Origin of the sequence: Thermococcus sp. (assembly GCF_015523185.1) — an archaeon.
In the GTDB taxonomy this organism is placed as follows: Archaea; Methanobacteriota_B; Thermococci; order Thermococcales; family Thermococcaceae; genus Thermococcus.
Genome location: NZ_WAKV01000014.1, coordinates 1 through 43,385 on the forward strand (window position 1 = coordinate 1; position 43,385 = coordinate 43,385).

Annotated in this window: 49 protein-coding genes, 1 tRNA gene and 1 pseudogene; 25 read left to right on the forward strand and 26 right to left on the reverse strand. The window is 50.0% G+C overall.

What is annotated here, in order from left to right; all coding sequences use genetic code 11:
• Nucleotides 1–265, forward strand: a pseudogene (locus tag F7B33_RS01125) (homoserine dehydrogenase); the annotation flags it as partial.
• Here the strand turns inward: F7B33_RS01125 and F7B33_RS01130 are convergent.
• On the reverse strand, nucleotides 252–665 hold the full coding sequence (locus F7B33_RS01130; RefSeq protein ID WP_297064896.1) for a hypothetical protein: 414 nt from the start codon (nucleotides 663–665) through the stop codon (nucleotides 252–254). The pseudogene F7B33_RS01125 and the gene F7B33_RS01130 sit on opposite strands and share 14 nt — an antisense overlap.
• A gap of 58 nt (nucleotides 666–723) precedes the next feature.
• Between F7B33_RS01130 and F7B33_RS01135 the strand changes: the two genes are divergently transcribed.
• A complete protein-coding gene (locus tag F7B33_RS01135) occupies nucleotides 724–1,248 on the forward strand; it encodes an ASCH domain-containing protein (protein WP_297064893.1) in 525 nt (174 codons plus the stop codon).
• Here the strand turns inward: F7B33_RS01135 and F7B33_RS01140 are convergent.
• The 9 genes from F7B33_RS01140 to F7B33_RS01180 form a co-directional block, all read right to left on the reverse strand.
• Nucleotides 1,239–1,916 carry a ZPR1 zinc finger domain-containing protein gene (locus F7B33_RS01140; protein WP_297064912.1) on the reverse strand — a complete coding sequence of 226 codons (678 nt, stop codon included), beginning with the start codon at nucleotides 1,914–1,916 and terminating at the stop codon, nucleotides 1,239–1,241. The two genes, F7B33_RS01135 and F7B33_RS01140, sit on opposite strands and share 10 nt — an antisense overlap.
• Nucleotides 1,917–1,992: 76 nt before the next feature.
• Nucleotides 1,993–2,388 (reverse strand): cell division protein SepF, encoded by a 396-nt coding sequence (gene sepF, locus F7B33_RS01145; protein WP_297064891.1) that lies wholly within the window; start codon nucleotides 2,386–2,388, stop codon nucleotides 1,993–1,995.
• 51 nt (nucleotides 2,389–2,439) lie between these two features.
• Entirely contained in the window at nucleotides 2,440–2,721 is a 282-nt protein-coding gene (locus F7B33_RS01150) for a hypothetical protein (RefSeq protein WP_297072652.1), read from the reverse strand.
• 26 nt (nucleotides 2,722–2,747) lie between these two features.
• Nucleotides 2,748–3,566, reverse strand: coding sequence for an exosome complex protein Rrp42 (rrp42, locus tag F7B33_RS01155; protein WP_297072653.1), 819 nt, complete (start codon nucleotides 3,564–3,566; stop codon nucleotides 2,748–2,750).
• Complete coding sequence (gene rrp41, locus F7B33_RS01160; RefSeq protein ID WP_297064909.1) at nucleotides 3,559–4,308, reverse strand: exosome complex exonuclease Rrp41; 750 nt, start codon at nucleotides 4,306–4,308, stop codon at nucleotides 3,559–3,561. Before rrp41 ends, rrp42 begins: the two co-directional genes overlap by 8 nt.
• Nucleotides 4,292–5,065 (reverse strand): exosome complex RNA-binding protein Rrp4, encoded by a 774-nt coding sequence (gene rrp4 / locus F7B33_RS01165; RefSeq protein ID WP_297064882.1) that lies wholly within the window; start codon nucleotides 5,063–5,065, stop codon nucleotides 4,292–4,294. Before rrp4 ends, rrp41 begins: the two co-directional genes overlap by 17 nt.
• Nucleotides 5,062–5,772, reverse strand: coding sequence for a ribosome assembly factor SBDS (locus F7B33_RS01170; protein ID WP_297064880.1), 711 nt, complete (start codon nucleotides 5,770–5,772; stop codon nucleotides 5,062–5,064). Before F7B33_RS01170 ends, rrp4 begins: the two co-directional genes overlap by 4 nt.
• An 11-nt stretch (nucleotides 5,773–5,783) precedes the next feature.
• Entirely contained in the window at nucleotides 5,784–6,566 is a 783-nt protein-coding gene (psmA, locus tag F7B33_RS01175) for an archaeal proteasome endopeptidase complex subunit alpha (RefSeq protein ID WP_297064878.1), read from the reverse strand.
• A gap of 61 nt (nucleotides 6,567–6,627) precedes the next feature.
• Nucleotides 6,628–6,843, reverse strand: coding sequence for a hypothetical protein (locus tag F7B33_RS01180; protein WP_297072655.1), 216 nt, complete (start codon nucleotides 6,841–6,843; stop codon nucleotides 6,628–6,630).
• Between the two features lie 54 nt (nucleotides 6,844–6,897).
• Here F7B33_RS01180 and F7B33_RS01185 point away from each other — a divergent pair, with 54 nt between their 5' ends.
• Nucleotides 6,898–7,365 carry an HIT family protein gene (locus tag F7B33_RS01185; RefSeq protein WP_297072657.1) on the forward strand — a complete coding sequence of 156 codons (468 nt, stop codon included), beginning with the start codon at nucleotides 6,898–6,900 and terminating at the stop codon, nucleotides 7,363–7,365.
• Here F7B33_RS01185 and F7B33_RS01190 read toward each other — a convergent pair.
• On the reverse strand, nucleotides 7,337–7,624 hold the full coding sequence (locus tag F7B33_RS01190; protein WP_297064871.1) for a hypothetical protein: 288 nt from the start codon (nucleotides 7,622–7,624) through the stop codon (nucleotides 7,337–7,339). The two genes, F7B33_RS01185 and F7B33_RS01190, sit on opposite strands and share 29 nt — an antisense overlap.
• Nucleotides 7,625–7,738: 114 nt before the next feature.
• Here F7B33_RS01190 and iorA point away from each other — a divergent pair, with 114 nt between their 5' ends.
• Nucleotides 7,739–9,646, forward strand: a complete 1,908-nt coding sequence (gene iorA / locus F7B33_RS01195; protein WP_297072659.1) for an indolepyruvate ferredoxin oxidoreductase subunit alpha — start codon at nucleotides 7,739–7,741, stop codon at nucleotides 9,644–9,646.
• Here iorA and F7B33_RS01200 read toward each other — a convergent pair.
• The 3 genes from F7B33_RS01200 to F7B33_RS01210 are packed head-to-tail and all read right to left on the reverse strand — an operon-like array spanning nucleotide 9,643 to nucleotide 11,021.
• Nucleotides 9,643–10,089, reverse strand: a complete 447-nt coding sequence (locus tag F7B33_RS01200) for a PIN domain-containing protein (RefSeq protein WP_297072661.1) — start codon at nucleotides 10,087–10,089, stop codon at nucleotides 9,643–9,645. The two genes, iorA and F7B33_RS01200, sit on opposite strands and share 4 nt — an antisense overlap.
• On the reverse strand, nucleotides 10,076–10,291 hold the full coding sequence (locus F7B33_RS01205; protein ID WP_297064863.1) for a hypothetical protein: 216 nt from the start codon (nucleotides 10,289–10,291) through the stop codon (nucleotides 10,076–10,078). Before F7B33_RS01205 ends, F7B33_RS01200 begins: the two co-directional genes overlap by 14 nt.
• A gap of 46 nt (nucleotides 10,292–10,337) precedes the next feature.
• Nucleotides 10,338–11,021, reverse strand: coding sequence for a DUF4152 family protein (locus F7B33_RS01210; RefSeq protein WP_297072663.1), 684 nt, complete (start codon nucleotides 11,019–11,021; stop codon nucleotides 10,338–10,340).
• A gap of 64 nt (nucleotides 11,022–11,085) precedes the next feature.
• Here F7B33_RS01210 and F7B33_RS01215 point away from each other — a divergent pair, with 64 nt between their 5' ends.
• Nucleotides 11,086–11,460: a hypothetical protein gene (locus tag F7B33_RS01215; RefSeq protein ID WP_297072665.1), complete on the forward strand. Its 375-nt coding sequence runs from the start codon at nucleotides 11,086–11,088 to the stop codon at nucleotides 11,458–11,460.
• Nucleotides 11,461–11,466: 6 nt separating this feature from the next.
• Here F7B33_RS01215 and F7B33_RS01220 read toward each other — a convergent pair whose 3' ends face one another.
• Nucleotides 11,467–11,784, reverse strand: a complete 318-nt coding sequence (locus F7B33_RS01220; protein WP_297072668.1) for a hypothetical protein — start codon at nucleotides 11,782–11,784, stop codon at nucleotides 11,467–11,469.
• A 46-nt stretch (nucleotides 11,785–11,830) separates the two neighbouring features.
• On the opposite strand from F7B33_RS01220, the gene F7B33_RS01225 reads away from it, so the two are divergent.
• The gene (locus tag F7B33_RS01225) at nucleotides 11,831–12,868 is read left to right on the forward strand and encodes an AI-2E family transporter (RefSeq protein WP_297072670.1); all 1,038 of its coding nucleotides are present in this window, start codon (nucleotides 11,831–11,833) and stop codon (nucleotides 12,866–12,868) included.
• On the opposite strand, the gene F7B33_RS01230 is transcribed toward F7B33_RS01225, so the two are convergent.
• Both F7B33_RS01230 and F7B33_RS01235 read right to left on the reverse strand, forming a co-directional pair.
• On the reverse strand, nucleotides 12,804–13,340 hold the full coding sequence (locus F7B33_RS01230; RefSeq protein ID WP_297072672.1) for a nicotinamidase: 537 nt from the start codon (nucleotides 13,338–13,340) through the stop codon (nucleotides 12,804–12,806). The two genes, F7B33_RS01225 and F7B33_RS01230, sit on opposite strands and share 65 nt — an antisense overlap.
• Nucleotides 13,341–13,384: 44 nt before the next feature.
• Nucleotides 13,385–13,783 carry a DUF2240 family protein gene (locus F7B33_RS01235; RefSeq protein WP_297072703.1) on the reverse strand — a complete coding sequence of 133 codons (399 nt, stop codon included), beginning with the start codon at nucleotides 13,781–13,783 and terminating at the stop codon, nucleotides 13,385–13,387.
• Nucleotides 13,784–13,834: 51 nt separating this feature from the next.
• On the opposite strand from F7B33_RS01235, the gene F7B33_RS01240 reads away from it, so the two are divergent.
• From F7B33_RS01240 to F7B33_RS01250, 3 genes are all read left to right on the forward strand, one after another.
• A complete protein-coding gene (locus F7B33_RS01240; protein ID WP_297062923.1) occupies nucleotides 13,835–14,218 on the forward strand; it encodes a PaaI family thioesterase in 384 nt (127 codons plus the stop codon).
• Nucleotides 14,219–14,231: 13 nt separating this feature from the next.
• Nucleotides 14,232–15,404 (forward strand): MFS transporter, encoded by a 1,173-nt coding sequence (locus tag F7B33_RS01245; protein WP_297072674.1) that lies wholly within the window; start codon nucleotides 14,232–14,234, stop codon nucleotides 15,402–15,404.
• Between the two features lie 87 nt (nucleotides 15,405–15,491).
• Nucleotides 15,492–16,478, forward strand: coding sequence for an asparaginase (locus F7B33_RS01250; RefSeq protein ID WP_297072677.1), 987 nt, complete (start codon nucleotides 15,492–15,494; stop codon nucleotides 16,476–16,478).
• Here the strand turns inward: F7B33_RS01250 and F7B33_RS01255 are convergent.
• Genes F7B33_RS01255 through F7B33_RS01265 form a run of 3 tightly spaced genes read right to left on the reverse strand, consistent with a single transcriptional unit; the run spans nucleotide 16,462 to nucleotide 19,252 of the window.
• On the reverse strand, nucleotides 16,462–16,674 hold the full coding sequence (locus F7B33_RS01255) for a hypothetical protein (RefSeq protein ID WP_297072705.1): 213 nt from the start codon (nucleotides 16,672–16,674) through the stop codon (nucleotides 16,462–16,464). The two genes, F7B33_RS01250 and F7B33_RS01255, sit on opposite strands and share 17 nt — an antisense overlap.
• 48 nt (nucleotides 16,675–16,722) lie before the next feature.
• Entirely contained in the window at nucleotides 16,723–16,977 is a 255-nt protein-coding gene (locus tag F7B33_RS01260; RefSeq protein ID WP_297072707.1) for a hypothetical protein, read from the reverse strand.
• 49 nt (nucleotides 16,978–17,026) lie between these two features.
• Nucleotides 17,027–19,252, reverse strand: coding sequence for a DHH family phosphoesterase (locus tag F7B33_RS01265; RefSeq protein ID WP_297072679.1), 2,226 nt, complete (start codon nucleotides 19,250–19,252; stop codon nucleotides 17,027–17,029).
• A 93-nt stretch (nucleotides 19,253–19,345) separates the two neighbouring features.
• On the opposite strand from F7B33_RS01265, the gene F7B33_RS01270 reads away from it, so the two are divergent.
• The 3 genes from F7B33_RS01270 to F7B33_RS01280 are packed head-to-tail and all read left to right on the forward strand — an operon-like array spanning nucleotide 19,346 to nucleotide 21,629.
• Nucleotides 19,346–19,867 carry a DUF2391 family protein gene (locus tag F7B33_RS01270; protein ID WP_297072681.1) on the forward strand — a complete coding sequence of 174 codons (522 nt, stop codon included), beginning with the start codon at nucleotides 19,346–19,348 and terminating at the stop codon, nucleotides 19,865–19,867.
• On the forward strand, nucleotides 19,868–20,890 hold the full coding sequence (locus F7B33_RS01275; RefSeq protein WP_297072683.1) for a DUF3226 domain-containing protein: 1,023 nt from the start codon (nucleotides 19,868–19,870) through the stop codon (nucleotides 20,888–20,890).
• A gap of 40 nt (nucleotides 20,891–20,930) precedes the next feature.
• Nucleotides 20,931–21,629, forward strand: a complete 699-nt coding sequence (locus F7B33_RS01280) for an HAD family hydrolase (protein WP_297072709.1) — start codon at nucleotides 20,931–20,933, stop codon at nucleotides 21,627–21,629.
• A gap of 16 nt (nucleotides 21,630–21,645) precedes the next feature.
• Here F7B33_RS01280 and F7B33_RS01285 read toward each other — a convergent pair whose 3' ends face one another.
• On the reverse strand, nucleotides 21,646–23,970 hold the full coding sequence (locus F7B33_RS01285) for a DNA polymerase (RefSeq protein WP_297072711.1): 2,325 nt from the start codon (nucleotides 23,968–23,970) through the stop codon (nucleotides 21,646–21,648).
• An 82-nt stretch (nucleotides 23,971–24,052) separates the two neighbouring features.
• Between F7B33_RS01285 and F7B33_RS01290 the strand changes: the two genes are divergently transcribed.
• Nucleotides 24,053–25,408: an RsmB/NOP family class I SAM-dependent RNA methyltransferase gene (locus tag F7B33_RS01290; RefSeq protein ID WP_297072685.1), complete on the forward strand. Its 1,356-nt coding sequence runs from the start codon at nucleotides 24,053–24,055 to the stop codon at nucleotides 25,406–25,408.
• An 11-nt stretch (nucleotides 25,409–25,419) separates the two neighbouring features.
• Here the strand turns inward: F7B33_RS01290 and F7B33_RS01295 are convergent, their stop codons facing one another.
• Nucleotides 25,420–29,430 carry a glycosyl hydrolase family 18 protein gene (locus F7B33_RS01295; protein WP_297072687.1) on the reverse strand — a complete coding sequence of 1,337 codons (4,011 nt, stop codon included), beginning with the start codon at nucleotides 29,428–29,430 and terminating at the stop codon, nucleotides 25,420–25,422.
• A 196-nt stretch (nucleotides 29,431–29,626) separates the two neighbouring features.
• On the opposite strand from F7B33_RS01295, the gene F7B33_RS01300 reads away from it, so the two are divergent.
• The 3 genes from F7B33_RS01300 (at nucleotide 29,627) to F7B33_RS01310 (ending at nucleotide 30,886) form a co-directional block, all read left to right on the forward strand.
• Nucleotides 29,627–30,016: a hypothetical protein gene (locus tag F7B33_RS01300; RefSeq protein ID WP_297072689.1), complete on the forward strand. Its 390-nt coding sequence runs from the start codon at nucleotides 29,627–29,629 to the stop codon at nucleotides 30,014–30,016.
• Between the two features lie 257 nt (nucleotides 30,017–30,273).
• Nucleotides 30,274–30,438, forward strand: a complete 165-nt coding sequence (locus tag F7B33_RS01305) for a hypothetical protein (protein ID WP_297066139.1) — start codon at nucleotides 30,274–30,276, stop codon at nucleotides 30,436–30,438.
• The gene (locus F7B33_RS01310; RefSeq protein ID WP_297066137.1) at nucleotides 30,398–30,886 is read left to right on the forward strand and encodes a PIN domain-containing protein; all 489 of its coding nucleotides are present in this window, start codon (nucleotides 30,398–30,400) and stop codon (nucleotides 30,884–30,886) included. The genes F7B33_RS01305 and F7B33_RS01310 overlap by 41 nt, the downstream gene beginning before the upstream one ends.
• On the opposite strand, the gene F7B33_RS01315 is transcribed toward F7B33_RS01310, so the two are convergent.
• Nucleotides 30,883–31,500 (reverse strand): TIGR00296 family protein, encoded by a 618-nt coding sequence (locus F7B33_RS01315; protein WP_297072691.1) that lies wholly within the window; start codon nucleotides 31,498–31,500, stop codon nucleotides 30,883–30,885. The two genes, F7B33_RS01310 and F7B33_RS01315, sit on opposite strands and share 4 nt — an antisense overlap.
• Before the next feature lie 92 nt (nucleotides 31,501–31,592).
• On the opposite strand from F7B33_RS01315, the gene F7B33_RS01320 reads away from it, so the two are divergent.
• Genes F7B33_RS01320 through F7B33_RS01335 form a run of 4 tightly spaced genes read left to right on the forward strand, consistent with a single transcriptional unit; the run spans nucleotide 31,593 to nucleotide 34,966 of the window.
• Complete coding sequence (locus tag F7B33_RS01320) at nucleotides 31,593–31,895, forward strand: MTH1187 family thiamine-binding protein (protein ID WP_297066147.1); 303 nt, start codon at nucleotides 31,593–31,595, stop codon at nucleotides 31,893–31,895.
• Nucleotides 31,888–33,063 carry a DUF373 family protein gene (locus F7B33_RS01325; protein WP_297072693.1) on the forward strand — a complete coding sequence of 392 codons (1,176 nt, stop codon included), beginning with the start codon at nucleotides 31,888–31,890 and terminating at the stop codon, nucleotides 33,061–33,063. Before F7B33_RS01320 ends, F7B33_RS01325 begins: the two co-directional genes overlap by 8 nt.
• Nucleotides 33,020–34,078 carry a hypothetical protein gene (locus tag F7B33_RS01330; protein ID WP_297072695.1) on the forward strand — a complete coding sequence of 353 codons (1,059 nt, stop codon included), beginning with the start codon at nucleotides 33,020–33,022 and terminating at the stop codon, nucleotides 34,076–34,078. The genes F7B33_RS01325 and F7B33_RS01330 overlap by 44 nt, the downstream gene beginning before the upstream one ends.
• Before the next feature lie 42 nt (nucleotides 34,079–34,120).
• Nucleotides 34,121–34,966 carry a deoxyribonuclease IV gene (locus F7B33_RS01335; RefSeq protein WP_297072697.1) on the forward strand — a complete coding sequence of 282 codons (846 nt, stop codon included), beginning with the start codon at nucleotides 34,121–34,123 and terminating at the stop codon, nucleotides 34,964–34,966.
• Here the strand turns inward: F7B33_RS01335 and F7B33_RS01340 are convergent, their stop codons facing one another.
• Both F7B33_RS01340 and F7B33_RS01345 read right to left on the reverse strand, forming a co-directional pair.
• Nucleotides 34,967–36,577 carry a radical SAM protein gene (locus F7B33_RS01340; RefSeq protein WP_297072699.1) on the reverse strand — a complete coding sequence of 537 codons (1,611 nt, stop codon included), beginning with the start codon at nucleotides 36,575–36,577 and terminating at the stop codon, nucleotides 34,967–34,969.
• A 129-nt stretch (nucleotides 36,578–36,706) separates the two neighbouring features.
• Nucleotides 36,707–37,750, reverse strand: coding sequence for a P1 family peptidase (locus tag F7B33_RS01345; protein ID WP_297066126.1), 1,044 nt, complete (start codon nucleotides 37,748–37,750; stop codon nucleotides 36,707–36,709).
• An 84-nt stretch (nucleotides 37,751–37,834) separates the two neighbouring features.
• Here F7B33_RS01345 and F7B33_RS01350 point away from each other — a divergent pair, with 84 nt between their 5' ends.
• The 3 genes from F7B33_RS01350 (at nucleotide 37,835) to F7B33_RS01360 (ending at nucleotide 41,906) form a co-directional block, all read left to right on the forward strand.
• The gene (locus F7B33_RS01350) at nucleotides 37,835–39,460 is read left to right on the forward strand and encodes an iron ABC transporter permease (protein ID WP_297072701.1); all 1,626 of its coding nucleotides are present in this window, start codon (nucleotides 37,835–37,837) and stop codon (nucleotides 39,458–39,460) included.
• Nucleotides 39,454–40,458: an ABC transporter ATP-binding protein gene (locus tag F7B33_RS01355; RefSeq protein WP_297063580.1), complete on the forward strand. Its 1,005-nt coding sequence runs from the start codon at nucleotides 39,454–39,456 to the stop codon at nucleotides 40,456–40,458. Before F7B33_RS01350 ends, F7B33_RS01355 begins: the two co-directional genes overlap by 7 nt.
• Before the next feature lie 74 nt (nucleotides 40,459–40,532).
• Entirely contained in the window at nucleotides 40,533–41,906 is a 1,374-nt protein-coding gene (locus tag F7B33_RS01360; protein WP_297063673.1) for an NCS2 family permease, read from the forward strand.
• A gap of 54 nt (nucleotides 41,907–41,960) precedes the next feature.
• Here F7B33_RS01360 and F7B33_RS01365 read toward each other — a convergent pair whose 3' ends face one another.
• Nucleotides 41,961–42,383, reverse strand: a complete 423-nt coding sequence (locus F7B33_RS01365; protein WP_297063675.1) for a metal-dependent transcriptional regulator — start codon at nucleotides 42,381–42,383, stop codon at nucleotides 41,961–41,963.
• An 89-nt stretch (nucleotides 42,384–42,472) separates the two neighbouring features.
• Between F7B33_RS01365 and dph5 the strand changes: the two genes are divergently transcribed.
• Together dph5 and F7B33_RS01375 are read left to right on the forward strand one after the other, a co-directional pair.
• Nucleotides 42,473–43,267, forward strand: coding sequence for a diphthine synthase (dph5, locus tag F7B33_RS01370; protein WP_297072713.1), 795 nt, complete (start codon nucleotides 42,473–42,475; stop codon nucleotides 43,265–43,267).
• A 40-nt stretch (nucleotides 43,268–43,307) separates the two neighbouring features.
• Nucleotides 43,308–43,385 (forward strand) — tRNA-Val (locus F7B33_RS01375).

The following is a 43,385-nucleotide window of genomic DNA, read 5'->3' on the forward strand; positions in this document are numbered from 1 at the left end:
GGTAACCGTTGACGAGGTTAAGAGGGCCCTTGCGAAGGGCAGGAGGATACGGCTGGTTGCTACCGTCGAGGATGGGAATGTAACCGTCGCCCCCGAGGAGGTAATGGGCCCGCTTGCGGTTTCGACTAATGAAAACGTTGCCCTAATCGAGAGCGACCTTCTCGGAAAGTTACTCATTAAAGGCGCTGGGGCCGGGCTCAAAGAAACGGCCAGTGGTGTGGTGAGCGACCTGGTAAAGGCATCTCTAAGGCTCAGGGAAGGGTGATTTCCTCGTTTCCCAATTTTATCCTGAGTTTCACCTTCCCGAAGCGATGTCTAATCGCGTGGACCTCCAGCGTTCCGCAGGGAGTTTCGAGTTTTTCCTCCTCGAAAAGCGGGAAGAAAGTTTTGGAGAGAACCTTTCCCTTCGAGTCCCTGAGGATTAGGGTGGATGTGGAGTAATCCGGAATCAGGAGAAACATTTTTCCGTTACAGTCTAATCTAACTGCTCGGAATCGAGTTGATAAAATAAGAAACGCTAGGGCGATGAAAACGTTGGGTAAAGCATAGATGAGTCTTTTAGTGGTTATTCCAACAACGAGAAGGACTAAGGGTAGGGTCAAGAAAGTGATACCTGCCTTCCAGAGCTTTTCGTCCCTCACGAGGATTTTTCTAAGTTTAGTCATCGTTATCCCGTGGCAATAACACTTTTTAACCCTGTCTCTAGTTTAGAGCGGTGAAACCATGGAGCACGTCATAGCGCTCCACCAAGTCTACGCGGAGCTGATATTCAGGGGTCTCAAGACAGTTGAAATTAGGAAGAGGAAGGCCTTCGAGGAGGGCGACCTCGTTTTCCTCTACATAGCGCGGGGAAACCCCTACGAGCTCAGGGACACGCTGAGGAGACTTGGCCTCCATGAGGAGCAGACCTTAACGAAGAGGGGGACGATAGCTGGAGGTTTTGAGGTGGGGGAGGTCATAAAGGCTGACCTCGATACCCTCTGGGAGATTGCAAAAGATACGAGCGGTTTGACCCTCGTCCACGGCGAGAACGGGAAGAAATGGCTGGGCAATTACATAAGGGACTATGGCTACGTCTTTACAATAGAAAGGCCCTTTCTATTCGAAAGACCTATGGGTAGGGAGGAGATGAAGGAGAGGTACGGAATCCACGTGGAAGGAATAATCCACCTCTCAAGAAAAACGAGAAAGCCCTGGGTTAGGGCCCTGATAGAGGACCTGCTCGCTAGGGAGTACTTTTACCCCTGATGTTCCTCCTTGCTTTCTTTAGTGTTCTCTGCCACTTCCGGTTCAACGACTTTGTAGGGTCCTAGGCTGAGTTTTTTGATTTCTTCTTCACTCAAAAGCCTGCTCTTGACCTTCTCACCTATCAGGGCGCTGTTGCCGAAGGGGTCCGCTATCTTAACTGTCAAGGGTTTTTTGCCCTCCTTGACCTCTTCGATGTACTCTAGTATCTCATCGGCCTTCTTCACCGCCTCTTCGTCGCCCTCCTGTTTTTTGAACTCCCTCGCCATTAGAAGGGTCTCGCGGACCCTCTCTAGAACGCCTTCGACGTTGGTTATGAAGCCTTCCGCAGCGGGCCCGGGTTCAATCTTAACCCCTATCTCCTCAAGCTCTATCGTCCCGCTCTTGCTCCTCACGACCCTCGTGAAAAGGTCCTTCTCGTTCTCAACCCTTACTGTGTAGAGCTTCGGCGGCCTGTCCTCGAGTATCATGACGTCAGCGTTTCTGTAGCCACACTTCTCGCAGTATATCGTGCTCTCCATGACCTTGCCGAAGTATGGAATCTCGTGGATGTGCTGTATGGCCTTTAACGTCCCTTTTCCACCGCAAATTGGGCAGTCTCCAAGGCTTATGACCTGAACCTCGCCGAGCTCGGGATTAACGTTAACCTTCTCGCCTTTTTTTTCACCCATGAGCATCACCGGGGAAAGAACAGAAAAACGCCTTTATAAAGGCATGGTATCGTTTGAAGTTTGAAAAATAAAAGCCTCACTTGGCGATTTTTATGTCCTCGGGGACGAGAATAAGTTTAATCTCGGCTTTGCATATCTTAGCCGCCTGTCCACCTAAGGCACTAACCATACCCTTAATTTGCTCAGCAACCTTCTCGAGGACATCGGGCCTCTTCTCGAGAGGCGTTAGGTCAACTAAAACGATGTTACCCTCCTGGAGCTCGCTGGAAATCCTTTCGAGGTCGGAGTAGCTGGTTACGGTTATCTTCTTCAAATAGCGAACCTGTGGTTTAATTAGTTCCTTAGCAAGAACATCTTCCTCAACGGGTACAACATCGATGTCATGTCTGGGAGCAACCTCCTTCTTAACACTCGCGGGAGGTTTCATTTTAGGCTTGCTCTCCTTCTTTTTAAGGCTGTCAAACAATCCCATAGGTATTCCCCCCGGTTAATCGTAAAGCCGTTTAGTTTTATGTCTTTTCCTTTATAGCTCTTTCCCAAACTCTTCGGGATTCTCCTCACGGAGCTTGAAAAGGCCGAGGAACGAGAGTATAAAGGCTGTTATCCCGGAAAGAATTACCAGAACGGTTGAAATGTTCCAGCCCTGTTTCCCCGCTATGTAGAGGCCCCAAACGAGAAGAGCCAGTCCCCAGAGGGCCGTTGTGAGGAGTAAATTCTTCTTCCTCTCCTCTCTCATGAGGAGGTAAACTGTTCTGACGGCAAAACCCGCAAAGATGACCGATGCGATTATACTCATAAAGTCCATGGCAACCACCGAAAAAGAGGAAAGAATCAGGCTCCCCCAACGGCCTCAAGAACGATTTTCCTTATTTCTTCGGCCTTTTTGAAGGCGGTGTCAACTGCGTATATTACTTCCTCGAGCTTGAAGGCACCGCTCTCACCCTTTTGAGCGGCGGAGATGTGGCCGTTCTCGTCTGTGGTTATGGTTATCCTGCCGTCCATGACGCGCTCTTCGTCGAGGTTCGGGTCAACTATCATGGTGTTGCCTATCTTGGCGAACGTAACTGGAATGGGTATTCTCCTCACTGGGAGGGGCTCGTACTCGTCAAGTATCTTCACTTCACCGCTCTCCTCGTCGTATTCTATCTTTGGAATTCTGGTGCTCATCAGGGCCGCTATGGCCCCTATTCCGCTCGCGTCGAGCAAGTTGCCGTCGTGGTCCAAAACGTGAACGTCTATGAAGACAACCCTTACGAGTTTGCCCGGGACTATTACGAGCTTTTCAAGCTCAACGGCCTGGCTCTCTCTGATTCCCCTATCAACGACACGGGCGAGCTCTATGGCATTCTCGTCCGGTGGGCCGGGTTCAAACGTTGGCGAAGCCAGCGGGACGAGTTCGACGTTGGTCGTCATAACCCCTCTGTCCGGCAAATCTGGGAACGGCTCGCCGAGGTCAACCTTTATTCCAACAAGAACCTGCGTGTTGCCTAACTTGACCCACGCCGAGCCTTCGGCCTTCTCTATGACGTTCACCTTGATTTCCAAATCGCGGTAATCTTCGAAGGAGCGACCATCAATCCTCTTGCCCTCCCTGAGGAGATTTATGATGTGGTCGCGCATTATGCTGGCCATGACTTCCATCTCACTCATTGCCTGCCACCTCCTGGGCTATGCGGAGATATTTTTCTTTAAGCGCTTCCCTCTGTTTCTGATAGACGGCCTTCGCTCCCTTGATGGCAAGTCTTACTGCCTCGATGAACTCCTCTCTTGTCAGGTAGCCGTCCATTTGGAGGAGCGTTATGTCGTTCTTGAGTGGCATTATGGCAACGGGAACGTCGGCCTCACCGTAGTTGTCCTCGTCCTTGTTGAGGTCAAGAACGAGTTCGCCGTCTATCTTCCCTGCGGCGCACGCGGCTACGAGGTCCTTCATCGGTATTCCAGCGTCGGCCAAGGCGAGGGAAGCGGCGGTTATTCCAGCAACGCGCGTTCCAGCGTCCGCCTGGAGGACCTCTATGAAGACGTCTATTGCAGTTCTCGGAAACATTTCGAGAATCAAAGCCGGCTCGAGCGCTCCCCTTATAACCTTGCTTATCTCGACGCTCCTCCTGTCCGGGCCGGGCTTTTTGCGCTCTTCAACGCTGAAGGGAGCCATGTTGTAGCGAACGCGCAGGATTGCCCTGTCGGGCCTCTGGAGGTGCTTGGGGTGTATTTCCCTTGGACCGTAAACGGCCGCCATTATTTTGTTCTTGCCCCACTCAACGTAGGCCGAGCCGTCAGCGTTCTTGAGAACACCAACCTCCATTTTAATGGGCCTGAGCTCGTACTTCTTTCTACCGTCCAACCTTCTACCGTTCTCGTCAATGAGCTTTAAACCTTCAGGCCTGCCCATCATCGTCCTCACCTTCCTTCTCATCAAGCTGGGGGATTTCCTCAATAACTCCCTGCTCCTTGAGTTCCTTGAGCCTTGAGAGCAGGTACTCCTTGACCCTATCGGTTAATCCCTGGGTGTGGCTCTCACGGTCAACCTTGAGTATGGCCTCTATGGCGAGCTTCTCAAGTTCGTCGTTCCTTCCGCTCACCCAGACCCAGCCGTTCTGGCCGACTATAATCCTCGTCCCGGTCAGTTTCTTAATCATGTTAATCATCGAGCCACCCTTTCCGATAAGTCTCGGAACCTTTGAGGGCGTTATCGTAACTAGCTGGCCTCCCCTGAGGGGGCCTCCCTTGAAGGGCATGCCCTTCGTCGTGAGGTCAATCTGGTTTATCTCGTTGAAGGCCTTCACCTTGGCGTAGATTATGTCTCCTATGTCGTAAATCTTCCTCAGGTCTGTCTTGAGCAGGTCAATGCGCTCCTCTACCGCATCCTGAACGCGTAGGTTCGCCTGATAGGGTGCCCCTATGTCAACAGTCCAGTTGGAGAACTTCACGTCTACTATCTTTCCGAGGACGTTGTCGCCGACCTCTGGTATGTAGGGCCCTTCCAGGGGAATCACCCTTATGAGGTCTCCTCGTATCTCAACGAGTCCTATAACCGTCGAGTAAATCCTGTTGCCTTCCCTGAAAGTCCCTCTACCGTTCTTAAAGGGTCCCTGGGCTAACAAAGTCCCAGGGACTACGAGTTCCCTTGGTTTTACAAAAATCCTCCTCATAGTCCCTTCCTCTCTATAAGTTTAGTTACGGCAGTGCCCTTCGTCAGGGCGTTAAGCTTCTCATAAAACTCCTCCTCGACTCCTCCAGGAATCTCGATGAGGAACATCCACGAGCCGTCGCTTCCCCACTCCTCACGCTTTATGGTTCCGAACTTTCTAACTTCGCCGTAAGCCTTTCCGACGTAGTCCCCCGGTATCTTGACGGCTATTATCTTAACCTCAAGCTTTATTGGGAGGAGCGGTCGGATTGCCTTTATCACCTTTGGAACCTGTGCCTCGGCATCTTTAAAGAGGTCTATGTGAACCCCAGCCTCTTCCATGGCCCTGAGGATTCTGTCAACTGGGTGGGGATAACCGGTTCTCGGGTCAACTGCATGTCTGTGGATTATCGTCGCTATGTAGCGCTTCTTCTCCTCGAGCATCTGCCTCCTCTGCTCCGCGGTGAGCTGAACTTCGCCCTTCTGGAGGATTATCTTCGCAACCTCGTAGGGGTCGCTGGTTCCGAATATCTTCTCCATCTCGTGTTCACTCGCTTTGTCTCCCTTGTGGGCATCTTTGAAAACGTAAGGGGTGGCGAGGATTTCCTCTATCGGGACTTCCTTGCCCTCTTTGAAGTCTCTAGCCAAGTAAGGGTCAACCAGTATCTCAAACGTCTCGCCGTGCGTCTTAAGACGGGCGATTACCGCTTTATCAACGCTAATCGGCATCGCCCGTCACCTCAGTAGTTTTGGTCGAGCTCGGAGTAATCCTCGGCCTTCTCCTCGACTTCCTCCTCCTTAACTTCCTCGAGAACCTCGTTGAGGTACTTCTCAAGCTCCTCCTTCGGGAGCTTCTTCCATCTTCTCTCCTCCGTGGTTATGTAAGCTACCTCTATCGAGTCGGCCGTTGGCTCCTCGAGAGTCTTTGCGAGGGCCAGCACGGCGAGCTTTATTGCCCCTTCCCTGTCTATGTCGTCGCTGTAGTGCTCCTCAAAGATGGCCATCGCCACGTTCCTTCCACTGCCTATCGCCACCGCCTTCCACTCGAAGTAGGCACCACTCGGGTCGGTCTCGTAGAGTTCCGGCTTCTCGTTAACGCCGGCCATGAGAAGGGCCGCTCCGAAGGGCCGTACTCCACCGTACTGGGTGTGGGCCTGCTTGAGGTCACATATCTTCTTCACCAGAACGGTGAGCGGAACCGGTTCGCCGTAGGTGAGGCGGTATATTTGAGCCTCCAGCCTGGCCCTATCAACGAGAACCCTTGCGTCGGCTATTATACCACTCGGCGCTGCCGCTATGTGGTCGTCAATCTGGAAAATCTTCTCGTAACTCCTCGGTTCTATTAGCCTGCTCGTGATTCTCTTCTCGACAGCGAGAACGACGCCGTCCTTCCACTTCACTCCCACAGCCGTTGCTCCCCTCTTTACGGCCTCTCTTGCATAGTTTACCTGGAACAGCCTTCCGTCCGGGCTGAAAACGGTTATCGCCCGGTCGTAGCCAGCCTGCGGTGGTACAAACGCCATTCTACATCACCCCTTTTTCTCACTCCTTTTCAATAGTTGCCGGGTTTTCTATTAAGCTTTTCTATTCACCCCTAAAGGCTACCATCGCCATCTTCCTCGCGGTTCTCTTGGCAAGCTCAAGGGGTATGAAGGCCAGCGCGAAGATTATCAAGCCGAGGTAAAGGGAAGCCTTCCCGAGGGGTTTGAATATGAGCAACGCGAAGCCGAGCAGGAGCATCAGCAGTCCCACTGAGATGAACTTGCGATACGTTTTTTCCAAAACCTTAAGCTCCCCCATGTCACCACCGGGGGCTTTTTTAAGCAGGAAGATTTTAAGCCTTTGGTGTTGCCGATGGAATGCCCGTTCTGCAGGCCCCAAAAAGAACAGCTCATTTATGAGGACGACCTAATAAGAATTCTCCTTGATGCCTATCCCGCCAGCAGAGGGCATCTCCTCGTCGTTCCGAGGAGGCACGTTGAGCGCTGGGGAGAGCTCAGCGAGGAGGAAAAGCTGGCGCTTATCAGGGGCATGGAGCTCGCTATGGCAGTCCTCAGGGAGACACTGGAGGCGGAGGCATTTAACGTCGGCATGAACCTTGGAAAAGAAGCAGGCCAAACCGTTCCCCATATCCACCTCCACGTTATCCCGCGCTGGAAGGGAGACAGCAAAAACCCACGGGGAGGCGTTAGGAAGGCCGTCCTCGATTTGGAGGACGAGAACCTAAACCTGAAGGAGCGCTGGCTGATGAACAGGCTCAGCCCTAAAGAAGAGAAAGCCCTCAGGGAGGCCTTCAGTAAACATGGCTCTCGCTCTTCCTGAGGAGTTCGAGCATCTTCAAGAGTCTCTCAACCTCTTCCTTTGAGTAGTGCTCCTCAACATCGCTCTCCGGATTCAGTTTCTCAAGCTCAGCCCTGAGCTTTTCTAAATCCTTCAGGTCCTCCTGAATCTCTACAGCCCTCTGGGCAAACTCGTAGCTGGTGAACGGACTTTCAAAAATCCTCTGCTGGTTCGTTACGAGTGCTATCCTTAGGTATCCAATCGTCTCGTCCAAAAGCTCGAGGAGTTCGCGAACTTTCATATTGTAAATTTAGGGCAACGGTATATAAGGGTTCTTCGAAAACTTTTCGAAAATCTTGACGTCTTTTTGAAGGTAGGGTTTTAACCCTCCGGTTGTATTCTTGCCGGTGGTGTTATGGAGGCCGTTAAAGCTCACCCTTCTGATTCAGTGAAGATAAAAGCTGAAAGGCGCGAAAAAAAGCTTCTTATGGGGAACGAGGCCATAGCCTACGGCGCTCTTGAGAGCGGTGTCGTTTTTGCAACGGGTTACCCAGGAACGCCTTCAACTGAGGTTATAGAAACCATCGCAAGGCTCAAGCCTGAGGTCTTCGCTGAGTGGGCGCCGAACGAGAAAGTCGCCTTAGAGGAAGCCGCCGGCGTTGCCTACACGGGATTAAGGGCTCTCGTTACCATGAAGTGCGTTGGTCTGAACGTGGCAGCTGACCCGCTAATGAGTCTGGCCTATTCGGGCGTTGAGGGTGGTCTTGTAATTCTCGTCGCGGATGACCCTGGGCCACACACCTCTCAAACGGAACAGGACGACAGGTATTATGGAAAGCTCTCCCTTCTCCCGGTTCTCGAACCAGCCGACCCGCAGGAGGCTCATGACATCATAAAGTACGCCTACGAACTGAGCGAGCGCTATAAGGTCCCCATAATCTTCCGCACGACCACGAGGGTAAACCACACGACGGCCGATGTGGAAGTTGGAGAATTCGTCGAGCTAAACCGGAAGCCGGTCTTCAAGAAGGACATTGAAAGGTACGTGAGAGCTAGCATGGAGGGCAACAGGAAAAGGCACCGCTGGTTGAATGAGACTCTCGCTAAAATCGAGGAGGAGTTCAACTCGATGCCCTTCAACTGGGTCGAGGGGAGTGGAAAAATCGGAATAATCGTCGAGGGGGCGCCCTACAACTACGTGAGGGAAATACTTCCGAAGCTCAACGTGGACTTCAAGGTTCTCAAGCTCTCAACCCCCCACCCGCTCCCGAGAAAGCTCGTCCTTGACTTCCTGAAGAGTGTGGACTACGCGATAGTGGTCGAGGACGGCGCTCCCTTCCTTGAGGAGGAGGTTAAGATAGTGGCCTACGAGGCCGGCTTGAGAATCCCGATATACGGTAAGAGAACCGGCCACCTCCCGCTTGAAGGCGAGCTGACGCCGAGCCTCGTCAGGAACGCACTCTTAAGACTCATAGGCGAGGAAGGCGAAACCTACGAGAAGCCGGAGGAAGTCAAGTACGCCGAAAGCTTAGCACCTAAGAGGCCACCGGTGATGTGTCCCGGCTGTCCTCACAGAGGAAGCTACCGCGCCGCGTTAGATGCCCTCCGCGACCTCAAGCTCGGCCGCTACTCAGTTCCAATCCACGGTGACATAGGTTGTTACGCATTATCGCTCCTCCCGCCGCTCGAAGCTATCTGGACGGAATACGTAATGGGTGCGAGCATAAGCTTAGCGAACGGCCAGAGCGTCGTCATGGACAAGAAGATAATAGCAACCATAGGCGATTCGACCTTCTTCCACAATGGAATCCAGCCCTTAATTGATGCCGTCTACAAGAACCTGAACGTTCTTGTCATGATACTCGACAACAGGACTACAGCTATGACTGGCCACCAGCCACACCCGGGAACCGGTGGGAGTGAAACGGGAAGGAAATTCAACGAGATTGACATAGAGGCGCTGGTTAAAGCACTGGGTGTCAAGTACGTTAAGACAGTTGACCCCTACGACCTTAAGCAGACGAGGGAAGCGATAAAGGAGGCCATGCAGGTGGAAGGGCCGGCGGTGATAATAGCAAAGCGCGAATGCGTCATTCCGGTGATAAGGCGCGGTGAGATAGGCGAGATACCGCTTGTCGTTGAAGAGAAGTGCACCGGCTGTAAGGCGTGCATACTCCTGACCGGATGCCCAGCGCTCGTTTACGACCCGAAGACGAACAAGGTAAAAATAGACGGCCTGCTCTGTACGGGCTGTGGCGTCTGCAACCAGACGTGCCCCTTCGATGCCATAAAGTTCCCGAGTGAGCTGGAGAAGGGGGCTTAGCCCCTCACTATTTTCAGAAACGAAACATTTTCAAAGTCCTTGTCAAACGTGGCGATTTCGGTTATCCTGTGCTTTATACAAGTTGCAACTATAGTGGCATCATTAGGTAGAAGGCTGTATTTTTCAGATGTTCTCGCAATAACCTCGAAATTATCCTCCTCATCGATGAGTTCAACACCTGCTAGCTCAATCAGCTCCATGACAAGAAAATAGGATTTTCGAAGAAGAACCTTGCCTTTTTCTTCCTTGACGAACCTCTTGAGGTCGTGAATGTTTGTTATGCCCTCTCCTCGCGCTAGTTTTCTAAAAGAGACGTATATAGCTTCGTTCACGGTGGTTTTGCTTGTGACCTTGCTCGGGTGCTCAAGAATTGCCTCAGCACTTTCGCTCATTGGTGTCTCAAAGAGATAACTGTACATGACGTTTGCATCAATATAAATCACCAAACTCAGCCTCCAGTTCGTACTTCTGGAGTTCCTCAAAATCTGCCTTTCCAAGGATTCCTTTTAGTCTCCTAAAGTCACCTTTCGGTTTTTCTTTTCTTTTTTCCAGCTCTCGCTTAACGAGTTCGAGCTCTAAAAGACGTCTGAGTTCTTCGGGGTCAATGTTGTCAGGAACGTTCACCCTTATGGTTATGGTTGGCATAGCATCACCTGGGAGGTTTAAGGTGGAAAGGGTTAAAATCTATTTCTCACTCCCTCCACACTTCAAGCACCATGTACCTCCTCACGAGGGGGTTGGGATAAAGCTCCCAGCCGATTCCATCGGTTTCCGCTTCAATTTCCCCAAAGAGACCTCCTTCCCTCGGGTCTAGACTCTGCCCGTAGATTTTTCCGGGTCTTATCTCGACGCTCATATACCTCGGAAGGCCAACAATGACTTTCCCGTTCTTCCTCGCGTAGTCGATAGCCCATTTGGCCGTATATATCCCCGAGTAAATCTCCGCTATCCTCACTGGAACGCTCCACTTGCCTATCGCTATTATCTCTATTCCCGTTTCCTCCCAGAAAGCCTTTGCCAGGGGTTGCAGGTCCCTGGCGAGGTCCTTCCAGACCTCCTTTCCGCGGTCGGTTATGCTCAAAGCGTCAATCGTTGGTTCGTCGAGCTTTCTAACCTCTATGCCACCTATCGTCGAGTCGAGGTGAATTACGTCCGGCTTAACTTCCCTGGCCAGCTCAACTGCCAGAAACGCCTCATCTTTTATCGCCTGCCTCCCGCTCATGTCGTAGTTGAAGGGGTCTGCATACCTTACCCTGCTCAGCGTCGCCGTCTTGTAGGGTTTTTCCACGAGCACCGCGACGGTTGCTATGAGACCTATCGGCTCGTAGTTCTTATCCAGTAACGCCCCACCGGTGTCGGCTGAAACAATCCTCATGGCAATCACCGTTAACGACCAATTACCGATATACTTTGACCCCCAAACACCTATGGTGAGACCAATGGATGGAACCGTTTATGAAGCTTTGGGGAGGTACGTTGACAGTTTATCGAACTCCCTCTACTTGGGCACGGGAAGGGGGACGGTTTACCTTGAAGGCGAACCGGTAACTCCTGAGGACGTCAGGCTCTCGCTGTTCTTCTCCGGGAAGTCCATAGAGATAAGTTCCCTGTGGGGCAGGAAAAGGTATGGGGTACTCTACCTGAGGGGCTCGCCGAAGGTTCGAGTCCACTTGAGTAAAATTGAACTGCTCTTCCTGACGAGGAGGGGCCGTGTCACTGTCCGGCTAAACGCCGATAGGGGCTTTGCTAGAGTTCTCGTGAACACGGCCTCCCAGTGTAGTGGGGGCATAGGCTCGCTCTGGGTCAGGGGTTGAGTCTCGTCACCGCTCGGAACTCGGCAAACTCATCTTCCCCTTCAGTTCTTCCAGCTCATTCCTTAAAGCCCTTGCCGTTTCCTCGCATCCGGTCAAGGTGGAGAACTTCCTCAGGGCTTCCTCAAGCCTAGGATACTTCCCGAGGAAGCCTTCAAGTTTCTCGGCCGGGACGAGCATGCCCGTTTCCCTGTAGACTACCAGCGCGCCGAGGGTTTTCAGAGCGTCAAGGTACGCCTCGTACGCCTCTCCATACCTGCCTTCTTCCACAAGCTGGTCCCCCCTTTCGATGTAGAGTTCAAACTTCCCAATGAGACCCTCTTCCATGTTACCACCGGCGAATTTTTATAGGGTCCGATATAAAAACCCTGAGATGAATGCCGAGGAACTCGCCTGGGGCGCGGTTATAGCTGTTATACTTTACGTAACGTGGAGGGTAGTGCATCCCTTGATTACTCCCATCTTCTTTGGGCTCGTACTTGCCTATGCATCGTATCCCCTTCAGAGAAGACTCTCCAAAAGGGTCGGAAAAAAACGCTCCGCACTGGCAATCAGCCTTTCGATGCTCCTCTTTGGCGGAGCTTTGACACTTGAACTGCTCCTCGTTTCTGTTCAGGTTGCTATGTCCTTCTATGACAGCGTTGTAAACGTCTTCAACTGGTTACTCACACTCTCGCTCCCTCCGGACGTCCTCAACTTCCTCCAGCACTTTCAGGACCAGGTAGTTCCAAAATTGGCTGACTACGTTTCGAGGGAAGCCTTCTCAATTCCCTCCTACGTCCTTCAGCTCGTTGTTTTCTTCTTCACCTACTACTACGCCCTGGCCTACGGCGAGGAAATCAGAGAACAGGTTTACGCCCTCCTCCCAGATAAAAACCGTGAACTCGGCGAGGAAATCCTTGAAAGTGTGAACAAAACTCTGTCCGCCCTCGTCAGGGCATGGCTCCTCCTAAACGTCGCCAAGGGAATCCTCATGACGGTTGGTTTCATTATCTTCCGCGTTTCGGACCTGTACACGGCCATAGTTGCCGGTTTCCTGACCTTTGCTTTCTCCTTCGTTCCCCTCTTTGAGGGCTGGATGATTTGGCTCGCTGCGGCAGTGTACTTCGCCGTTGAAGGGGCATACCTCCACGCCCTTGGCATAGCCCTCTACGGCTTTTTCCTTGTCTCGCCGATGCCAGACTACACGATAAGGCCCATGCTCGTTGCCAGGGATACGGAGCTTGATGAAACGTTGGTTTTCATAGGGATGATTGGCGGAACATGGGCGATGGGGTTGAAGGGCCTCATAGTCGGGCCTATAGTCCTTAACCTTCTCCTCGTTCTGCTTAAAGAATGGAAAAGGCTCACAGAATCTTCACGCCGGCCTTCTTCAGTTCCTCAAGAGCTTTGCTCTCGTCATCAGGATTGATGCCCTTCACAGCGTCGCTCAGCAGGTAAACCTCAAAGCCGTATTTTAGGGCGTCTAAAGCCGTTGCCTTAACGCAGTACTCGGTAGCGACACCACAGATATAAACCCTCTTGACTCCTTTTTCCCTCAGAATCTCAGCCAGGTTCGTTCCCTCGAAACCGGAATAGGCTTCCTTGTCTGGTTCGGTAGCCTTCGAGATTATAACCGCATCCTCCGGTAGGTCAACGACGAACTCCGCCCCGGGCGTGTTCTGAACGCAGTGCCTCGGCCATGGTCCGCCCTGTTCCTTGAAACTTATGTGGTTCTCCGGGTGCCAGTCGCGGGTTGCAACTATGAGAGCCCCCTTCTCCCTGAACTTCCTTATGTACTCGTTGCATTTCGGGATTATTTTGTCTCCCTCTGGAACGGGAAGGGCTCCCCCCGGCATAAAGTCCCTCTGCATGTCCACAACTATGAGTGCCTCCTCCGGCATAGGTATCACCCTTCATGAATTTCTCTTGGAGAATTAATAAGCGTTTAAACCTCAAGTCTGTCCTTGAAGCGGGACATGTCTATCCCCTTCTCAAGGCCGAAGAGGTAAGCCAGAACCCTCTCGTCCAAATCGCCGTAGCGCTCGCGGAGGGCCTTTATACCCTCCATGACCTCAAGCTCCGTCCATCCAAGGGCTCTCGCTATGTAAACCACCATCTCTCCCAGGAGGTTCTCCGGTCTTTCCTTCTCCTCGAGAAGGTCGAGTTTTGCTACGAGAACCCCATTATACTCCTCTAATAGGCCCTCCTCAAGCCATTCCTTGATTCTCTCCTTGGCCTCGCCAACCGAAAAGCGCCTCAACTTAAAGCTCAGAATCCCGACTAACTCGCTCCTTGTAAACTCGGTCGAGCCTTTGACCTCAACTGCCTCCTTCAGCGGGTGCATTGCCATCAAGCTTTTTATTATCAAGGGATAGATAAAGTTTTGGTGTTGGATATGGAGCAGAGGACGCACAGACTGACCAATGAAAGGCTCGTTGGCAGGCCGTTGAAGATTGAACCGGGATGGGCTGAAGTCGAGCTTTTAACGACGGAAGAGATGGCCGTTGACGAGTACGGCCTCGTTCACGGTGGTTTCACTTTCGGCTTGGCCGACTACGCGGCGATGTTGGCTGTAAACGAGCCTACCGTTGTTCTCGGGAAGGCCGAGGTAAGGTTCCTGAAGCCCGTGAAGGTGGGGAATAGACTGATAGCCAAAGCAGAAGTCGTTGAAGACCTCGGACGGAAGAAGGTAGTTAAGGCTGACGTTTTTAGGGGGGACGAGAAGGTTTTTGAGGGAACCTTCCACTGCTATGTTCTCGAGAGGCACGTGCTCGAGTAATGGGGGTCAGAGCATGGCCGAAGAAAAGGGGAAGGAAATCTTTGGAATAAGCTGGAACGTCTTTCTGCTCGGATTGGTCAGCTTTCTCAACGACATGAGCAGTGAGATGATTGCCCCCATCGTCCCGGCTTACCTCACTGAGGTTTTAAAAGCCGGAAAGCTTGCGAGCGGTTCGATAATGGGGGCAATAGAGAGCGCGAGTTCCCTCTTCAAGGTGGTCTTTGGCTACTTCAGCGATAGGTTCAAGAGAAGGAAGGCCTTCGTTTTCACGGGCTATGCTCTCTCGACCCTCGCCAAGGGCCTTCTGGCGTTCTCAAGAAACTGGGTTGATTTCCTTCTCCTCAGGCTCTTGGATAGAACCGGAAAGGGCATCAGGACGGCACCGCGCGACGCGCTAATAGCCGAGTCCAGCAACGGAAAAACCGGGAAGTCCTTCGGCTTCCACAGGATGATGGACACCCTCGGTGCCGTTGCAGGTCCCCTCGTGACGGTTCTCTTAATCGGTTTTCTCTCCCACCTGCCAAAGGAGACCCTTTACCGGAGAATCTTCCTGTTCTCGGCAATCCCGGGTCTACTCTCGCTCGTTATAATAGTCCTCTTCGTCAAAGACCACGGTGGTGAAGTCAGGAAGAAGATAGGAGGTATCTCGTCGTTGAGGAGCCGGTCGCTCCAGCTGTTCCTGATTGTGGTTGCTATTGGAACCCTCGGCAGGTACAGCTACGCCTTCACCCTCTGGAAGGCCGAGGAACTCGGCTACACCGTTCTTCAGGGGTCGGCTTTCTACGCCCTCTTCAACCTCGTCTACGCCATTTCGGCCTATCCGATAGGGGTTTACTCCGACAGGGTAAGCAAGAAGGCCCTCATTGGCGTCGGTTTCCTCCTCTCGGCGTTGGCGAGTCTCTGCTTCGCCCTTGCAGAGGGTTTGGTTCTTCTCATAGTGGCCTTCGTCCTCTACGGCCTCTACATGGCAGTGATGGACACCGTTCCAAGGGCCTACATGGCCGAACTCGCTAGGGACTACGAAAAGGGAACTGTTATAGGGGCCTACCACACGGTGGTTGGGCTCTTTGCCTTTCCGGCTTCGCTGATTGCCGGCTACCTCTGGAGCGCCTATTCCTTAACCTATAGCTTCCTCTTTGCCTCCGTCATGTCATTTCTGGCATTCATTCTGCTCCAGTTTGATTGACGTTCTGCCAATTTTTTCTGCTCGTTTTTGTTCATTTCCCGTCAAAAAGACTAAAAAACCTTGGGTCTATTGGATACGGGTGGTGAGATGAGAATTCTAATCATCGGTACCGGCGGGACCATAGCGAGCACAAAGACCGAGAGGGGTTACAAGGCGAAGCTAACTGCCCGAGAAATCCTCAAGCTTGCCCGAATTAGTGGAAACGGGGTTAGTATTGATACCCGGGATGTTCTGAACCTTGACAGTACTCTAATCCAGCCAGAGGACTGGGTGACCATCGGAAAGGCCGTTTACGAGAACATTGACGAATACGATGGAATCGTAATAACCCACGGGACCGACACTCTAGCTTATACCTCCTCAGCTTTAAGCTTCATGCTGAGAAACGTCCCGATTCCCGTGGTTTTAACCGGCTCGATGCTCCCGATAACCGAGCCCAACAGCGACGCGCCGAGGAACCTGAAAACTACTTTGACGTTTGCCATTAATGGCTTCCCCGGGATATACGTGGCCTTTATGGACAAAATAATGCTCGGAACGAGGGTTTCGAAGGTTCACTCCCTTGGTCTGAACGCTTTCCAGAGCATCAATTACCCCGACATAGCTTACGTCAAAGGAAACGAAATCGTCGTGAGGCACAGGCCGGATATTCCCCAAGGAAAGCCCGCCTTTGACCCCTCCTTCGACCCGAACGTCGTTCACGTAAGGTTAACCCCAGGTCTTTCCCCAGAGGTCTTCCTTGCAATCTCTGAGAACGTTCATGGAATCGTCCTTGAGGGCTACGGCGCCGGAGGAATCCCTTACAGGGGTCGGAACCTCCTTGAGGCAGTTTCGAAGGTTGCCCCCGAGAAGCCCGTGGTCATGACAACGCAGGCTCTCTACGGGGGTGTAGACCTCACGAGGTATGAAGTTGGCAGGAGGGCTCTTGAAGCTGGAGTAATCCCAGCTGGAGACATGACTAAGGAAGCAACTCTTGTGAAACTGATGTATGCCCTTGGAAAAACGAGGAACGTTAATGAGGTTAAGGAAATAATTGAGAAAAACATCGCCGGGGAAATCAGCTCAGCTTTTTGAGTTCTTCGTCACCAATTAGAAGGGGCCTCGTCGCCTCCATTACATAACTGAGCTCCCATCTCACCTCTCCCCTATTCATGAGCTCGGCATAGCGTTTGGCCTTCTCTTCAGCCTCTTCAATGCTGGAAGCCTCAACGATTCTCCTCACGTACCACTTTCTGTCCCCAAAGCGGAGCTTGAACTCGGCAAGGAACATAGGCACCACCGTTTATTGGTTACATGGAAGTTTTAAAATGTTGATGCACTAGGGCTCCACTGCCAAATAAACCCCGCCCCTCTCGAAGGCCTCGAAAACCTTTCCTCCCTCTTTCGTTTTCAGCTCGACGAGGACCCTTTCCGGAGCCTTTTCCACATCAACTTCAACCTTCTGGTTGCTGAGCACCTGAATGAATGCATCTCCAAGCCTCTCGAACTCGAAAACCAGGTTTCTGTCTTCCCATCTCGTTCCCCTGAAGTTGACTCCGCCCATTCTAAAAGTTACCTCGAGAACAATTTTCAAAGCACTCACCGGGATGAATAGAAAAAGGAAGTTAAAAACATTTGCAGGTTCATTCCTTTCTCTTCAGCTTCACGACCTGCTTTGCAAACTCCTCCAAAACCTCTTTTCTCATGCCTTCAAAGAACTTAATAGAACCCGCGTAGCTGTGGCCGCCGCCTTCTATTCCAGCACTCGGCAGTTTCTCCTGGAGTTTTGGAATTATTGCGTTTAAGTCGAAGTCGTATGAGGCCATCCCATCGCTGGCCCTCACCACGGCAAAGTCTGGACCATAAGCGAGCGTTAAGATTGGACTGTCCTCGCCGTACTTCTCCTTGAAGTGGTCGTGTATCAGACCGGAGAGCTTGCCAGGGGAGGGGTAGGAGAACTTCGGTGCGAAGAGCTCTACATCAATCGTGTTGAACCTTATGCCGTTTGGAAGAACGACGCTCTTGACGTGAGGCAGGGAAGCCTTTAGGGCTTTCTCCTGCTTCTCCTTCACCTCCGGGTAAATCGCGTTTATGAGCTCGCGGTGCCTCTGCAGGTTGCCTGTCAGGAGGAGAATCTCGTCTATGATTCCGTGCCCATCCATGAACTTCCAGTAGAAGGCCTCGTGGTCTATTACCTCGGCTATTTTCTTCAAATCCTCCTCGGTCAGGCCCTTGGCCTTCTTCGCTATCTCAAGGTACTGGTAGAATTCAGGAGCTTTACTCCTGTCGCCTGTGCCAGCTATCGCAGGTAGGTGCTTTATCTTGTCCTCCACCTTGGGGTTGATGAAGCGAGCCACTTCCGTAGCAAGCATTCCTGCCGTTAATTCGTAGTAGCCCCTCTTGACGTGGTGGGGATTGACGTGAACATCGACGTATTCGTCAACCCTGGCCTTGTCCTCGCTAATCCACTCCCTCGGGTCGTGGTGGTCGATGACCACAATCGGAACGCCGTAGGCCCTTATGCGCTTGTACGCTGGAATGTCTTCGCTGGTTCCGCCGTTGTCCACGATGACAACCAAAGGCAGAGGGTCGCCGAACTTCTCATGGTCCTCAATCATAAAGATTATGTCCTTGAGTACATCTTCAAGCTCGTAGAAAGGCGCCCTGCTCGGCCTTCTCTTGAAGAGCTTCCACCTCGCCTGCGGGTCGGGGGAGATGCTCTCTATCAGCGGGACTATCGCGTATTCTAGTGCCAGACCTGAGGTGTATCCGTCTGTATCGGAGTGGTGCCTCAGCAGAATCGGCCTGCCTTCAAAGATTGCCCGCCTAATCATGAATGCAGCTTTCATTATCTTGGGCTTGAGCTTCTCAAGAACCTCACTCTCCACAAGGAAGCCCACATCTTTAGGCTGGGCCCTCTTGTCCAGCTCGGCCTCTATCTGTTGCTTTACCCTCGCCGCGTCCGGCCCCCAGAGCCTCGTCATGTCGCTGACTTCTATCTGAATCTCCCCTGAGTGAAAGGCTATCTTTCCTATGATTTCAACAATATCGCCGACGCTTATGTTCGGGTAAGCCCTTACTCCCGGGGCCTCGAAGGCGGCTGCCCATGTTATTCCCGTTCCGTCGGTTATGGTGAAGACCGTTGGACCACCCGTTACCTGTATCTGCGTCACCCTGCCCTGTATTCTGACCGTTTTTCCAGCCATGTCCTTGCTCAGCTCGGCTATTGGTGTAACCGGAAGTTCCTTCTTAATCACAACGGTCTTGTAGTTCCTCTGGGGTGATTCGATGAGGTCAATTTCTCTCTTATCGGGCCTCACGTCAAGAACCTGGACGATTATTTCCTGCCCCGGTATGTACTCCCTTCCACCGAGGAGGTCCTTCCGCTTGATTAAACCGACAACGTGGGGATTGAGCTTGACGAAAACGCCAAAGCGCTCCACCCTGTCAATGGTTCCCTTGTAAAGGCTCCCTATCTCAACGTCCTCATAGTCACAGGTCTTGTCGAGAATGAAGACAACCTTGTACTTTCTCAGGCAGTCCGGACAGACCCATGTGGTGTCCATTCCCGGCTCCCAGGGCCCTTTGATTTTACCGCATATATCACAGGCGAGGACCTTTCCGGTTCCACCGCAGACTGGACAGGTGTCGTAAACCGGAACCGTTCCCTTGCCGTGGCACTCTGGACATGGGATTTCGTCAACCTCATCCTCAACTCCCAGGTGGTCGAGGTTTCTGTAGCCCTTCAGCTTATCGCCTATCTTGAAATCAGCCGGAACGTAGCCCCAGCCCTCGCAAACGGGGCACTCCTTCTCGCCAACCTTAACTTTCCCCGTTCCATGACATTCCGGACAGTCTTTGACTGCCATTCTCTCACCCTACCTCGGTTGCTCTCTTGACTTAAAAACGTTAGCAGATTCTACTCAATCTTTATAACCCTCTCTTTGATACGTTTCTCTGCGATGATGAGTGAATCCAATGCTGATGGGATGATGAACCCCGAACCTGAGCACGAGGTGATTGAACTGAAGAAGCTCCGTAAGAGTGTGGAGAAACTCACGAGGCAAGTTGAAAAGATTGAGGAGCAGAAAAAACCCGATTCCCTTGGCTGGGACGACATAGCCCAGGAGATAGTCGGTGCGATAACCTTTGCCCTGCCCTTTCTCTTCACTGGGGAAGTCTGGGACGTTGCCAAGGACATTTCCGTTGAACGTTCCCTAGCTATATTCCTGATGACCCTTGTTCTGGCATACCTCTTCCTTACCAAGGCCAATCTCGCGAACCTGAAGCGTGAGGAGATATTCCATATTCCCAAGAGGCTCGTAACGGTAGCCTTGATTTCCTACGCTGTCTCGGCCTTTCTGATATACATTTTCGGAATAGACTACATAGCCCACTTCAACAGGCTCCAGTATCTCAACGCGACGGTTATAATAAGCACGTTCGCGGTCATAGGGGCAATAGCCGTTGATATGGTGAGGTGAATGAGAATCGTAACCGGCAAAAAATGGGAGGCCTTTGGAAACGATGCCCTCCTTTTTCCGGAGTATGGCAAAACCCGGGATGAGCTCATCACCTTTGTGAGCTCTCTCACTGGAAACGAAACCCTTGTAACGGCCAGTCTTGAGCTGATTGACCTCGTTACCAGTCGCTTCAGGAAGGGTGATGGCAATGTTCTCCTCTACTCTGAGACAGGGAAGGCCCTAACGCTCAAGGAAACCTATGAGCTGAGGAAGTACCTTGACTTTGACGTTCGCGGAGGCTTCTTGGGGGAGAACGCTAGAACATCGGTCATCTTCGTTGAAGGAAAGACCGACGCGAAGTTTTTCAAGGCGGTTTTCAAAAAGCTCTTCGAGTTCCGGGAGAGCAGAAAGGCCCCGGGGAGTTTGAGGTTCATAGAGCGCGTTTTTGAGCGCGACAACTTCGACCTCCTAAAGAGGGAAAGCGACGGCCACTACCTCGCGGTGATTCCTAGCGAGGGGAACTCGGGAGTTATCAGGAATTTGGGGAACTTCCTTAGAGCTATGGACGTCTTTGGATTTGCTGTGGAAAGACTCGGTGTTGTCGTTGATGTTGACGAGGACAGGGAAAGTGCCCTCGCGTCAATAACCGGAAAGCTCTCCGGATTCCAGCACGAGAAAACAGAACTCGGCTACCGCGTCGGTGAAACGGAGGTGGTCCCGCTCATAATCGGCCTTCCCTTTAAGGACGAGCTCATAGACTGGAGGAAGCCGACCGTTGAGGATTTGATGCTCCACCTCATAGCCCTGGAGGGACTGCTCGAGAAAATAAAGCCCGGTCTCAAAGCCCTCAACGAGAGCCTTGGAAGAAAGCTCAAGCCGAAGGAGGTTATGTATTTAGCTCTTTCAGCCTATGGCCACTGGGGAAACCTTGAAGGGTTTTACGAGCTCTTCGTCATGCGCTCTAGGTTTAGAAACCTTAAGGCCGTTTTGAGAGATGCCGGGCTAATGGAGGGTCTCAGGCATCTCGCCTTTGCTGAGCGCTGATTTTTTAAGCTTTTTCCGGTTATTGTCTCTGGTGGGAAGTATGAAGCTCGTCTCATTCGACGTCTGGAACACGCTCCTAGACATAAACGTCATGCTCGATGCCATGGCAGTTGAGCTCTCTAAACTCGTGGGGGCCTGTATAATAGATGTTGTTGAGGGCATAATGCTTACCCGTGAGAGAATCAAGGCCATGCGCTCCAAGCAGGTAGGAAACCCGGAGAGGGCCTTGGAGGAGAGCCAGGAGCTTTTGGCAGAGCTTCTTGGAATAAACGTTGAGCTTGTTAGAAGGGCCACTGCAAGAGCGGTTCTCAGGGTTGATGATGAAATCGTCCTGTCGGGAGCGAAGGAAACTCTGGAAGGCGTTAAGCGGAGGGGCCTAAAGATTACCGTCACTGGCAACGTGATGTTCTGGCCCGGTTCATACACGAGGCTCCTGCTCGAAAGATTCGGCCTTATGGACTACATTGAGGGAACGTTCTTCGCGGACGAGGTTAAAGCGTTCAAGCCCATGAGGGAGATGTTCGAGAAACCTCTGAAAGCCTTCAACGTGAAACCAGAAGAGGCCATCCATATCGGCGATACATATGCGGAGGACTTTGAAGGCGCCCTAAAGACCGGCCTCTGGGCGGTCTGGATAAACCCGGAAGCTGAAGGGATTAGGAGAATCCACGAGCGGGGCTTTGAGGTGCCGAGTGTCGAGGGAATTTTGGAGGTGTTAGAGGAAATAGAAAAAAGCTAGCAAAGGAGCTTGGCGTTCACTTCTTCCCCATTTTGAGCCACGCTCCCAGTCCGACCTGCTTCGTCTTCTGGTAGCGCAAGTCCTCCTTACGGTAACCAAAGGCCTTCAGAATTCTCTCTACAGCGGGCAGAACCTGGTTCTCGATGTAGTACTCTGCATCATATCGGTGCTTCGTCGGGTCGAACTCGTCGAAGGGTATCGCCCTGTCCCCAATCCTGCCTGAGCCCTTGAGGACGATGTAGCTTATAACTGTCCCAGGACGGATTTTTATCCCCCTCGAGGCGAGGCGTTTTGCAACTGCCACGTGTGGGCCAGTGGCCTTGTAGTCCTTCAGGTTCCTCGTTATCTGCTCGTGGATGACGAGCTTCTCCGGTGGAACCTCGTACTTGCTGAGCTTTTCTGTCACTTCTTTAACAATCCTAACTGCCTCTTCAACGTCACCGTGCTTGAGTATAGCCTCCAAAACCCTCGCCTGCGTTTCTTTCGCTATCTCGCTCCAGTCACGCCTCACTATCTCAAGCCCGCGCGTCGTTATCTTGCCATCCTCGTCTATTAGGGCATACTTCTTTTTCGTCACGAAGAAGCCCCTGACGTAGAAGCCTTCATACTCGAGTTCAAGCAAACCGGGCAGTTTGGCGTTGATGTACTTGAGGAACTCCATCGCCTTCTTTTTGACCGTTTCGGCATCTGCCCTCGGAATCGTTGCGAAAAATCCATCGGTGTCGGCATACAGCACTTTAAAGCCAAATTTCCCCTCTATTTCTCTTATCGTGGTCTCTATGTACTCCCTGCCCCAGGCGGTAACGCTCTCGGCGCACTCCTTGCAGTACCAGCGGGCCTTTGCGTAGCCGTAGTAGCCGTAGAAGCTGTTGGCGAGGATTTTAATTGCGTGCTGCCTGTAATCGAGGAGTTTCTTCTCCAGCGGGTCGATAGTGGCCTTCATGCGCTTCTTTATCTTCTGTCTCTCCTCTAAAAGGTCGCCGAGAAGGCTTGGAATGAACCCCGGAAAGTCCTTGCAGAACTTATGGCCCACTTGAGGAGCCACATCGTATTCTTTACAGCCCTCCCTGTTGAGAGTGTCGGGCGAAACGTTGTGGGTGATTATTATCGAGGGGTAGAGGCTTCTAAAGTCTAAATACACAATATTGTTCCATAATCCCCGTTCCGGTTCCTTAACGTAACCACCGGCATAACTCTGTCTCCTCCTTGCAAGTTCCCTCTCATCGGGCTTGTTTGGAGCCAATTCGTTCCTCTCGTAGGCTTTCCTCAGGAGAAACCACTCCACAAGGTTGCCCGTACTCGAACGCGATACATCCCAGAGACTCTGGCCTATGAGCCTTGAAAGTTGCGCCTCCATCGGGAAGAACTCCTTTCCAAGCTCAAAAGTTACCTTGGCATCTTCCATCGAGTAGCGGGCTACCCTCTCTAATCCTTCGCCGGTCTCCCATGCAGTTGCTATCTCCTCAGCGTAGACCTTCTCCTTTGGCTTTCCAAAAATGGCTTCATAAACGGCCTCCAGCGTGTAGGTAGGCAGGTTTATCGTGCGCCTTATGACGGGGTACAGGTCGAAGTGAATTCTGCCCTTGACTTCAACGGCGAAGCGGTCTCCCATCCTCTGTATCTTCGGCTCGCTTCCATCTCTACCGAGAATAAACTTGACGCCGAGCTTTTCGGAGCGTCTCTTGAGGTAGGCGAAGTCGAAGTTGTCGCCGTTGTATGTGATGAGAACATCCGGGTCCTTCTCCTTGATGACTTTGAGAAAGCGCTTTATCATCTCCTTCTCCGTTGAAACTACATCAACGTAGGGCAGGTTAATCTTTTTCCAGGTTATAACCCTAGCCCCTTCCTCGTCGGCGTAACTTATCATCAGAATCGGTCCCTCTGCAAACTCTTCGCCCTCGTGGTAGAGCGTCTCGATGTCGAAGGCGAGCATTTTAAGTTCTTCATCGCCCTCCATCGGAATTAAGCCCTTGTCAATGAGGTAGCGCTTGGCAAATGGAATATCGTACTCGTAGATGTCTATCACAGCTGGATGTTCCCTGATTTTATCGCGTATCGCTGGAACGTCCTGAGGGTGGGTGAAGTAGAGCTTCCAGACCTCTATCGGCCTGCCGAGGAACTTCTTCTTAACTTTCTCGGCGCGCTTTACTTTGACGACCGTTCCGTGCCTCTTGGCGGTTATCTTTTTGATTTCCTCAATCGCTGAATCGTCTTTCAGGAGCGCGTAGAAGTAGGGCTCAAAGTCCCTATCGTACTCGATTTTAAACTCGCCGTTCTCCTTTTTGAAGACCCGAATTACAGGCTTTCCATTCTCAGTGATGTAGTCGGTATCGAGGATCATGAGGAACACCTGAAGAAATGTAGACACGGGGGCTAATAAATCTCACCACCACCTTTTTAAACCTCCCAGCGAAGGGCCGAGCATGGAGCTGTTTTATAGGATAAGCTTTCAGGAGGTAGTTGCGGACGCTTTAAGCTTAGTTGAGGAGCGTGAGCTCTCTTCCAAGCACGCCCTTGAGAGGGTCTTTAAGAAGGTGGCAGGAAGGGACCGTGAGAAGGCGAGAGGTTTGGCCCACGCTTACGTCTTCGAGATTGAGAAATGGCGCGCTAAAATAGACTTCATAATCAACTCGGTTTTGAAGGGCTCAACGGTTGAGGATTTGAACCCCTATTTGGCGAACCTCCTCCGTATAGGGACGTTTGAGATACACTTCCGGAAGGTTCCGCCGGCGGTGGCGACCGACTCAATAATCCGCGTCGTCAAGGAGCGCTTTGACTTCAGCAGGGCAAAATTCGTAAACGCTCTGATGCACTCGATAGAGAAGTTCGACGTGGAGAAAGCGTTGAAGAGGCTGAAAGAGAAGGACAGAATCGCGTGGTTGAGCGTTCGCTTCTCCCACCCGCGCTGGTACGTGGAATATGTTGTAGATTTGCTCGGCTACGACGAGGCTGTCCGTTTGCTCCTCAGCAACAACAGGCCTCAGCGCTACTACGTCAGGGCCAACACGCTGAAGACGGACGTTGATTCTCTTAGAGATTACCTTGAGGAGAACGGTGTGAGGACCGCAAGAACGCCCGTCCCAGACGTGCTAAAGGTTCTTGAATACAAAACGCCGGTCACGAGGCTCGACTGGTACAACCAGGGGAAGTTTGTGATTCAGGATTTGGCGAGCGCCTACGTCGCTCATGTCCTAAACCCGGAGCCGGGCGAGAGGGTTCTTGACCTGGCCGCCGCTCCGGGAAGCAAGACCTTCCATGCTGCATCGCTGATGGAGAATAAAGGAGAAATCGTCGCGGTTGACTACTCCTACGACAGGCTCATGAGGATGAAGGAGAAGATGAAGCTCCTGGGGATTAAAAACGTCAGGCTCGTTCACGCGGACGGCCAAAGCTTTAGGGACAAGGCCAAATTCGACAGGATAATCCTCGATGCGCCGTGTTCAAGCTCAGGAACCTATAGGCAGTTTCCTGAGGTAAAGTGGCGCTTTGATGAAAAGAAGATTAAGCGCATTATAAGTGTCCAAAGGAACATGCTCCGTAACGCCTACGAGAACCTTCGAGACGGCGGTGTGATGACCTACTCAACCTGCTCGATTAGAGTTGATGAAGATGAAGAAAACGTGCTCTTCGCCGTTGAAAGGGTCGGGCTGGAGCTAATAAAGGAGAGTTTCAGCTGGGGGGATAGGGGATTCATGGAGGTTGGGGATAAGGTTTTCAGGGCATGGACCCACAGGCACGACTGCAACAGCTTCTTCATAGCAAAATTAAAGAAAAGATAAGAAAAGATATTCTAATGCTCTCCTATTGCTTCTCTGAGTATTTTCACAGCTTCTTTTTCAAGGAGATATGCTTTTCTGATTTCCCAGAACTTTGGAACTGGTAATGGAGTTCCTCTCCATAGTTTTTGTCTTATAGTGTTTAAATCATTGCTTCTCCATGCGTCCTCTATTAATTCTGTAGCATTGTTATGAAGCTCTAATGCTTTTTGAAGAGATTTATTGTTAATATTAAGCATGGTAGCATTCTGATAGAGAGCGTTGAACTCATCATAGTATTTGAAGAACCAGTTTGTCCAAACATATGACAACGTTATTATATTAGTATACAAGTTTTCTCCTTTCGACACCAATGTAGGTATGCTACCAATGACAATTACACTAAGGTCGAATCCATTAACTGAAAATGGTAGTATAATACTCCCTCTTTCAAATGGCATTTGTCTCCATTTCCTGTTATCAAAGTCATATTGGAATACTTTAATTTGGTTAATGTCTGAGACATTGTTAATTTCGAGCTTAAAGTGGCCAAAGCCTGTTGACGTTATCACGAACGCTCTTAAGTTTTTAACTTCTGGAACATTTCCGATTATTTGTTTCAGAGTATCTTTTGAAATTTCATAAACTTCAATGTTATCAACATTAACGTCAGTTGAATATAGCCCAATATCATCAGGTGCTTCTAGTAATCTTGGCCTTACTGTTATCTCAATTGGAATCGTTAGTACTGAGTTAGTTCCTTGAATCAAGATTTTTCCTTTATAAGTTCCAGTTCTTGTGTTGAATGGAATCTTCAGAGCAACGTGAACTGGAACACTTTCATTGGGTGTCAGTGATATCACATGTGGATATGAAGTGTAGTTAATTGCGATTGAATCTTTTCCATCGGAGAGACTTGTTACTCCGATCCTTGCTATGTCTTGAATAGCAGAGTTTATTGTGAAGTCCAAGTTTATAATCTTTCCACTTACTGTACTGAAGTTGAATCCTATAGCTGAGGCTTTGAACTTTGTTGATATGGGCTCATTTAAAACATAAACAGAGAATGTCGTCTGCCTCATAAATGGAACTCCATTAACTTCACCGCTCGCTTTTAGAGTTATTGTATAGCTCCCAGCTTCTTTTGGAATGTAGTATGTATAGTAAATTCCGTTCTTGTTGTTATCAAGTTCTAGATAGTCTATATTTCCATCCGGTTTAACTATGGTTGCGTTAATATTTCCCTTTACTGGATCACCATTTCTGGTTAAAACTCCAATGAGTTTTATTGGTTCACCAAGTTTGTATGTATTCTTTTCGGTAAATAGATCAACTGTTAAGTTGGTATCTGCAAGTACCATTGCTGTAACATTTTCTCCATTCTCAGAGACATCAACTGCGGTAATGTTCATCTTCCACTCTCCAGGGAGTGGATTCTTGACTTCATATATAGCGTAAGTATCACCCTTGGTGTATGTAAGGTTTGAATTGCTTTGGGCTATTTCTGGAGTTATTACACTTCCATTGGGAGTTATTAGAGTTAGGTTAAATTTACTGCCAGACCAAGCTATAGAAAATTCTGCTGTTCTTACTGTGGGATCTACTAACACAGACCGGGTCGTACTTTCACCAGGTTTTAGTTCAATAGATTCGGAACCAAGTGTATTCCTATTCGTGATCATACCCTTTATGGAGTTATATATCTTTAAAAGAACTTCTGCTTTTCTTGCTTCGTAGTATTTTCCTCCAGTTATATCGGCTATTTTCATTAACAGATCAGAATTCAAAAATGGTCTGTTTTCAAGAGTATACCAACCGCTTGTCAGTCCAATAGTGTAAACTTTCCATCCTTTGTCCCTAAACCACTTTGCTACTGTTATTGGATTGTATGGATCTCCCCAGTTATCATCGCCATCAGTTAAGAGCATTACATATTTTGGATAATTATCTTGAGCATTCGAAAGAATGTCATAAGCAGCTTTTAAGCCAACGCCGATATACGTGCCTCCTGATGCATCTATTGTATCGATGAATGATTTAAGTCTATTTCTATCTTCTGCGCTTGAAATGTATAAGAGCCGGCCATCTGGCGGATAATATCTCACATTTCGGTCAAAATCAACAACAGCAACACCGTCACCTTTGTCCATCGAATCTACAAGCATTTTGGCGGCCTTTAGTCTTAAATCATTGTCATCACTTCCTTTCCAGTATCCATCATAGGAGTGCATGCTCCCAGAGCTGTCTATTACTAGAACAACATCTATGTTGTCTGATAAGCTGTATATTATTGTATCTTTCTCAGTAATTTCTAAGCCATTGGAAAGCTCAATTGTTAAGTCATATTTTCCTTCGTTGTTCACGGGTGGAGTATAAACCTTATAAATAGAGTATCCGTTGGAGTCAGTTCCAAGGTACTCAAATTTTGAGGTTAGTCTATGGTCAATCCATATTTTTTTCAGTAACTTACTTGCATCTATGTACGGGACTCCAGTAGAAAGTTTTATGTAAAAAGGCCGTGGATTATCGAAGGAACCCACATAAGCTGGTTTTTTAGAGCTAGGGCTTATTAGGACAGGTTTTATTACAATAAATATTGCTGAAGCATTATCCTTTCCATATTCAGGATTTTCCGCAGTAATGTGAACCTGATAAATTCCAGGTGAGAAAGAATTTGGTATTGTGAATGTTCCTTGGTAAATTCCTTCTGTTATCCTTTTCATGTTGTACACTTGGGATGAACCTTCTACATGGAATTTTACTATAGCATCAATGGGGTTACCTTTAGGTCCAACCACTTTGATATCAAACGTGACAGTATCACCTGGGAGATATTTGGAAACATTATTTCCAAAGGATATCTCGGATATAGATATTTGAGGAGACCAAAACTTACTTCTAACTAACGACCAAAATTCATTCCAAGATCTAGATTGCTTATTTCCTTCATATGAAAGGGCCCAAAAACCTACTCCTGCTAGTCTTTCTGAGATAATATAGTCAAATTTGATTCCTAATGATTCCATGTCTTCATACCAAACTTGATACCATCTACACACAATTTTCCCATTGTCTGTTTTATAGTAATATTTACAATTTGTAGTATTATTGGAAGGATATTCATACCAAGGAGTTTTGGATTTAGGATCCCACTTTTTACCATATTTAGAAGCTTCTAACAAAGCTTTGTACATCTTAATACTACTCCCATTACTAGGAACTCTCTCTGCATATGGCATTGGTGAAAAAGCTTCCCATTTATATCCATAAAGAGGTACTCCAAGTATTATTTTGTTCTTTGGGTAATACTCCTCTAGCCTCTCTACTGCTCTTGTTACTTTATCATATGGTGCTACTGGTCCTGTGTAGTGTGCATATTCCTTTTTTGGATCTTGATCATATTGACTAACATGAAAATCATAGGCCATCAAAAATACTCCATCTATATATTGGGCAATGTTTTTGTTTCTATACATTTCTTCAATCCACCCAGAGACGCAAATAAACACTTGATATTTAGGATGTAGCTTGAAATATAATTTCTTCAATAATTGTTCCATAAGGTATTTATTGTTTAAGAAGGGGTATACACTGTTCCATTCATGTCCATTTTCAAAATCTAGAATAACTCCATCTGCTTGGTAATGTTTGATAATATTATAAACATTTTCTACAAAGTTATCAGCATGAGTGGCCAGTATTTCATCTTGGATTTGAGGATTAAACGCAGTAATAGTTATTATGACCTTAATGTTGTGTTTTTGAGCTTCATTATGTATTTCCCAATATTTATAATTCAGTTGTGAAATATTCAAATCTCCATTAGGTATGGCAGGTACACTGAAATATGCAATGTGTGTTAAGCTATTCCATTGGGGAGAATATAAGGAGTTAGCCCAACTAGGCCAAAATCCAAATACTATTTTTGTTTTGGTATTATCAACTTTTGTAGTTGTTGAAGTTGCTCCGGATATTGGTATAGGTCTTAAGCTGACCAAAAACATAACTACTAATAAAAGACCAAATACTTTTTTCATACATATCATCTCCAGTTAACATTGTTTCCTAACAATTTAGTTTTTTGGTGTTTTTTTACTTTTCTAAATCTTTATTGAATTAGTTTTGATAGAATAAAATTTAGTTTGACAATATAATGATATCCTTATGAGAATTTTGTCATAGTGTTAAAATTACAAATAGCATAAAAACAAATACAAACCTCACAATTAACTATAGCTTGCCGTGTTTTTAGCAGTCTGGCTCGCGAGAAAGGAAACGACGAACAAAGCCAGAAAGGCCCTTGCTTTGACCGGTCTAATAGCCATCCTTTCCTTGGCTCTGGCACCCATCAACGTCCCCTTCGCCGTTAACACATTCGTTACCTTTACCGCAGGCGCATTGGCTCTAATTTACAGGGATGAACTTCTAAAGGGAATGCCCGCCTTCATGTACGGCTGGATCGGTGCGGGCATCGGATTCATACTGGCCATAATTGTTGTTCCTAGAGTGGTTACAGGGGACGTTGAAAGGGTTCTCGCGTTGGTGGGGCTTATGATCGTTTCAATGGTTGTTTTTCTGGCTCTCGGACGGAAGCTTCACTACAGACCCTTCAACAGATACCCCAGTTATTAGATTCCTCATCTTTTTGATTTTTAGTGGAAAACAGCGTAGAGGGCAATCAGGTAGTACAACGCCGTGTAGGCTACGGCTTCTCTTCTCCATACTTTTCAATCATTTTTGCACTCAGCTCACGCTGTTGAAGAGTGAGGATTTAAGGGAAGACATTATTCGAGACTATCACTTACTATCGTTGCCTGTTCCAGTAGTTGGACTAACCGTTTGGGATTGGGGATGGAAAGGGTTAAAACTATCTCATCCAATTCTCACACATGGAGAGCGTGGCACCTAACTTTGAGGAAGTCTTTGCGCTGGCTAACCTTCTCAGGACACGTTACCTTCCCGAAAAAAAGGGAAAGGGACGAAAGAAATTAAAAGGCTCCTGGAGGGAGCTTCGTGAATACATCGAAGAGTACAGGGACGTTTCTGGACAGTAGCGTCATGGTCAATACCATAGTCGAGACTGAGCTTACCAAGTTTACCGACAGAGTCTTTGAGAGATTTCCACTTATAACGTCTGAAACCGTTATAGACGAAAGTGTTTACGTAATAATCCGCAAGCTGTTCGCCGAAAGGGCAATCAAAAATCGATTCGATGTCAAAAGAAAACTTCAAACCCCTATGGGTGAGGAGATTATTGAGGAGGCCATAACACTCGTTATGAATCTCATCGAGGAGAAAAACGTGGCAATAGTTAGGGATGCGGACATATACCTAACGCTAGCAACTATGAAGAAATATCTGCTCCTTCCTCACGATGCTAAAATAATATCCACGATGCTTCAAAACGGCATCAGGGAGCTAACAACCTTCGACGAGGATTATAGAGTCGTCCCGGGTATTGTTCTGCTTCCGGAAGACTACTGGAGAACAGAGAAAGATTAGACCAGAGGCTTCCTCCTCACGGGGCCCCTTGGATACTCCTCCTCAAATATCTCAGCCGTGAACCGGTAGACTTTAGTATCAGGGTCAAGCCAGCAGTCGGGTGGAAGGCCGGCCTTCCAGCAGGTCTGCGATAAAAACTCCTCTTCGTCCCAGCCCCACTCGACCGGCACCTGCGGGAGCAGTAGGCCGGAGTATATGCCCTTCTCAATGAGCAGACCGTCTCTGCCGACCTTTATTTTCTTGGGCCTCTCCTCTGGCGGACCTTCCACGAGTTCTGGAGGCGTTAAAACGCTGACCTCAACGACGATATCGTCCAACTCGCTCTCCCTAACCGGCGGAAAACGCGGGTCGTCAACGGCCGCGTAGATTGCCGCCTTTATAGTGGTCTCAACCAAGGGGTAAATCGGGAGAGGAAAGCCTATGCAACCCCTCAGGGCCATCTGCGGGGGGACGTTGTGCCTGTTGAGGGTCACAAAAACGCCCATCTTCTCCCATAGCTCCGGAGGAGTGTCCTCGGGTGGCTTTATTACTCTTCCGTGCCTCACGTACTCCTCAACGGCTTTTCTCGCGAGCCTGACGAGGAACTCGCCCCACTCGTCCTTTATTCGGTACATTTTCCTCACCCCTTAAAATTACCTCACGTTAGTTTATTAACCTATCGCAACCCTTAAATTACTGCCGATAGAGATTAAAGCGGGTGTCGAAGATGGTCATCGTTGAGTTCGTGGTTGTGCCCCTTGGGGAGAAGAGCCTCAGCAGATACGTTGCGGAGGTGATAAAGCTTTTAGAGAGGAAGGGCGTTAAATATCAGTTGACACCCATGGCTACAATCATCGAGACCGAGACTGTAAGAGAGGCCCTTAAGATAATCGAGGAAGCTCATGAGCTTATGTTTGAACTCGGTGCCGAGAGGGTTTCGACGACGATAAGGATTGACGACCGCAGGGACAGGGAACGGCACATGGAAGACAAGGTAAAATCCGTGATGGAAAGGGTCAGGGGTGGTTGAGATTAGGGTTCTCGTTCTGGCCATTGACCGCGACGACGACTTCGGGAAGAAGGCGGGAGTTAAGGGGCCGGTTATCGGGCGAGAGGCTTGTATAGACGCTGCCCTTAAGCTCAGCCTGGCAGACCCAGAGGACAGCGATGCCAACGTTGTTTACGCCGCAGTTAAGCTCGCCGATGAGCTCAAAGAAAAGGGGGAGTTCGACGAAGTCGAGGTCGCGATAATAACCGGCCACCCGAAGGTTGGGCTAAAGAGCGATATGGAGTTGGCAAGGCAACTTGAGGAAGTCCTCAAGGTATTCCCGGCTAATGGCGTCATTCCCGTAACTGATGGCGCTGAAGACGAGCAGATTTTCCCGATAATAACTTCCCGGGTGCCGATAATAACCTCTCATCGCGTTGTGGTCAAGCAAAGTCCGGGTATAGAGACCACGTGGTACATCATAGTGAAGTACCTCAAGGAAATTCTGAGCGACCCGGAGGTCGCGAGGGTCGTCTTTGGAATTCCGGGTTTGATGGCGTTGCTCTATGGAATAGCAAAACTTGTAGGTGTCTGGTATCCCGAGAGCGAGAAGATAGTCTCTACGGTAATATGGGGAACCGTTCTTCTCATAATCGGTGGTATCTTCTTTGCCAAGGGCTTCAACTTCAGTCTGGGTAGCATGCTATCCTCCCTGCGGAGGGCGGTAGTTGAGCAGTTCGTTGTGGTTCTGTCTTTCGTTGCTGGAATCCTTATAATAATAAGTGGGGCGATTAACGCTTATCTCAACCTCGAAAGCTACTCCCTGGAACTAATAGGTAGCTATCCCGGGACATCTCTACTTGCGACTCTGATTTATCTTAATGCATTGTCCGTTTCCATCGCCTTGGGAATAGCGGTTATGATGGCCGGAAGAGTGATTCAGGCCTACCTCAAGAGGGACCACCACATCTGGTACTATGCCTCTGCCCTCCTCATGACTCCAGCTTTATGGGTGACGATTGACCTAACTACCCGCTATGCTTTAGCTATACTCACGATTTCTGACATCGATGTTTTCCAGAAGTTGATCTTTGCGATATTTGATGTTATTCTTGCAGTCGTGATTGGTGTCTATCTCCGAGGAAAAGTTAGAGGGTGGGTAAAAGTTGAAACTGGAGGAAGCGATACGAAAATACGAACTAAGGCGTGAAGAGAGCCTAAGACGGGCTGAAAAGCTCAGAAAAAAATACAACAAATGGCTTGAAAAGAAGAAACGGGAACTTTTGAAAGCCCTTGAAAGGCTTGAAAGGGCCAAGCCTCCAAAGAAAGTCGACGAGAGGTTGCTCCAAATTGTGGAGGCAGATAGGAGAAACTATATAAGCGCCATGAGACATGCCCTGGAAGGCATTCGAACAATGGAGGAACTTGGAAAACGGCTCTCGGACATCTCAAAGATTCATCTTGACTATGGAAAGCACGTCATGATCCTCTTCGAGAAGGAGATATACTCCATAAACTCTATCCTAAGGGAGCTCAGTGAGGGTTATTCAGAGTTTATGAAGCAACTCATGGAGGTCCTTCCCCCCAAAATAGATGTCTCCAAAAAGCTGGAAGAGTTAAAAAGAACCCACGAGGAGTTCACCGAGAAAAAGAAAAAGCTGATTGAACTTGCAGGCCGAGTCGAGGAAGAGAGAAAGAAAGTGGAAGAGGTTCTGTCATCAAAGGAATTCCGCGATATTGAAAAGGAAATCAACGATGTTTCGAGAAGAATCCGCTCCATAGAACTTGAACTCCGCTCGAAGGTTTCAAAGCTCCAGAAGCCCCTCAAAAGAATGAGACTCGGGGGAATAGCCGACGAAGTCGCCAGGGACAGTGGCGTTGCCCTTGAACGGCCGGAGGAGTTCATTTCGCTCCTCCAGTCTGTATACCCTCGTCTCGACGGAAAGGCCAAGAAATCCGCGGAGTGGTTGCTTGCCAATTTTGAATCGGAGCTTTTGGAGGTAAGCAAACTCAAGAAAGAGCTTGCTGAGCTCGAAGAACGGAAAAGGAACGTAGTTAAAAGCATTGAGCCCGCTCGTGAAGAACTCAGCTCTTTAGAGAATGAACTAGCCCTGATTTCCGAGGAACTTCACAAGCTCGAAAGGAAGCTCTCAAAAATTGAAAAAGAGCTCGAGGATGAGTTGAACAAGCTGGAAGAATACCTTGGCGAGAAAATCGAACGGTAGCCTTATAAGTTAGGCTTTCCTAATTATTTAGGGTGGTGAGGGATGTTCAGGGTTGATAGGCTACGCTTCGGAACCGCAGGAATACCGCTGTCAACTCCTAAGCGCTCAACGATAGACGGTATAATCCACGTTAGAAACCTTGGTCTAGATGCCATGGAGCTTGAGTTCGTCCGCGGTGTTAACATCAAGCCCGAGCTGGCGAAGAAGATAAAGTACACCGCCAAAAAGCACGACGTTCTCTTAACGGCTCACGCACCCTATTATATCAACCTCAACGCGAGCGAGAAGGCCAAAGTTGAAGCAAGCAAGAGGAGAATAATCCAGAGCGCCGAGAGGCTTCACCAGGCCGGTGGCTGGAGCGTCGTTTTCCACGCCGGTTATTACCTCAAGCAACCGAAGGAGAGCGTTTACCAGAGAATCCTTGAGGCCCTGAAGGACGTGCAGAGAGAACTGATGGACAGGGGTGTTAAGGTCTGGCTCAGGCCGGAACTCACAGGAAAGCCGACCCAGTTTGGTGACTTGGAGGAGATAGTGAAGCTCAGCGAAGAAATGGAAATGGTTCTCCCGACGATAGACTTCGCCCATGCCCATGCAAGGAACAAAGGAAAGTGCAACTCAATCGAAGAGTGGCGCGAGATGCTGGCGTTTATTGAGGACAGGCTCGGCAGGGAGGCACTGGACAACATGCACATCCACATGTCGGGCATAGAGTACACCGAGAAGGGCGAGAGGAGGCACATCCCCCTCCAGGAGAGTGACATGAACTGGGAGGATTTACTCCGCGTTCTGAAGGAGTTCAGGGTGAAAGGCGTCGTCATAAGCGAGAGCCCCAACATTGAGGAAGATGCACTGCTCATGAAAAGGAAATACGAGGAGATAAAGGTTTAATCAGTACGCCTCGACGAGACTTGGCTGAGCATACCATCTGTGCTCCTCCACCTCAACCCGGAGTCCCTCTATGGGTTCTAACCTCTTGACCTCATAACCTTTGCTTTTGCCCCACTTCTCAATCTGTTTTATGACGATTCTCGTTCCCAGCCGGGCTAGTGGGTAGAATGGTATCAGAAACGGGTTGTTCTTCATGACCGCGGGCAGTCCCCTTGTTACTTCTCTCATCATATGCTTCCAAGCGTAGTAAAGGTGCAGGAACTGGCCGTAGGTTATCATTTCGTCAATTCTATAGAACTCCTGGTTCCGAAGGAGACCCATCGGAACGAATGCCAGCGGTGTGACCGTGAAATGGGCTCTGTTGCCGAGCTTCTCCTCCAATTCCCGCTCCATCGTGACGATTAGTCGGGCGGTCATTATCTCGTACTCATCAGTGTCCCCGGGAAGGCCGAGTATCGTCGTGTAGGCGGGGAACCAGTAGTTCTTGTTGAAAACATACGTTCCGTTGAGGAGAACCCACGGCCACTCTTCGGGCGAGAAAGGCTTCATCTTGTTGTTCATGTACCTCCCGATGAGTTCCGGCGAGGCCGTCTCAAAGCCCACTTGTATTCCTATCCAGTGACTCGGCCCGGCTCCTACTATCTCGGAAATTCGTTCTATCATACCTGGAACCGCCAGCGCCCCAGCCACCGCGCCGTGTGTGGGATTTACGTTCTTCGTGTACTTCCTTGCGACCTCAAAGAGCTCCACGACGGCTTCCGCGTTGGGATAGAAGTTCTTCCTGTCCTCAACCCGGTAAAGGAAGATGTCCTCGCTGTGGAGCCAGGCGTGGTCTATTCCGTTGTCAACGTTGAGCTTTATCTCCTCCCCTATCCTTTCGAGTGGCATGTAGCGGGCCACCCTCAGGTTGGGCTCGCAGAAGCGACATCCCCTGCCACAGCCTCTCATGACTTCAACGAGGCCCTTATAGGATGGGGCGACTATCGTTGGAATCTGCTCAACCCGGGGCCAGGTTTTTATGAATATCGTTTCGTCCCCACTTCCACTCTCTATATCGCGGAATAGCTCGCCGGCGACGTGGTCAACTTCACCTATGACAACGTGGTCTATTCCGAGCCTCTCCCGTTCCTCCTTCCTGAAGTCGAGTTGCCAGGCTCCTGGTCCACCAACGACGAGCTTGAACTTCAGGTTCTTTGTCTCCCTAACCCGGTTTATCCTCTCGACGAGCTCCCTGAACTTGACGCTCGTGTAGTTCTTCCACCGGCCGCCGTTCGTGAACATCATGCTCACAGGTCCGAGGCCAAGGGGGTCCATCTCGTACAGGGCAACCACGGTAGTATCCTCACCAATGAAGCGCTCGACGGTTCGCGGGTGGGCAACCACGACCTCATCCCGTCTGAAACCGTCCCGTAGCAGTGCCGCCTCAACCTTTCTGAGCCCGTAGGGAGCCTGACTTAGAACGCCGTTTTCGTCAGTTAGCTGAGTATCGAGGAGGCGGAAGACCCACTTGGGTAGCTTGTTGTAGGGTGCACATCCTAAAAAATCGAGGAGGGGCACGTCGTGGTATGTGCTCGTCAGCGTTTCGTCGGTGGTAAGGACGATGCGTGTCATTGTGCACCACCATTGGTATGAAGAAAATCTTGCATATATACGCTTTTCGGATTTCAGTAGTGTTTAAAGATAAAACTTCAATACTCTAATATACTAACTAAAAACTATTGTAAAAATGAATTGAAACCACTAAGCCTTTTCAACTACTCCGTGCTTTTCCAAAATTTCGAGGACCTTCTCGACCGGCAGGACGTACCTAACATGACCGTTGCCCTTCATTGTCTTCGCCTCCAATAATGCGTTTATTATCGCCTCCTCGGTTGCCTCTGCAGTGGCTCTGAAAAGCCTGCTCAGTACGTTGTCCGGCAGAAAGCTCACCATTTCTGGTTCCTTTCCAAATGGAGTGCTCTGGGCAGTTGAGAAGGCCAGAACAACGTCGCCACTACCGTGGTATGCGTAGCCACCCGTTCTCGCAAGCCCTATCACTGCCCTCTTCGCGAGTCTCTTCAACTGCCGGGCCGTCAGAGGGGCATCAGTGGCTACCACCATTGAAATGCTTCCTCTCCCGGAGATGCCCCTTCCGGGGTAGTCACTAAGGTAGAGTCCAACGGGGATTCCGGCGATGGTTAAATCCTCCCTTCTGCCAAAGTTCGCCAAGACGAGAGAAGCAACGGTGTACTCCTCACCGCCTATCTCGACAATCCTTGACGAAGAGCCTATCCCTCCTTTGAACTCAAAAGCGCTCATTCCCGTGCCGGCTCCAACAGAACCTTCCTCAAAGTCCAGTCTGGCATTTTTGAGGGCCTCGAAGTAATGCTCCTCTTTAACGGCCATCTTCTGGACGTTGTTGAGATAAGAGTCGTTACACTCCATGACGACCGGGGAGACGCTCTTCAAATCGGGATTGAGTTCAATCATATGCTTAACTACTGCGCTTGCCACGGTGTAGACGCTCAGCGTGTTTGTTAGAGCTATCGGCGTTTCGATGTATCCGAGCTCCTCAACTTGGATAAAACCAATTGGCTTTGAGTAGCCGTTCATGACGAAGGTTGCCGAGAAAAGCCGTTCCCTATATGGGTTCTTTACAGGTGGGAGGAGAACTGTAACGCCCGTCCTTACGTCGTCTCCTTCAACTAGCGTTGTATGGCCGACTTTAACGCTCAGGTCCGCTATCGAGTTCCTTTTTCCGTTCTCATAAAGGCCGATTTTTATTCCCAGCTCGGGGGCCTTCATGGTACCACCTCTTTTACGTTGGGAGAAGGATTTAACAAACTTGTCCAATCAACGCTTATAAAGAGGCAAAACCGAGTTGTGACCATGAAACTCAGGACTGGTTACTTCATCGCGGTTCCCTCTCTTGCTTTCCTGCTGATTTTCTTCTACCTGCCCCTAGCCGATATCCTACAATTGGGCCTCTGGGAAAACGGCCCGACATTACGGTTCCTCTCCTCTGTTTTGAGTAACTCCTACCACCGCTGGGTTATTCTCTTCACAATCGGTCAGGCGTTGGCATCGACCCTTTTGACTCTCCTAATCGGACTTCCGGGAGCTTATATCTTCGCCAAGTATGAATTCCCTGGAAAGAGGCTAATCCGAGCCCTTTTGACGGTTCCATTCGTAATGCCCGGCATAATGGTGGCCCTTGGGTTTATCCTCCTCTTCGGAAAGGACGGGTTCATAGCACATCTAATGGGCCATGACCCCGGTATAATCTACACATGGAAGGCCATCCTCCTAGCCCACGCCTTCTACAACTTTCCAGTTGTTGTTAGAATGGTCTCGTCGCTCTGGCAGAGGGTTAATCCCCACTACGAGGAGATGGCCAAAACGCTCGGCGCGAGGGGCTTTAAGCTCTTCTGGAAGGTTACCCTGCCCTTAATCTCGCCGGCAATCTTTGCATCTGCGATGCTTACGTTCGTCTTCTGCTTCCTGAGCTTTTCTGTCCCCTTAATCCTTGGTGGCTATCGCTACGTTACAATGGAGGTCGACATCTTTTCGACGGTAATGACGCTCCTAGATTTCAGAACCGGCGCGGCCCTAGCAGTTATCCAAATAACCCTCAGTGCATTCTTCATGTACATCTACCTTCGTTCCCTCGATGCCTACTCAAAGAGGGAGGAGCAAAGAGTCCTTCAGAGGCCGGCGAGACTTACACGTGAAGACCTTTTCAGCCTCAAGGGACTGGGGATAATCCTCTATTCTGCCCTCGTTTTCGTCTTCATTGTTGTCCCCCTGATTGCCATAGTCTATGATTCCCTCCTCTATAACGGCCATCTGAGCCTTGAGAACTATCGCAGGGTTTTTTCCCCTGAGTACAACCCGATGTTCGGAATCTCGACCCTTGGAACGATTAAAAACTCCCTCCTTTTCGGCTTCACAACAGTTGTTCTCTCAATCATGATAGCCCTTCCCTTAGCGTATCTCCTTAACCGCCACGATTTCAGGGGGAAGGGGGTTCTCGACGTTCTCGTAATGCTCCCTCTCGCGAGCTCGCCGGTAACGGTCGCTCTCGGCTACATCATGGCCTTCCAGTCAACACCCCTCTACTACACCTTCTGGATTGTGGCCATAGCCCACTCGGTAATTGCTTACCCCTTCGTTTTCCGCTCTCTCTCAACGGGACTCGGTAAGATAAAACGGAACCTGCGCGAAGCGGCCTTAGCCCTCGGGGCCAACGAGTGGAGGGCCTTTTTAAGGGTTGAGTTTCCCCTCGCCTTTGGAAGCTTCCTTGTCGGGGCAATCTTTGCCTTCGCGATGAGCATTGCCGAGCTCGGTGCAACCTACATGCTTGCCAAGCCTGAATACACCACTATGAGCCTCGCGGTCTACAAGTTCTTAGGTGCGAGGCATTTTGGCAGTGCCTCGGCTTTATCTGTGCTCCTCATGCTCGTTTCGGCAGTTGGATTCCTGATAATAGAGGGGGTCGGTGAGGAGGTATGGTGAGCGTCGAACTGAGAAACGTTGAAAAACGCTGGGAGGGATTTGAACTTCACGTTGACCTCTCCGTTAAAGATGGCGAGTTTCTCACGTTCCTTGGCCCGAGCGGTTGTGGAAAGACGACGACGCTGAGGATAATAGCGGGCCTTGAAAGGCCCGACTCCGGGAGGGTTCTCTTCAGTGGGAGGGACGTTACCGAACTGGAACCCTACGAGAGGAACATTGGCATAGTTTTCCAGGATTACGCGCTCTTTCCGCATATGACCGTGTTTAAAAACATCGCATTCGGCCTCGAGATGAGAAAGCTTCCAAGGGCTGAAATCGAAAAAAGGGTGAAGTGGGCCCTTGAGCTCGTCAAGCTGAAGGGCTTTGAGAACCGCTATCCCGAACAGCTCTCGGGTGGACAGCAACAGAGGGTTGCACTTGCTAGGGCCCTCGTTGTCGAGCCGGAGGTTCTTCTCCTCGACGAGCCACTGAGTAACCTTGATGCCAAGATAAGGGAGCGTTTGCGGTCTGAAATACGAAGAATTCAGCGTGAGCTCGGCATAACGACGATTTACGTTACCCACGACCAGGAGGAGGCCATGGCAATAAGCGACAGGATAGCCGTCATGAACGTCGGAACCGTTGAACAGGTCGGAAAACCCTTGGAGCTCTATTACAGGCCAAGAACAGAGTTTGTGGCCCGCTTCCTCGGGACGGGTAACATACTGGAGCTTGAAGCCGAGAATGGGGTTGCGAGGCTCGGAAACCTTGAGCTTCGTGTTGGTGTTGACGGAAAGGTTAGGGTATTCTTCAGGCCGGAGAGCGTTATCATCACCAAAGGGAGCAATGCAGAGGTTGTTGACTACGAGCTCCTTCCCGGCAGGATGAGGCTATACCTCGATGTTGAAGGCCGTTTAATAATCGCCGAGCGTCCCCTGCCGGATTTGCCCTTCGAAGCGAATCATGTTCCTTCGAGGGTTGGGATAGTGATAAGGTCTTTTTCTCTTCTCGATTTGTAACAAATTTATGTCAAAAAAAGTTTTATAAATCTGTTTTATAGCCTTTTCTGTGTCAATCAAAGGGGGGGACGCTCATGGGATGGTTTGAGGAGTACTTCCACTTTGAAAGGTATGGAACCAACATGAGAACTGAAATCCTTGCCGGCGTGACGACTTTCCTCACCATGGCGTATATCCTCTTTGTGAACCCCCAGATACTCAGCGCTGCAATGGGTAAAGAGGCGTTTGATTCACTCGTTGCGGTTACTGCGCTCTCTGCCGGCATAACGACGATTATCATGGGCCTTTACGCCAGAAAGCCATTCGCCCTCGCCCCGGGGATGGGGCTCAATGCGTACTTTGCCTATACCGTTGCCCCCAAGTATGGCTGGAGGGTTGCCCTCGCGGCAGTTTTTGTTGAGGGTCTGATTTTCATAGCGCTCACGCTGACAAAGGTCAGGAGTGCAGTAATCCATGCGATTCCAAAGAGCCAGAAGTACGCCATCGGTGCCGGAATAGGTCTGTTCCTCACTCTCATTGGCCTAAACGACGTTGGAATCCTCTCGGCTCAGGTGGAGGGTTCAAAGGACGCTATAATACCCCTCGGAAAGACCGTCCTCCTTTCGGGGACACTCAAGTTTACCGGACTTAACACGAGTGTTCTGCTTTCAAAAGAGGTTCTCCTGTTTCTCTTTGGTCTCCTCCTAACTGGCATTCTCATAGCGATGCGCATCAAAGGAGCCCTCCTGATATCAATCCTGACGACAAGCGTTCTTGGTTGGATTACCGGAGTAGCACCTTGGCCGGAAAAGCTGTTCTCGACCCCTACAATAAGCTACACCTTCATGAAGATGGACCTCCACGGTCTCATTAACGCCGGGGCCCTTGGTGTCGTCTTTGCTTTCTTCATGGTGGACTTCTTCGACACCCTCGGAACGGTAACAGGCCTCAGCGCCAAGGCTGGTTTTCTCACTAAGGACGGCAAGGTTCCAGATGCTGAGAAGGTTCTCTTGACCGATGCGATAGGAACTACCCTCGGTGCCGTCCTTGGAACCTCGACCGTTACCACCTACATCGAGAGCGCCGCTGGAATAGAAGAAGGCGGAAGGACAGGAATGACTGCCCTCGTCACAGGTCTGCTCTTCCTTGCGATAGGGCTCTTTATTGCACCCCTGGCAAGTTCTATCCCAAGTTTTGCAACCGCTCCAGCGCTTGTCATAGTCGGCTACTACATGCTCAGCGCCCTTAAGGAGGTTGACTTCAGCGACCACACCGAGGCTTTACCCGCTTTCCTTGTGCTCATCACGATACCCTACACCTACTCCATAGCGGACGGAATAGGCGTTGGCTTCATAAGTTACACCCTTCTCAAGGTCTTCAGCGGTCGCTGGAAGGAAGTCCACCCGTTAATGTACGTCTTGGCTCTGGTTTTTGTAACCTACTTTGCCTACCTCGGTGGTCTCTTCTGATTTCTTTTTTAAGCGAAGAAGAGGGAATCGGTGATTAAACGAAAAGCGTTAAAATCACTCGTCCAGTTTCTCCTTCAGGAACTGCTTGAGGACGTATGGGCACTGCTCCTGTATGAACTTCGCGAACTCCTTCATTCTCTTGACTGTGACCTCGCTCACGTAGTGCTCGAACTGGCAGGCGTCGTGCTCCGCTATCTCGGGCGGGATTCCAAGTATATCCACGAAGAACTTCGTCAGGAAGACGTGCTTTGAATAAGTCTCTTCGGCTATTTTCTTGCCTTTTTCCGTGAGAAGAATCCTGTCGTACTTCTCATACTCTACGAGTCCCTTCTCGGCGAGCTTCTTGAGGGCATCAACAACGCTTGGCGGTTTGACATTCATTATCTTGGCTATGTCCTTCACCCTGATTACGCCCTTGTTTTTGTGAAGGATGTACATTGCCTCTAGATACTCCTCTTCCCTCTTGCTGACATGCACGGCCCTCACCGGGTTAGGTTTGCCAAAAACCTTTAAGTAGTTTTCCCAAAACTTAAAAGTTTTAGGTGAATCGGCTATCGGTGGTGGCTATGGCACTCTACTTCATTGGCCTTGGGCTTTACGACGAGAAGGACATAACACTTAAGGGTCTCGAAGTGGCGAGGAAATGCGATAGGGTTTTTGCGGAGTTCTACACCTCACTCCTTGCGGGGACAAGTATAGACAGGATTGAAGAGCTCATAGGCAAGCCGATAGTTAGGTTGAGCAGAGAAGACGTGGAGCTGAACTTCGAGAAAATTGTTCTCCCCGATGCAAAGGAAAAGGACGTTGCTTTTCTTACCGCCGGCGACCCGATGGTGGCGACGACGCATTCCGACCTGAGGATTAGGGCCAAAAAAGCTGGAGTTGAGAGCTACGTTATCCACGCCCCTAGCATATACTCGGCGGTGGCAATCACGGGACTCCAGATTTACAAGTTCGGAAAGAGTGTTACAGTGGCTTACCCCGAGAAGAACTGGTTCCCGACAAGTCACTACGACGTCATAAAGGAGAACCGCGAGAGGGGTCTTCACACGCTCCTGTTCCTCGACATAAAGGCCAACCAGAACCGCTACATGACGGCAAATGAGGCTATGGATATACTCCTGAAGGTCGAGGAGATTAAGAAAGTAGGGATTTTTACGCCCGAGACCCTCGTCGTGGTTCTGGCGAGGGCAGGTTCCCTGAACCCGACCATAAGGGCGGGTTATGTAAAGGACCTAATCAACGAGGACTTTGGAAGACAGCCCCACGTCCTCATCGTTCCGGGAAGGCTCCACATAGTTGAGGCAGAATATCTAGTTGAGTTCGCCAACGCCCCGGAGGAGATTCTGGAGGAAGTTTAGCGAAAGCTTTATATTTTTGTTTGCCTCCCATACTCCGGGCGGGCCCGTGGTCTAGTCTGGTTATGACGCCGCCCTCACGAGGCGGAGGTCCGGGGTTCGAAGCCCCGCGGGCCCACCA

Excerpts from the sequence above, each read along its gene's own strand:
- F7B33_RS01205 (WP_297064863.1), bottom strand. The coding sequence starts at position 10,291 with ATGCCAACCATAACCATAAGGGTGAACGTTCCTGACAACATTGACCCC.
- F7B33_RS01335 (WP_297072697.1), top strand. The coding sequence starts at position 34,121 with ATGTTCAGGGTTGATAGGCTACGCTTCGGAACCGCAGGAATACCGCTG.
- F7B33_RS01220 (WP_297072668.1), bottom strand. The coding sequence starts at position 11,784 with ATGGAAGAGGGTCTCATTGGGAAGTTTGAACTCTACATCGAAAGGGGG.
- iorA (WP_297072659.1), top strand. The coding sequence starts at position 7,739 with ATGGAGGCCGTTAAAGCTCACCCTTCTGATTCAGTGAAGATAAAAGCT.
- F7B33_RS01340 (WP_297072699.1), bottom strand. The coding sequence starts at position 36,577 with ATGACACGCATCGTCCTTACCACCGACGAAACGCTGACGAGCACATAC.
- F7B33_RS01240 (WP_297062923.1), top strand. The coding sequence starts at position 13,835 with ATGGAGCAGAGGACGCACAGACTGACCAATGAAAGGCTCGTTGGCAGG.
- F7B33_RS01215 (WP_297072665.1), top strand. The coding sequence starts at position 11,086 with ATGGATGGAACCGTTTATGAAGCTTTGGGGAGGTACGTTGACAGTTTA.
- sepF (WP_297064891.1), bottom strand. The coding sequence starts at position 2,388 with ATGGGATTGTTTGACAGCCTTAAAAAGAAGGAGAGCAAGCCTAAAATG.
- F7B33_RS01275 (WP_297072683.1), top strand. The coding sequence starts at position 19,868 with ATGAGAATCGTAACCGGCAAAAAATGGGAGGCCTTTGGAAACGATGCC.
- F7B33_RS01305 (WP_297066139.1), top strand. The coding sequence starts at position 30,274 with ATGGAGAGCGTGGCACCTAACTTTGAGGAAGTCTTTGCGCTGGCTAAC.
- F7B33_RS01135 (WP_297064893.1), top strand. The coding sequence starts at position 724 with ATGGAGCACGTCATAGCGCTCCACCAAGTCTACGCGGAGCTGATATTC.
- rrp41 (WP_297064909.1), bottom strand. The coding sequence starts at position 4,308 with ATGATGGGCAGGCCTGAAGGTTTAAAGCTCATTGACGAGAACGGTAGA.
- F7B33_RS01315 (WP_297072691.1), bottom strand. The coding sequence starts at position 31,500 with ATGTACCGAATAAAGGACGAGTGGGGCGAGTTCCTCGTCAGGCTCGCG.
- F7B33_RS01345 (WP_297066126.1), bottom strand. The coding sequence starts at position 37,750 with ATGAAGGCCCCCGAGCTGGGAATAAAAATCGGCCTTTATGAGAACGGA.
- F7B33_RS01140 (WP_297064912.1), bottom strand. The coding sequence starts at position 1,916 with ATGGGTGAAAAAAAAGGCGAGAAGGTTAACGTTAATCCCGAGCTCGGC.
- rrp4 (WP_297064882.1), bottom strand. The coding sequence starts at position 5,065 with ATGAGGAGGATTTTTGTAAAACCAAGGGAACTCGTAGTCCCTGGGACT.
- F7B33_RS01320 (WP_297066147.1), top strand. The coding sequence starts at position 31,593 with ATGGTCATCGTTGAGTTCGTGGTTGTGCCCCTTGGGGAGAAGAGCCTC.
- F7B33_RS01180 (WP_297072655.1), bottom strand. The coding sequence starts at position 6,843 with ATGGGGGAGCTTAAGGTTTTGGAAAAAACGTATCGCAAGTTCATCTCA.
- F7B33_RS01355 (WP_297063580.1), top strand. The coding sequence starts at position 39,454 with ATGGTGAGCGTCGAACTGAGAAACGTTGAAAAACGCTGGGAGGGATTT.
- F7B33_RS01235 (WP_297072703.1), bottom strand. The coding sequence starts at position 13,783 with ATGCACCCGCTGAAGGAGGCAGTTGAGGTCAAAGGCTCGACCGAGTTT.
- F7B33_RS01230 (WP_297072672.1), bottom strand. The coding sequence starts at position 13,340 with ATGCCGGAGGAGGCACTCATAGTTGTGGACATGCAGAGGGACTTTATG.
- F7B33_RS01350 (WP_297072701.1), top strand. The coding sequence starts at position 37,835 with ATGAAACTCAGGACTGGTTACTTCATCGCGGTTCCCTCTCTTGCTTTC.
- dph5 (WP_297072713.1), top strand. The coding sequence starts at position 42,473 with ATGGCACTCTACTTCATTGGCCTTGGGCTTTACGACGAGAAGGACATA.
- F7B33_RS01190 (WP_297064871.1), bottom strand. The coding sequence starts at position 7,624 with ATGAAAGTTCGCGAACTCCTCGAGCTTTTGGACGAGACGATTGGATAC.
- F7B33_RS01285 (WP_297072711.1), bottom strand. The coding sequence starts at position 23,970 with ATGATCCTCGATACCGACTACATCACTGAGAATGGAAAGCCTGTAATT.
- F7B33_RS01250 (WP_297072677.1), top strand. The coding sequence starts at position 15,492 with ATGAGAATTCTAATCATCGGTACCGGCGGGACCATAGCGAGCACAAAG.
- F7B33_RS01360 (WP_297063673.1), top strand. The coding sequence starts at position 40,533 with ATGGGATGGTTTGAGGAGTACTTCCACTTTGAAAGGTATGGAACCAAC.
- psmA (WP_297064878.1), bottom strand. The coding sequence starts at position 6,566 with ATGGCGTTTGTACCACCGCAGGCTGGCTACGACCGGGCGATAACCGTT.
- F7B33_RS01170 (WP_297064880.1), bottom strand. The coding sequence starts at position 5,772 with ATGCCGATTAGCGTTGATAAAGCGGTAATCGCCCGTCTTAAGACGCAC.
- F7B33_RS01210 (WP_297072663.1), bottom strand. The coding sequence starts at position 11,021 with ATGAGGATTGTTTCAGCCGACACCGGTGGGGCGTTACTGGATAAGAAC.
- F7B33_RS01295 (WP_297072687.1), bottom strand. The coding sequence starts at position 29,430 with ATGATATGTATGAAAAAAGTATTTGGTCTTTTATTAGTAGTTATGTTT.
- rrp42 (WP_297072653.1), bottom strand. The coding sequence starts at position 3,566 with ATGAGTGAGATGGAAGTCATGGCCAGCATAATGCGCGACCACATCATA.
- F7B33_RS01225 (WP_297072670.1), top strand. The coding sequence starts at position 11,831 with ATGAATGCCGAGGAACTCGCCTGGGGCGCGGTTATAGCTGTTATACTT.
- F7B33_RS01255 (WP_297072705.1), bottom strand. The coding sequence starts at position 16,674 with ATGTTCCTTGCCGAGTTCAAGCTCCGCTTTGGGGACAGAAAGTGGTAC.
- F7B33_RS01130 (WP_297064896.1), bottom strand. The coding sequence starts at position 665 with ATGACTAAACTTAGAAAAATCCTCGTGAGGGACGAAAAGCTCTGGAAG.
- F7B33_RS01185 (WP_297072657.1), top strand. The coding sequence starts at position 6,898 with ATGGAATGCCCGTTCTGCAGGCCCCAAAAAGAACAGCTCATTTATGAG.
- F7B33_RS01290 (WP_297072685.1), top strand. The coding sequence starts at position 24,053 with ATGGAGCTGTTTTATAGGATAAGCTTTCAGGAGGTAGTTGCGGACGCT.
- F7B33_RS01245 (WP_297072674.1), top strand. The coding sequence starts at position 14,232 with ATGGCCGAAGAAAAGGGGAAGGAAATCTTTGGAATAAGCTGGAACGTC.
- F7B33_RS01265 (WP_297072679.1), bottom strand. The coding sequence starts at position 19,252 with ATGGCAGTCAAAGACTGTCCGGAATGTCATGGAACGGGGAAAGTTAAG.
- F7B33_RS01270 (WP_297072681.1), top strand. The coding sequence starts at position 19,346 with ATGATGAGTGAATCCAATGCTGATGGGATGATGAACCCCGAACCTGAG.
- F7B33_RS01150 (WP_297072652.1), bottom strand. The coding sequence starts at position 2,721 with ATGGACTTTATGAGTATAATCGCATCGGTCATCTTTGCGGGTTTTGCC.
- F7B33_RS01280 (WP_297072709.1), top strand. The coding sequence starts at position 20,931 with ATGAAGCTCGTCTCATTCGACGTCTGGAACACGCTCCTAGACATAAAC.